Origin of the sequence: Inquilinus sp. YAF38, assembly GCF_052113205.1 — a bacterium.
Lineage (GTDB): Bacteria > Pseudomonadota > Alphaproteobacteria > DSM-16000 > Inquilinaceae > Inquilinus.
Genome location: NZ_JBFRCU010000044.1, coordinates 1 through 55,287, shown reverse-complemented (window position 1 = coordinate 55,287; position 55,287 = coordinate 1). Strand labels below are relative to the sequence as shown.

Here is a 55,287-nt window from a genome sequence, read left to right as displayed (position 1 = left end):
AGGCCATCATGAAGCTCAGTGCACGCAATCAGCTGAAGGGAACCATCGTCGACGTGGTCAAAGGCGCGACGACGTCCCACATCCGGATCGATATCGGCGGCGCCATCGTCACCGCCTCGATCACCAATGAGGCTGTCGACGAACTGCAGCTGTCGGCCGGGAAGCCCGCGGTTGCGGTGATCAAGGCGTCCGACGTGATGGTTGCGATCGACGCCTAGCGAATCCGGGAATTGCGGGCGCGGCAGTCGGACCACCGCAGGAGAGCCCACGCGATGACCGGCCTCACCGCCCCTGCTCCGGATCGAATTGCGGTGTACGCCGCCGGCAGCCTGCGCGTCGCGCTGCCGGCGCTGGCCGCTGCCTTCACCACGGCGACGGGCATCGCGGTGGAGACGCGGCACGGCCCCGCCGGGCTGCTGCGGGAACGGATCGAGGCCGGCGACCGGCCCGACCTGTTCCTGTCCGCCGACCTGGGCCATCCGGCGCGGCTGGCCGCGGCGGGCCTGGCCGGGCCGCCGGTGCTGTTCGCCCGCAACGCCATGGTCGCCCTGGTCCATCGCCGGGCCGCGGTGGCCGGCAGCGCCGACCTGCTGGACCGGATGCTGGACCCCGCCATCCGCCTCGGCACGTCGACGCCGCTGAAGGACCCGTCCGGCGACTACGCCTGGGCGATCTTCCGCCGGGCCGGCCGGCTGCGGCCGGGCGCCTTCGCCCGGCTCGACGCCAAGGCCTTGACGCTGGTCGGCGGGGCTGAGCCGCCGCCCGCCGCCGCGACGGCCGCGCCCTACAGCCCGGTCGCCCGGGCCGTGGCCGAGGGCGACGCCGACATCTTCCTCGGCTACACGACCGGCCTGCGGCCGCTGGCCGCCGAGCATGCGGATCTGACGGTCGTCGACTTGCCGCCCGAACTGATGGTCGACCCCGAATACGGCCTGGCGTTGCTGGCTGGCGCCACGCCGGAAGCGGCCCGCTTTGCCCTGTTCCTGCTGTCGCTGGACGGCCAGGCGCTGCTGCGAGAGGCGGGCTTCGCTCCCACCGCGCTGCCGGCTTAAGGCTGGCCGGCAGCATTGCCGGCTCGGTCCGATCGATATATACGCTCCCATACAGCGGCGACCTGCAACGCGCCGGTAATCCACACATAAGGGTCCAGGGGGCATGATGACATCGTGGCATCGCAGTCTGCGCGGCGCGCTGGCGCTGCTGTGCGCCGCCTGGCTTCTGACGCAGCCTCCGGCCCCCGCCCTGGCGGCGGACACGGTCACGGTGACCGACCAGCTGAACCGCAGCGTCACCGTGCCGGCCGATGTCCAGCGCATCGTCGTGCTGCAGCACCAGACGCTCGACATCCTGGTCGAGCTCGGCGCCGCCGACCGGATCGTCGGCGTGCTGCGCAGCTGGCCCAGCCTGATCCCCGGCCTGGACCGGTATGCGCCGGAGCTGAAAGGCCTGCCCACGCCCGGCGACCTGTCGATGGTCAATGTCGAGGAGTTGCTGCGGCTGAAGCCGGACGTCGTCTTCGTCACCAACTACGCCCCGGTGGCGATGATCGACCAGATCAGCCGGGCCGGCCTGCCGGTGGTCGCCATCTCGCTGTCCCAGGGCGAGGGCGTCGAGGCGCCGAAGCTGAACCCGACCTTCGCCGATGACGATGTGGCCTATGCCGAAGGGCTGAAGGCCGGGGTGAAGCTGATCGGCCGGATCGTCGGCAAGGCCGACCGCGCCGACCAGCTGCTGGATTACGCCTTCACCCGGCGGCAGCTGGTCGAGGACCGGGTGGACAGGCTGGCGTCGGACGACCGCATCCGCCTGTACATGGCCAACCCGGATCTGAACACCTATGGCTCGGGCAAGTATACCGGCGTGATCATGGCCCGGTCGGGCGGCGTCAACGTCGCCGCCGGCGTGCGCGGCGCCACCAAGGTGTCGATGGAGGACATCCTGGCCTGGGACCCGCAGGTGATCTTCGTGCAGGACCGCTACGCCGCGGTCGCCGACCAGATCCGCCAGGGCAGCGCCTGGCAGCAGGTCGACGCGGTGCGGAACGGCCGCCTCTACATCACCCCGGAATATGTGAAGCCCTGGGGCTATCCGCTGCCCGAGGCACTGGCGCTGGGCGAGCTGTGGATGGCCAAGAAGCTGTACCCCGACCGCTTCGCCGACATCGACATGCAGGCGGAGGCGAACGCCTACTATCAGCGCTTCTACGGCCAGCCCTACACCGGTCCCAACTAGGTGCCGCGATCGCGGGCTTCGACGAGGCTGACGGCGCTGTTGCTGGTGGTGCTGCCTGTCACCGTCTTCCTGCTGTCCTTCCTGGTCGGGCGCTATCCGGTGCCGCCCTTGACCGTGATCCGGGTGATCGCGGCCCAGATCCTGCCGGTGACGCCGGACTGGCCGGCGGTGGTCGGGTCGGTGGTGCTGGATGTCCGCCTGCCGCGCGTGATCGCCGCCATGCTGGTCGGCGGCGGGCTGGCGATGTCCGGCGCCTGCTACCAGGGCGTGTTCCGCAACCCCCTGGTCTCGCCCTTCACCCTCGGCGTCTCGGCCGGGGCGGGGTTCGGCGCCGCCATCGCCATCCTGCTGTTCCAGCAGCGCTACGCCATCCAGCTCTCGGCCTTCGTCTTCGGCCTCGCCGCCGTGGGCTTGTGCTTCTTCATGAGCCGGATGTACCGGGCGGGCTCCACCCTGGTCCTGGTCCTCGCCGGGGTGATCGTCGGGTCGCTGTTCACGGCGCTGCTGTCGCTGCTGAAATACGTCGCCGACCCGAACTCCAAGCTGCCGGTGATCGAGTTCTGGCTGCTCGGCTCGCTGTCCTCGGTGTCGATGGCCGACATCGCCGCGGTCGCCGCCGTGACCGTGCCCTCCGCCTCGATCCTGCTGCTGCTGCGCTGGCGCATCAACCTGCTGGCGATGGGCGACGAGCAGGCGCGGATCCTGGGCGTCGAGGCCGGGCGGCTGCGAGCGATCGTGGTGCTGCTCGCGACGCTGATCGCCGCCTCCACCGTGGCGATCAGCGGCATCATCGGCTGGGTCGGCCTGGTCATCCCGCACTTCGCCCGGATCATCGTCGGGCCGGACTTCCGCAAGCTGCTGCCGGCCACCCTGTCGCTCGGCGCCTGCTACCTGCTGGTGATCGACGACCTGGCGCGATCGGTGACGGCGGCGGAGATTCCGCTCGGCATCCTCACCGCCCTGGTCGGGGCGCCCGCCTTCATGCTGCTGCTGCGCCGCGGGTCGCTGGGATGGGCGTGATCCTGGCGGCCGAGCGGCTGGGCTTCACCTATCCCGGCCGGACGCGGCCGGTATTCGACGGCGTCGCCCTCGACGTCTCGGCCGGCGAGATCCTGTGCGTGCTGGGCCCGAACGGCATCGGCAAGTCGACGCTGCTGCGCTGCCTGGCCGGGCTGGTGCCGCCGACCGCCGGCACCGTCCGCGTCGCCGGCCGGCCGATCGCCACGCTGGGCCGGGCCGAGATCGCCCGCCATTTGGCGCTGGTGCCGCAGAGCCACCAGTCGGTCTTCGCCTTTCCGGTCCGCACCGTGGTCGAGATGGGACGGGCGCCGCATCTCGGCTGGTTCGGGGTGCCGGGGCGGGAGGATGCGGCCCGTGCCGCGGAGGCACTGGCGACGCTGGGCATCGCCCACCTTGCCGACGCGCCCTGCACCGAGATCAGCGGCGGCGAGCAGCAGTTGGTGCAGATCGCCCGGGTGCTGGCGCAGGGGCCGGCGCTGATGATCCTGGACGAGCCGACGGCCCATCTAGACTTCGCCAACCAGGCCCGGTTCCTGGCGCTGGTTCGCCGGCTGGCGCGGCAGGGGCTGGGCGTCATCTTCACCACCCACGCCCCGGACCACGCCCATGCGCTGGCGGACCGGACGCTGATCCTGTCGCCGTCGCATCCGCCGCAGCTGGGCCCGACTGCCGCCCTGCTGACCGAGGCCACGTTGTCCGACGCTTATGGCGTACCGATCCGGCTGGTCCGCGCCGACGGCCACGTCGCCTGCGTCGCCGTGGTGGAGTAACGGCGGCGGGTGGCGATCAACGGCCGGTTCGGGCCGGCGGGGATTCTCCGGGCGGTGTTGGCTCCGGTCGGACCCCGAGCCGGGCCACCGGCGCCGGGGCGTAGCGGACCTGCTCGCCCAGCGCGCCGCAGGTGGCGGCGAAGCTGCCCGCGGCGCCGATCATGGCGCCGGCGGCGAAGCGGCGGAGGAACGACAAGTTCATGCTAGGTCTCCGCTAGAGCTTGGCGGCGTCGAGCACCGCCTGGGCGAAGGCCTGCGGGGCCTCCTGCGGCAGGTTGTGGCCGATGCCGCCGGTGATGGTGCGGTGCTCATACTTGCCCGAGAACTTGCCGCGATAGGCGGCGGGCTCGGGGTGCGGCGCGCCGTTGGTGTCGCCTTCCATGGTGATGGTCGGCACGGTGATCACCGGGCCTTGGGCCAGCTTCTGCTCCAGCGCGTCATAGCGCGCCTCGCCCTCGGCCAGGCCGATCCGCCAGCGGTAGTTGTGGATCACGATGTCGACATGGTCCGGGTTGTCGAAGGCCGCGGCGCTGCGGTCGAAGGTGGCGTCGTCGAACCGCCATTGCGGCGAGGCCAGCTGCCAGATCAGCTTGTTGAAGTCGTGCCGGTTCTGGCTGTAGCCCTCGCGGCCGCGCTCGGTGGCGAAGTAGAACTGGTACCACCACTGGAATTCGGCCTTCGGCGGCAGCGGCTTCTTGCCGGCAGCGACGCTGCCGATCAGGTAGCCGCTGACCGAGACGAGCGCCCGGCAGCGTTCCGGCCACAAGGCCGCGACGATGTCGGCGGTGCGGGCGCCCCAGTCGAAGCCGGCGATGACCGCCTTCGGGATCTTCAGCGCGTCCATCAGGGCGATGGTGTCGACCGCCAGGGCCGCCGGCTCGCCGTTGCGGACTGTGGCCTCCGACCGGATCCGGGTGGTGCCGTAGCCGCGCAGATAGGGGATGATCACTCGGTAGCCGGCTGCAGCCAACAGAGGCGCGACGTCGACGAAGGCGTAGATGTCGTAAGGCCAGCCGTGCAGCAGCAGCACCACGGGGCCGTCTGCGGGGCCGGCCTCGGCGTAGCCGACGGTCAGGTCGCCGGCGTCGATCTGCTTCAGCGGGCCGAAGCTGGTGTTGGACTTGGCCGGGGCGGCTGCGGCCATGGTCTGGGCGGCGGCCGGGACGACCGAGACGAAGGGGGCGGCGGCCAAGGTCAGCAGCGCGGTGCCGAACAGGCGGCGGCGCGGGAGATCGATGTCTTCGGGCATGGGGGCTTCCTTCGGAACGAGATGGCTCAGGCCACGGTGAGGGTGACGTCGATATTGCCGCGGGTGGCCCTGGAATAGGGGCAGAGCTGGTGCGCGGCCTCGACCACCGCCTGGGCGACCTCGCGGTCCAGGCCGGGCAGGCTGATGCTCAGCCGGGCCTGCAGGAAGAAGGCGCCGTCGGTGGTGCCCAGGTCGATCTCGGCGTCGACGGCGCGGTCGGCCGGCAGGGTGACCTTCATCTCGGTCGCGGCGCGGCCCATGGCGCCGATGAAGCAGGCCGACCAGCCGGCGGCGAACAGCTGCTCCGGGTTGGTGCCGGTGCCCGGGCCGCCGGGAGGCGACAGCTTGATGTCCAGCCGGCCGTCCGAGCTGCGGGCCAGGCCGTCGCGGCCGCCGGTGGTGTGGGTCTTGCCGGTGTACAGCACCTTGTCGATCCGGGTCATGATGGGTTCCTTGGGGATGAAACGGTTGCGGGTGTGACCGACTGCGCCGTCAGGTTGCGTCGGCGCCACGCGCTCGGGGTCTCGCCGAACCAGCGGCGGAACAGCTTCGACAGATGGGCCTGGTTGGCCAGGCCGCAGGCCAGGGCGATCTGGCTCAGCGGCTCGCCTGTGGTCAGCATCAGCCGCTGCGCGCGTTGCAGCCGCAGGCCGGTGATGTAGCTGTGCGGCGTGGCGCCGAAGCTGTCCTTGAAGGCGCGGGCGAAGTGGCTGACGCTCAGCGCCGCCTGCTCGGCCAGCTCCTCCAGGCGCAGCGGCCGATGCAGCGACCGCCGCAGATGGCGGTCGACCCGGCGCTTCTGCCACGGGGCCAGCCCGCCGCGGGTGCCCTCCGTCGCGCCCGACAGGGTCAGCAGCGTCACCAGCCGCACCGCGGCGGCGCGCGCGGCCGCCGGATCCCGCACCAGCCCGCGGCGGACATCCTCGATCAGCGTCGCGGCGGTCTCGGCCGGGCCGCAGGACGCGTCGGTGGGAAAAGCCGCGAGGCTTGTCTCGTCCTTCTCCATCCTTGCGTCCTCCAGGCCGTCGTCGATGCCCGATATCTAGGCGGCGGCGCGGGAGGACGCTCGTTAGGGCTTGTGAGTCGGCGTTAGCGGCTGTCGTGAGGTGCGGTCAGCGAAGCGAGCGGAAGGCGGCACGGACCTCAATGGCGAACAGCTCGGGCTCCTCCCAGGCGGCGAAATGGCCGCCCTTGTCGACCTGGTTGAAGTAGATCAGCGTGTGGTAGGCGCGCTCGACCCAGCTGCGCGGCGCGCGATAGATCTCGCCCGGGAAGATCGTCACCGCGGCGGGAAGGGAGATGTCCACCGCGTTGAAGTTGTTGGAGTGGTCCTCCCAATAGATCTGCGCCGCGGACGTGGCGCTGTCGGTCAGCCAGTACAGCGAGATGTCGTCCAGGATCTCGTCGCGGGTCAGGGATTTCTCCGGATCGCCGCCGCTATAGGTCCATTGCGCGATCTTGTCGTACATCCAGGCGGCCTGGCCGACCGGCGAATCCGCCAGGGCGTAGCCTACGGTCTGCGGCCGGGTCACCATCATGGCCGCGTAGCCGGTGTTGTTCTGGTAGAAGTCGTTCAACTGGTCATAGGCCGCCTTCTCCGGGGCCGACAGCCCGGCCGGGGCGGGCAGGCCCTGCGCTAGCAGCGGCTGCAGCTCGGCCGGCACGGTGGCGGGCATGTTGACATGGATGCCGATCAGCCCCGGCACGGTCTGCATCGCCATCCGGTGCGAAATCACCGATCCGCAATCGCCGCCCTGGGATACGAAGCGCTTATAGCCCAGCCGCGCCATCAGCTCACCCCAGGCGCGGGCGATGTGGTCCGATCCCCAGCCGGTCCCGGTCGGCTTGCCGGAGAAGCCGAAGCCGGGCAGCGACGGCACCACCAGATGGAAGGCGTCCTCGGCGCTGCCGCCATGCGCCGTGGGGTCGGTCAGCGGGCCGATGGCCTTGACCAGCTCCAGGATCGACCCCGGCCAGCCATGGGTCATGATCAGCGGCAGGGCGTTCTCGTGCCTCGAGCGGACATGGATGAACTGGATGTCCAGCCCGTCGATCTCGGTCACGAACAGCGGCAGGGCGTTCAGTTTCGCCTCGACCTTGCGCCAGTCGTAATCCGTGCCCCAATAGCGCACCAGGGCCTGCAGCCGCGCCAGTTGCACGCCCTGGGATGCGTCGGCGACAGTCTCCCTGCCGGGCCAGCGCGTCGCCGCGATGCGCCGGCGCAGATCGGTCAGTGCATCCTCCGGCACCTCGACGCGGAACGGGCGGATGGCGTCGCCCTGGGCGGCCGCGGCCAGCCGGGCGGGCAGGAAGCTCAGCGCGCCGGCGGCCGCAATCGCGGTCGCGGACGTCGTCAGGAAGCCGCGCCGGGTGGCGGACGGCACTGCGTCGGACATCATCGTTCCTCTGCTGCAAGACGGACGGGCCGTGGCCGGTCCGGGCGCGACCCTAACGCCGCGGCCGCGCCCGTGCTTTCACCGGACCACCGGGTTTGCCGCCGATTGCTGCGTTCTGCGCCCGGCGGGGCCTTGGTGGTGCCGCGCCGGTCCTTCCCCTAGGATGCGGCCGAGTCGAACCCTGGCGGAGAATGGTGCGTGATGATGGGGCCGGACATCTTTTCCTTCGGTCCCTTCCGCCTGGCTGCGGGCGAGCGGCTGCTGACCCGGGACGGCGTCCCGGTCGATCTGGGCGCGCGGGCGCTCGACATCCTGGTCGCCCTGGTCTCGCGCCCGAACGAGCCGGTCGGCAAGCGCGAGCTGATGGCCGAGGTGTGGCCCGACGTGACGGTCGAGGAGGGCAGCCTGCGCTTCCATATCGTCGCGCTGCGCAAGGCGCTGGGCGACGGCCAGGACGGCGCGCGCTACATCACCACCCTGCCAGGCCGGGGCTACTGCTTCGTCGCGCCGGTGCTGCGGTCGGCCCCGCCGGGCCAGGCGGTGGACGGGACGGCCCCCTTCACCGGTGCGACCTCCCTGCCGGCGCGGCTGGCACGGATGGTGGGGCGGGAGGAGGAGGTCCGGGCGCTGTCGGCCCAGCTTGCCGCGGCACGCTTCGTCACGGTCGTCGGCCCCGGCGGGGTCGGCAAGACCACGGTCGCCGTGGCGGTCACGCACGACCTGCTCGAGGCATTCGCCGGCGCCGCCATGTTCGTCGATTTCGGGCTGCTGGCCGATCCGCGCCTGGTGCCGGTCGCGTTGGCATCGATGCTGGGCCTGCCGATTCGGTCGGAGGACCCGGTTCCCGGCCTGATCGCCCATCTGCGCGGCCGGCGCTTCCTGCTGGTGCTCGACAGCTGCGAGCATGTCATCGACGGCGCGGCCGCCCTGGCGGCGGAGATCTTCCGGGCCGCGCCCGAGGTCCACATCCTGGCCACCAGCCGCGAGGCGCTGCGGGTCGAGGGCGAGCAGGTCCACTTCCTGGCGCCGCTGGACAGCCCGCCGGACGATGTCGGTCTCACCGCCGCGGCGGCCGCGGCATTCCCCGCCGCCCAATTGTTCCTGGAGCGCGCCGCGGCGGCCGGCGCCCCGCTCGATCTCAGCGACGCGGACGCCGTCCTGGTGGCGGAGATCTGCCGCAGGCTCGACGGCGTGGCGCTGGCGATCGAGCTGGCGGCGGGGCGGGTCCAGGCCTATGGCCTGCGGCAGACCGCGGCCCTGCTGGACCAGCGCCTGCCGCTGTCCTGGACCGGCCAGCGCAACGCGCCGCCGCGGCAGCGCACCTTGCAGGCGACGCTGGACTGGAGCTACGGCTTGCTGTCGGAGGCGGAGCGGCTGGTGCTGCGCCGGCTGGCCGTCTTCGTCGGGCCGTTCACGATCGAGGCGGCGCTGGGCGTGGCGACCGGCGGGGCGGTGGACGACGCCGCGTTGTTCGCCGCGATCGACAGCCTGGTCGCCAAGTCGATGGTCGCCACCCGCCCGGTCGGCGCGATGATGCGCTATCGGCTGCTGGACACCACCCGCGCCTATGCCCTGCAGATCGCGGACGACACCGAGCGTGCCGCCCTGGCCGCGCGCCACGCCGGCTATTACCGGCGCTGGCTGGAGCAGCTCGGCGGCGAATGGCCGGCCCTGTCGAACGCGGCGGTGCGGGGGCCGTATTTGTCCGCCATGAACAATGTGCGCGCGGCGCTGGACTGGTGCTTCGGCCCCGGCGGCGATGGCGGCCTCGGCGTCGCCCTGGCCGCGGCCGCGGCGCCGGTCTTCCTGGCGATGTCGCTGCTGACCGAATGCCGGCGCTGGTCGGAGCGGGCGGTCCTCGCCCTCGGCCACGCCCGCGGCGGCAGCGAGGAGATGCACCTGCAGGCGGCGCTGGGGATGGCGCTGATGTTCCTGCAGGGCGGCAGCGACGCCGCGCGCCTGGCGCTGGAGCGGGCCCTGGCGATCGCCGATTCCCGCGGCGACGCGCTCGGCCAGCTGGTGGTGCTGGGCCCGCTGCACATGTTCCATCTGCGGACCGGGGCGTTCGACATCGCCCTGGATCTGGGAAAGCGGGGCGCCGCCCTGGCCGGCGCGGTCGAGGACCCGGCGGCCGCGGCGCTGGCGCATTTCCTGCTCGGCATGTCGCTGCATCTGGCCGGCGACCTCGGCGGGGCGCGGGCAGCGCTGGAGGCGGCGCTGCGGCACCAGCCGGGCGGGCCGCGGGCCAGCACGATCTATCTCGGCTTCGAGGGCCAGAACCTGTCGGGCGCCATCCTGGCCCGAACCCTGTGGCTGCAGGGCCACCCGGCCCAGGCCGTGGAGCAGGCGCGCCGGGCCGTGCGCGAGGCCGAGCGGATGGACCATCCGGTCACGCTGTCCGTGGCCATGATCTGGGCGATCACCGTGTTCCTCTGGACCGGCGATCTCCGCAGCGCGGAACAGCATGTGGCGTGGTTCACCGTCCGCGCCGGCACCCATTCCCTCGGGCCCTATCTCGCCGTGGGCCAGGCTCTTGCCGGGGCGCTGGCCGTCCGCCGCGGCGACGCCGAGGCAGGTGTCGAAGGGCTGCAGGCCGGCCTGGCGACGCTGCACGGCGCGCGCTACGAGGTGCTGACCACGGCGCTGGAGATCGCGCTGGCCGAAGGTCTCGCGGCGACCGGCCGGACGGCCGAGGGCCTGGCCCTGGTCGAGGCGACGATCCGCCGGGTCGAGGCCCGCGGCGACCTCGTCTACATGCCGGAGCTGCTGCGGGTGAAGGGCCTGCTGCTGCTGGCGGCATCGCAGACCGCCGAGGCCTGCTTCCGGCAGTCGCTGCACTGGAGCCGCCGCCAGGGCGCGCTGGCCTGGGAGTTGCGGGCCGCCACCGGCCTGGCGGCGCTGCTGGCCGGCGAGGGTCGGCGCGACGAAGCCGCGGCGCTGCTGCGGCCGCTGTTCGAGCGCTTCACCGAGGGCACGGAGACGGCGGATCTGCAGGCGGCCGGGCGCCTGCTGTCGACGCTGGTGGAGTGATCGGGTTCGGGGAATCCGGTGTTGCCTAGCCTCTCCCCTGGTCGTCATTCCCGCGAAAGCGGGAATCTCTATCCGGACGGCGTGACGAGATCCCCGCTTTCGCGGGGATGACGAGGATTTTTGAGGGGAAGGCAAGCGGCAGCAGGCACGCGGACGCTACGAGCAGCCCTTCCGGCAGCGGCCTAAGCTCCGTCGATCTCCGCCGCGATCCATCGGGCGAACGCCTGCATCGACGCGGTCTCGGATCGCGACTTCAGCCGCGTCAGCCAATAGCTGCCGGTGGATGCCGTCACGTCGAAGGGCTGGGCGATCCGCCCCGCCTCGATCTCCCGGGCGAACATGGCGATGGGAACCAGGGCCACCCCGACGCCCTGCGCCGCCGCCTCGACCAGGGTCAGCGAGGAGTCGAACATCCAGCCCCGCAGCTTCGGCGGCTCGATGCCGGCGGCGCGGAACCACAGGCGCCATTCGTCGACGCGGTACGAGCGCAGCAGTTGCTCGCCCGCCAGGTCCGCCGGGCTGCGCAGGCGCGGGCGCAGCGACGGGGCGCAGACCGGCGACAGGGGAGCGTCCATCAGGCGCGCCGCATCGGTGCCGTGCCAGGCGCCGTCGCCGAACCGGATGAACCAGTCCAGCCCGTCGAGCAGCATGTCGGCGGTGTTGTTGTTGGTCTTGATCCGCAGATCCACGGAGGGGTTCTGCTGCTTGAAGCCGTGCAGCCGCCGCAGCAGCCAGCCGGTCGCGAAGCTGGCGACGACGCCGACCGTCAGGATCTCCTGGAAATTGCCGTCCTCGAACTGGCTCAGCGTCGCGCTCATGCGCCGGAACGCGTCGGTCAGCACCGGCAGCAGCGCCAGCCCTTCATCGGTCAGGGCCAGGCCGCGCGGCAGGCGCTCGAACAGGGTCACGCCCAGCGTCTGTTCCAGCGCCTTCACCTGATGGCTGATGGCGGTCTGCGTCACCCGCAGCTCCAGCCCCGCGCGGGTGAAGCTGCCCAGCCGCGCGGACGCCTCGAAGGCCCGTAGGGCGTTGAGCGGCATCTTCGAGACGTCCATGGTCGGAACTCCATTCATGCCAGGACCCTGACGGTTGATTCCCGTCATTGCGAGGAGGCGAAGCCGACGAAGCAATCCAGGGGCCAGCACGAGCGGCCCCTGGATTGCTTCGCTACGCTCGCAATGACGGACCAGGATCCCGAGCCAGTTCCTATGGCCAACATCAGCTCATGTCTATGCGAAGTATTCCTCGTTTGGCCAGGGGCATGCCGCCCGCCTATTCAGGGGTCGAACGGCGCGGGCGAGCCCGGCGCCATCCCGGACAAGGGCCCGTCCGGCAGCCATCCGACTCATGGAGACTGAATTGACGATCCTGGTATCGCGCCGGCTGGCGCTGGCCGGCTCTCTGTTTGCGGTTCCCGCGCTGGCCGCTCTCCCGGCGCAGGCGCAGTCCGACGCCGCGGCCCGGCTGGCCGAGCTCGAACGCGCGCAGGGCGGCCGCCTCGGCGTCGCCGCGCTCAATCTCGCCACCGGTGCCCGCATCGGCTATCGGGTCGATGAGCTTTTCCTGCTGTGCAGCACCTTCAAGGCGCTGGCGGCGGCCTTCGTCCTCGCCCGTGTCGACCGGAAGCAGGAGCGGCTCGACCGGCGAATCGTGTTCTCCCGGAAGGATCTGGTGGGCAAGTCGGTGCTCGAGCCCCGCATCGGCGGCGCCGGGATGACGATGGCCGAGATCTGCGACGCAGCCGTCACCTACAGCGACAACACGGCGGGCAACCTGCTGCTGGCCAGCTTCGGCGGCCCGGCCGGCCTGACCGCCTTCCTCCGCTCGCTCGGCGACGAGGTCAGCCGCCTGGACCGCACCGAGCCGACGCTGAACGCCTATGCCGGGCCGGGCGACCCGCGCGACACCACGACGCCGGCGGCGATGCTGGAGACCCTGCGCAAGCTGCTGTTCGGCGACGCGCTGTCGCCTGCCTCGCGCGACCAGCTGGCGGCTTGGCTGATCACCAACAAGACCGGCGACACCCGGCTGCGGGCCGGGTTCCCGGCGGGCTGGCTGGTCGGCGACAAGACCGGGACCGGCGGCAACCCCGAAGGCAGCACCAACGACGTCGCCATCGCCTGGCCGCCGGATCGCGGCGCGGTCATCGTCACCGCCTATTGCGAGCTGCCGTCGCAGAATTTCGAGCAGCGCAACCCGGTGGTGGCTGAGATCGGGCGGATCGTGTCGCAGGTTTGAGCGGGCGTCGCGGCACGGCCGGGACATCCCGGCCGTGCCGCCGGTGCGTCAGGCGATGTGCAGCCGGACGTCGACATTGTTGCGGGTGGCGTTGGAGTACGGGCAGACGTGGTGCGCCTTCTCCACCAGCGCCTGCGCCTGGGCCTTGTCCATGCCGGGCAGCGAGACCGTCAGGTCGACATCGATGCCGAAGCCGCCGGGGATCTCGCCGATGCCGACCTCTGCCTTCACCGAGGCGTCGGCCGGGACCGCCACCTTCTCCTTGCCCGCCACGAACTTCAGCGCGCCCAGGAAGCAGGCGGAATAGCCGGAGGCGAACAGCTGCTCCGGATTGGTGGCGCCGCCCTTGCCGCCCATCTCCGTCGGCACCGCCAGCGCCAGGTCGATGATGCCGTCGGACGACTTCGAGCGACCGTCGCGCCCGCCGGTGGAGGTGGCGGTGGCCTTGTAGATGATCTTCTCAGGCTTGCTCATTGCATGCTCCTGGGATTGAGCCGCACCGGCGATGCGGCCAGGGGAAGACGGTACAGAGATGGGGTGGCGGCCTGAGGCTGCCACCCGGCACTATCGATCGAACCGCCGGGGATCGACCTCCTCGAAGCTGTGGCCCAGGCCGAAATTGTCGAGATGGGCCACCACCGGGGTGTCGCCGGGGTCGCGATAGGGCCCGATCTTGAAGTATTGCCGGCCGCTGTCGCGGTAGCCAAGCCGGCCGCGGACCGTGACGACCTTCTGCCCATTGGCCCACACCTCGATCAGGTCGTCCGGCTGCGCGTCGACCTTGATGTGCACCACCATGTCGACCCAGGCGCCGTAGGGCGAGGGCAGCGACGCCTCGCGGTCGATGCTGAGGTCGCTGCCGCAATCGGCGGTGTAGTCGGGCGCCAGCTTGTTGCCGGCGGCGTCGAAGCCGTCATGCAGGAAGCTGCGATGCGGCGGGAAGTCGGAGAAATCGTAGCCGTCCTCCCAGGCCACCAGCACCCGGCACTGCTGCAGCCTGGCCGGCCCGTCCTGCTCGACCGTCAGGTAGAATTTCCGGTTGCGGAAGCGCTGGCCGAGGAACGGGCTGTACTGGCCGGCCTGCTTCCACTGCCCGACCAGCAGGCGCCGGCTGTCGGCCGCTGGCGCCGGCGCCGCGTCGATCCGGAAGCTGAAGCCGTACCACAGGTCGGTGCCCTTCTCCTCGGTCTCGCGCAGCCACAGCTCGGCCCGCTGGTCGCTGCCGGCCATGAAGTCCATGTCGCGGTCGGAATCGATGCAGCCGCTGCGCCGGTGCTCGGTGTTGACCGCCTCGACCTCGGGCGGCAGGTCCGGCGTCGGCAGCAGCGCCATGCCGGCCGAATACCGGCCGGAGCGGGACAGCATGTCGTCGAGGAAGAAGCGCCCCTCCGGCCGCCGGCAAGGCGACCAGACCTGCGGCGGGATGCGCCCGCCTTCGAACCCGTCGGTGACCGAATCGGTCGTCGGGTCGGCGGCGGCCGGGGTCGCGGCCAGCAGAAGGAGGAACGCTGGCAGGTGCCACCGTAGGAAGGCTGGAAGCATCGATCTGTCGGTCTGCCGAATCGGAAAGCGAAGCGGCAGGATAGGTCAGCGCGGCGGCCGGGTGGCGCCGAGAAGCCGCGGCAGGTCGCCGCGCCAGGCCACCAGCGAGAACACCACCGCCGCCACCACCACGAACAGCACCGTCACCGACGCCATCACCGGGGTATAGCCGTAGCGCAGGGCGTTGAAGATCTTGATCGGCAGCGTCTCCACCGTCGACCCGGCCACCATGTAGGCGACGATGTACTCGTTCAGGCTCAGCACGAACGCGAAGGCGTAGCCGGAGATGATGTAGGGCCGCGCCAGGGGCAGCACGATGGTGCGGAACACCGTGCGCTCGTCGGCGCCCAGCGTGCGCGCCGCCTCCACCGCCGCCTTGTCGATCGAGCCCAGGCCGAGGGCGATGTTCACCAGCGGCAGGGTGACGAAGAAGATGCCGTGCGAGATGATGGTGGCGGCGATGTGCCCGTATAGCCCGACGATCTGCCAGAAGATCAGGAAGCCCAGGGCCGAGACAACCGGCGGCAGGATGAAGGGGGCGATGCCGAGGGTGTAGAGGGCGCGGCCCCAGCGCGGGTTCCAGCGCCACAGATACCAGGCCATCGGCAGCGCGATCGACACCGACAGGGCGGCGGCCAGCACGGCGATGACCACGCTGTTGCTCAGTGCGCCCACCCATTCCGGGTCCTGCAGCATCTCGCCGTACCAGGCGAAAGACAGGCCCTGCGGCGGGAACAGCAGGCGCTTCTTCTCGTTCAGCGACACGCCGATGATGACGATGATCGGCGCCAGCAGCACGGCCCCGATCAGGCCCATATAGAGGCGGCTGAGCATGCGTCCCATGGTCAGCGCCTCCGGTTCTGGCCGAGCAGCAAGGTCAGCCCGATCAGGGCCAGGCTGACCAGCACCAGGAACACCGCCAGGGCTGCGGCGAAGGGGATGTTCGACTGGTAGATCGCCTGGTCGGTGATCAGCACCGACAGGGTCCAGTGCTCCGGCTTGCCCAGCACCTGCGGCAGCACATAGCAGCCGAGGGTGAAGACGAAGACCAGGATGGCCGTCGCCAGGATCGCCTGGCGCAGCGACGGGATCACCACGGTGAAGAAGCCGCGCAGCGGCGAGGCGCCGAGGGTCCGGGCGGCCTCGGTGATCTCGGGGTCCAGGCGGTTCACCGCCGGGTACAGCATCAGCACCGAATAGGGGAAGCCGATGAAGCAGAGGCCCATCAGCAGGGCGCCGAAGCCCGGCGTCCAGGCCTCGGGCGAAGACAGGATACCGAGCGTGACCAGCAGGTTGGACAGGCCGGCCGACCGCGACAGCAGGATCGACCAGGCGAAGCCCATGATCACCTCGGACAGCGACAGGATCGACAGGATGCAGACCAGCCAAGCCACCTGCGCCGGCCGGCGGGTGCGGCTGAGGCACCAGGTGAAGGGCACCGCGGCGACGACGCAGACCACCGCGGCCAGGCCGCAGATCATCAGCGAGAAGCCCAGCACCCGGGTGAACAGCGGGGTCCAGAACCGGGCGTAGTTGTCCAGCTCGAAGGCCGGCTCGTACAGCCCGCCCTCGACCCGGTGGTAGAAGCTGAACGCCACCATGATCACGAACGGGATCAGGAAGAACACGCTCAGCATCGCCGCCGGCCACAGCGCCGGCAGCCGGGCGATGAAGCCGCGGGGGGCGTTCCGGGCTGGCGCTGGGGCGGCGGATGCCGCGGTGATGGCGGGCGCGGTCATGCCGCCCTCCCGAGAAGCTCGAGTATGCGGCCTTCCCAACTATCCTCCCCCTCCCCTCGCGGGWGGGGGTAGGGGGAGGGGGCTGTCTCAGCCAGATCCCACGCCGCCGTATCGGCTCCGGGCCCCCTGCGGCCGGATCCTGCGCATTCGCGCGCGGACGCGCGCAGACCCCTCCCCCAACCCCCTCCCGCAAGGGGAGGGGGAGAGTAAAGGAGGCTCGCTGCGGAGGTCAGGAGCGCGGTCATGCCGCCAGCACCACGCAGGAGTCGGGCGGCAGCTCGACCATAACAGTCTGGCCGGCGGCGATCGGCGGCAGGTCCTTGCGCGCGGCGGCGGCGACCAGCCGGGTGCCGGCGCAGTCGACATAGACCTCGACCGAATTGCCGACGTCGCGCACGAAATCGACCGTGCCCGCCACCCGGTTCGGCCCGGCCTCGCCGGCCGGGCGCAGCTGCACCTCCTCCGGCCGCACCAGCAGGGTGGCGCCGGCRCCGGGCTTGAGGCCGGCCAACCCCTCGCTCGTGGTCAGCACGGTGTCGCCGAGGCGCAAGGTCCCGCCATCGACCCGGACCGGCAGCAGGTTGCCGGTGCCGATGAAGTCGGCGACGAAGGCGTTGGCCGGGCGGCGGTAGATCTCCAAGGGCGCGCCGGCCTGCTGGATCCGGCCCTGGCCCATGACCACGATCACATCGGCCATGGTCATGGCCTCTCGCTGATCGTGGGTGACCAGGATGGTGGTGACGCCCAGGCGCTGCTGCAGCTGCCGCAGCTCGATCTGCATCGCCTCGCGCAGCTTGGCGTCCAGCGCCGACAAGGGCTCGTCCAGCAGGAACAGGCTGGGGTCGATCGCCAGCGCCCGGGCAATGGCGACGCGCTGGCGCTGGCCGCCGGACAGCTGCGAGACATGGCGGTCGGCCACGCCCGGCAGCTGCACCAGGGCCAGCAGCTCCTCCGCCCGCTTGCGCTGCGCCGCCTTGTCGGCGCCGCGGATGCGCAGGGCATAGGCGATGTTCTCGCCGACCGTCAGGTGGTCGAACAGCGCCAGCGACTGGAACACCATGCCGAAGTTGCGCTGGTGCGTCGGCACCGGGGTGACGTCGCGGCCGTCCAGCAGCAGCTGGCCCTTGGTCGGGGATTCGAGGCCGGCGATGATGCGCAGCAGCGTGGTCTTGCCGCAGCCCGACGGGCCGAGAAAGCAGACCAGCTTGCCGGCCGGGACGGCCAGGTCGACATCGGTGACGGCGGTGACCCGGCCGTAATCCTTGGCAATGCCCTGGAGGCGGAGCTCGTGCATGCGGCGCGGGTCCTGTCTCGAAAGGAAGGCCCCGGCCAGAGGTCCGGCCGGGGCGCGCTCTCTGATCAGCCGGTGATCATCGCCGTCCACTTTTCGGCGACCCAGTCGCCGCGCTCGGTGTACAGCTTGTAGTCCGGGATGATCGGCTTGACGTCGCTGGAGACGGCGGCGAACTCCTCCGCCGACAGGCTCAGGATCTCGCGCGGCACGATCGGCGCAGTGCCGACCTTGCGCGACAGCGTCTCCTGCTGGGCCGGCTGGCACATGTAGTCGATGAAGACATGCGCCTCCTCCAGCTTCTTCGACGCCTTGCTGACGGCCCAGGAGCCGCGGTCGGACACGCCGCCCTCCTTCGGGAAGGTCGAGCGCACCGGGAAGCCGTCTTTGATCGCGAGGCCGGTGACGTCGTGATAATACTCGCCCATCGGGATCTCGCCCGACTGCAGGGCGCTCTGGAACTGGCCCTCGTCGCGGTACCACAGCGACACGTTCGGCTTCAGCTCGGCCAGCTTGGCCAGCACCTTCTCGACGCCCTCATTGGTCGCCAGGATGTCGCTGTTGCCGCCGAAATGGGTGTGGGCGGCGATCTCCAGCAGGAAGGAATTGCTGGCCAGCGCCATCAGGCCCAGCTTGCCCTCGTTCGCCTTGTCCCACAGGGCTGCCCAGCTGGTCGGAGCGTCCTTGTAGGTCTCGGTGTTGGTGACCAGGGTGATGAACCAGGCCACCGCCGCGACGCCGGCGATGCGGCCGTCATCGTATTTGTTGAGGAACTCCGGGAACACCTTCGCGGCGCCAGGCATCTTCGCCGGGTCCAGCGCCTGCCACAGGCCGGACTTGATGCCGCGCAGCATGGCCACCTGGGCCATCATCGACACGTCGGCCGGGGCCTCGCCGGCATTGGCCGCGGTCTGCAGCTGCACCAGCCAGGCCTCGCCGGTCGGCTCGCCGACGCCCTCGACCTTGATGCCGCTGGCCTTGGTGAACTCCGGGAAGACGTGCTTGCCGAAGCTCTCCTCGAAATAGCCGCCATAGGTGCCGATCTTGATGCTGCGCTCCTGCGCATGCACGAAGGGCGCCCGGCCGATGGTGGCCAAAGCGGCGCCGGCGGCGGACAGCTTCAGCAGTGTCCGCCGGCTCGGGGAATAGCGATAGATCTCGCGGCTCATGAAACCTCCTTGTGTTTTCTTATGATAGCGCCAGCGCGGCCGTCAGCCGGTCGGCGACGATCGGGGCCGCGTCGCTGCCGACATTGGCGAAGGCGACGCGCAGGAAGCGGTCCTGCCCCGGCCCGAACATGCTGCCCGGCAGAGTCAGGAGATTGTGCTCCAACGCCAGCCCGCGGGCCATCTCGACCGCATCGCGGCCGGGGAAGGGATGCTCGAGATAGGCGAAGAAGGCGCCCAGGCTGACCAGGCGCCAGCCCTCCAGCTGCGACAGGGCGCTGCGGAACACCGTCGCCCGCTCGCGCATCGAGGCGGTGTTGCCCTGGACCCAGCCGCCGAGCTGCTCAAGCCCGAACAGCGCCGCCTCCTGCCCGATCCGTGGGGCGCAGATGGCGACGCAATCCATCGCCTTCTCGATCTGCGCCATCAGCGCCGGCCCGGCGGTCAGGGCGCCGACGCGGTGGCCGGTGATCGCGAAGACCTTGGAGAAGCTGTACAGATGCACCACCGTCGACGCCCAGTCCGGGTCCTCGAACAGGTCGTGCGGCCGGTCGTCGGTCGACAGGAAGTCGATATAGGTCTCGTCCAGCACCAGGGCGATGCCGCGGCGCTTCGCCAGGTCGTAGAAGGCGCGCAGCGTCTCGGCGGGATAGATCGCGCCGGTCGGGTTGTTCGGCGTCACCAGCACGATGGCGCGGGTGCGGTCGGTGATCAGGCGCGCCACTTCCTCGACATCCGGCACGCCGCCGGCATCGGGCCGGAAGGCCGGGTGCAGCGCCTCGATGCCCGTCGCGTCCAGCCACATGCGGTGGTTGAAATAGTAGGGCAGGGGCAGCACGACCTGGTCGCCGGGCCGGGCCAGCGCCGCCATGGCCAGGCAGAAGGCCTGGTTGCAGCCGGCGGTGATTGCCACATTGGCCGGGCCGATGGCGCCGCCATAGTAGCGGGCGAAGCGCGCCGCCAGCGCCGCGCGCAGATCGGGCAGGCCGAGGATCGCGGTGTAGCGGTGCACGGCCGGGTCGCGCAGCCGCTCCGCCAGATGCGCCGTCAGCGCCTCGGGCGGGGCATAGCCCGGCACCGCCTGGGCCAGGTCGATCAGCGGCCGGTCGGCCGGGAAGACGCGGCCCTCGACCCAGCGCTGGGCCTCGGCGATCGGCGGGGCCGCGACCGCGGCGAGAAGGGGGTTGAGCGTGATCATGGGCGTACTATACCGGATCGCGCCGCAGCGGCATGGTCATGCAGTGGATGCTGCCGCCGCCGGCCGCCAGCAGGTCCAGCTCCGGCTCCAGCACCGTCAGCCCCTCGGCCCGCAGCACGGCGTTCACCCGGGCGCTGTGCTTCGGCGACAGCACCCGGTCGCCGCCCAGCGCCAGCAGGTTGCAGCCCATATGCATCACCTCCTTGTAGCTGACGTCGATCAGCCTGATGCGATGGCCGCGCAGCCAGTCCAGCAGGCCGTCGTCCAGCACCTCGGTGCAGGCCACGGCCAAGCCATCCGCGGCCATGCAGAAGATCACGTCGAGATGCAGGAAATGCTCGGGGAAAGGCTCGACCCGCGCCTCCCAGCCCTCGGCCTCGAACCAGCGGGCGAATTGGCGGGCACCGGCCTCGTTGGTGCGCTCGCCGGAGCTGCCGATCAGCACCAGCCCGGGGCGGATGATGTGGATGTCGCCGCCCTCCAGCGTGCCGTCGGTGGCGTAGCGCCAGACCCCGCCATGCTGCTGGTAGAATTCGATCACCGAGGCGTATTCGCCACGGCGCTGCGGCCGGAACAGCTGGGTCACCACCGGGCCCCAGGGCGTCACCTGGCTCGAATCCCGGGTGTAGACCTGATAGGGCAGGTGCGGCTCGATCTTCAGATAGTGGCAGGTGACGCCGGCGGTCTCCAGCGCATCGACCATCTGCCGGTACTGGCCCTGCACCCGTTGGTGGTCATAGGCCGACCCGGCCTCCAGCGTGGCCCGGGCGATGCTGTTGGTCGGCTGCCAGGCATAGTGCTCCGGCGTCGCCAGCAGCACGTCGCGCAGCACTCCGGTCTCGGAATCCAGGGTCCAGGTCACGCGCCGCCTCGCTGTTCATCGCCGTTTCGTTGCCGGAAGGATGACAAATGTCACGGCGCTGAAAAATAGCGGCGTCGCGACGTTCACTTCGCGGATTCTCGATGTAATCTCGTCGGAATGAAGAACGTTTCCTCATGAAGAACGTCTCGGACGTCGAGCTGCGGCTGCTGCGGATCTTCGTCACCGTGGCGGATGCCGGGGGCTTTGCCGCGGCGCAGGCGGCGCTCAACCTCGGCGCCTCCACCGTCTCGACCCAGATGGCGCATCTGGAGCAGCGGCTCGGCGCCCGGCTGTGCGAGCGCGGCCGGTCCGGCTTCCGCCTGACCGAGAAGGGACGGGCGGTCTATGACGCGGCGCGCCGCCTGCTCGACGCGGTGGAAGGGTTCCGGACCGAGACCCTGGCCCTGGACGCCCGGCTGGCGGGCGATCTGCGCGTCGGGCTGGTCGACGCCACGGCGGGCGACCCGGGATCGCCGGTGATCGACGGGCTGCGCCGGTTCGGCGACCGCGACCACCGGGTGCACCTGCATCTGGCGATCGACACACCGCCGCTGCTGGAGCAGCGTCTGCTGGACGGGCGGCTCGACCTGGTTGTCAGCGCCTTCCCGCGGCACATCGCGGGGCTGGTCTACACGCCGCTCTACCGCGAAAAGCAGGTGTGCTACTGCGGCGCCGGGCACCGGCTGTTCGGCGCGCCGGACAGCCCGGAGACCCTGGACGAGATCCGGCGCGAGCGGCTGATCACGCGTGGCTACTGGAATCTCAGCGACTTGGGGCGGCTGGGCCTGTCCGAGGCCTCGGCCGCGGCCACGGTGGACTGTATGGAGGCGCAGGCGATCCTGATCCTGTCCGGCGGCTATATCGGCTTCCTGCCGACCCATTATGCGGCGCCATGGCTGGCGGCGGGTCGGCTGTACCAGCTGTTGCCGGCGCTGCTGTCGTATGACGCGCCGTTCGAGATCGTGACCCGCAAGGGCGCCACCGTCTCCCGCGCGGCGAAGCTGCTGATCCAGGATCTGCAGGCGTCGCGACCGACTGTCGCGGAGCTCGCATCGCACGCCTGAAGCGGCCTGCCCAGCCCGAGAAATCAAGCCGGAAAGGGCACATTTGTTTAAAGTTTCGAACACTTGTCAATTTGTCTGATAAATCCGATAGTGCGGCCGCCGGACGCGATTCCGGACAGAAAATTTCGGGAGGATCAGGGTCCATGCGTGATGTGAGAAACTGGGCGCTGGCAGCGCTCCTGTGCGGCGTCGCCGCAATGCCGGCTCATGCGGCGGACGGCGTCGCCACCGGCGACACCTCGGGCAAGAAGATCGCGCTCAGCAACAACTACGCCGGCAATTCCTGGCGCCAGGCGATGCTGAAGAGCTGGGACGAGGTCGGCAAGGCGGCGGTCGCCCAGAAGCTGGTGGCCGAGGCCCCGGCCTTCACCACCGCCGACAACTCGCCGACCGACCAGGCGGCGCAAATCCAGAACATGATCCTGCAGGGCTATGACGCGATCGTGATCGACGCGGCCTCGCCGACCGCGGTCAACGGCGCGGTGAAAGAGGCCTGCGACGCCGGCATCGTCGTCGTCTCGTTCGACGGCATCGTCACCGAGCCCTGCGCCTGGCGCATCGCCATCGATTTCGAGGGCATGGGCAAGGCCCAGATGGACTATCTCGCCACCCGGATGCAGGGCGGCAAGCTGCTGGAGATCCGCGGCCTGGCCGGCGTCTTCGTCGACGATGAGATCCACAAGGGCATCGAGGGCGGGGTCAAGGCCCATTCCGGCTTCTCGATCGCCGGCTCGGTGCATGGCGACTGGACCCAGACCGTGGCCCAGCGCGAGGTCGCCGGCATCCTGCCGACCCTGCCGCAGATCGACGCGGTGGTGACCCAGGGCGGTGACGGCTACGGCGCGGCCCAGGCCTTCCAGGCGGCCGGGCGCAAGGTGCCCCTGATCATCATGGGCAACCGCTACGAGGAGCTGAAGTGGTGGAAGGAGCAGACCGCCAGCGGCTATGAGACGATGAGCCTGTCGATCGCCCCCGGCTCGGCCCAGGTCGCCTTCTGGGTGGCGCAGCAGATCCTGGCCGGCAAGGACGTGCCGAAGGACCTGCGGCTGCCGACCGTGGTGGTGGAGCAGGCGAAGCTCGACTACTGGCTGGCCCACACGCCCGAGGGCGGCGTCACCAACGCCACCTACCCGCAGGATTGGACGGTCAAGCTGATCGACGCCATCGTCGGCGGCAAGGACCTGCCGGCGACCCCGACCGAAGGGTAAGTGCGAGCCAGAGCATATGGTCTCTCTTCTTGAGAACCTCGTAGGTTGGGTTCGCTGCAAGCGAACCCAACAAGGCCCCCGGCGATGGCTCGGACGGAATGTTGGGTTCGCTTTCGCGAACCCAACCWACGACCCGAAGTCGTTCGATCCGGGAATCCTGGGCCCGATCCGGAGTATCCGGACATGAATTCTGTACCGATCGTCGACTTCGCCGGGGTGGCCAAGAGCTTCGGGGCGGTCAGGGCGCTGGGTGGGGTCGACCTCGCGGTCGCGCCCGGCGAATGCCTCGGCCTGGCCGGGCACAACGGCGCCGGCAAGTCGACGCTGATGAACGTCCTGGCCGGCACCCTGGCGCCGGATCAGGGGCGGCTGACCGTGCTGGGCGAGGACCGCACCGGCCGCTACGCCATCGGCCCGGCCCAGGCGCTCGGCATCCGCTGCGTGTTCCAGGAGCTGTCGCTCTGCCCCAACCTGACGGTGGCGGAGAACGCCCGGATCACCCATCCCGGCCTGACCGGCCTGGGCTGGCGCCGCCGGGCCGGCGATCTCATCATCGGCACGCTCGACCGCATCTTCCCCGGCCACGGCATCGCGCCGGAGGCCGAGGTGGCGGACCTCTCGATCGGCCGGCGCCAGATGGTCGAGATCGCCCGCGCTTTCAGCGTCACGGAGGCGCCGCTGCACCTCGTCATCCTGGACGAGCCGACCTCCTCGCTCGACGCCGTCGCCGCCGGGCAACTGCTGGACTATGTCCGCCGGCGGGTGGCCGAGGGCCTGGCGGTGATCCTGATCACCCATATCCTGGGCGAGATCCTGTCCACCGCCGGCCGCATCGTGGTGATGCGCGACGGCCGGGTGGTCGGCGCCTGGGCCGCCGGCGAGATCGACAAGCCCGGCCTGGTCGCCGCCATGGGCCATGCCGCCTCCGCCGCCGCGGAGGCCCGGGCAGAAGTCGACCGCTCGGCGCCGGTCCGGGTGCGCGTGCCGGCCGCCCCGGGGGCCGGTCTGGAGCTGGTGGCGCGCGAGGGCGAGATCATCGGCCTCGCCGGCCTGGCCGGGCACGGCCAGAGCCGCCTGCTGCAGCGGGTCTACGACGCCGCCACGGGATCGCGCTTCGGCCTGCGCCGCGGCATGGAGGTGCGCGGCCGCGTCGCCTTCGTCGCCGGCGACCGCCAGACCGAGGGCGTGTTCCCGCTGTGGTCGATCGAGCGCAACATCACCATCCGCTCGATGGCGGCGCTGCGCCGCTTCGGCCTGATCTCGCCCGCCGCCGAGGCGGCGCTGGGGCGGGAGTGGCAGGAGCGGATCGGCATCCGCGCCCCCGACCTGTCGAGCGGCATCCTCACCCTCTCCGGCGGCAACCAGCAGAAGGCGCTGTTCGCCCGCGCCCTGGGCTGCGACGCCGACACCGTGCTGATGGACGACCCGATGCGCGGCGTCGATGTCGGCACCAAGCACGAGGTCTACGGGCTCGTGCGGGCCCAGGCGCAGCACGGCCGCAGCTTCCTCTGGTACACCACCGAGATGGAGGAGCTGGAGCACTGCGACCATGTCTATGTGTTCCGCAACAACCGCATCGTCGCCGATCTCAGCCGGTCGCAGCTGACCGAATCCGCCGTCCTCCACGCCTCCTTCGCGGAAGAAGAGCGCCGCGCCTCATGACCGATCTCGCCTTGCCCCGCCCGCGGCCATCCTGGACCGCGCCCTTGACCCGCGCCTCGACCTGGCGGGCGCTGCTGCCCTTCCTGTCGCTGGTCGCGATCCTGGTGCCGATCTTCCTGATCAACCCGAGGACGATGAGCTATTTCGGGCTGAACCTGATGCTCGGCCTGGCGATCCCGATCATGTTCGCGACCCTGGCGCAGATGTGCATGCTGACGGTCAACGACCTCGACCTCGGCATCGGCGCCTATGTCGGCTTCGTCACCTGCGTCGCCGCGACCTGGCTGGTCAATGAGCCTTTGCTCGGCATCGCCGTGCTCGCGGGCGGCGTCCTGGCCTATGGCGCGGCCGGCGCGCTGATCCATTGGCGCAACGTGCCGTCGCTGGTGGTGACGCTGGGCATGAGCTTCGTCTGGCTCGGCCTCGCCATCCTGGTGCTGCCCTCGCCGGGCGGGGCCAGCCCGACCTGGCTGCGCGCGGCGATGAGCTGGAAGCCGCCCTTCGTGCCGCTGCCGATCCTGGTGGCGGTCGGGCTGGCCGCGCTGGTCCATCTGTTCCTGATGCGCTCCGCCCTCGGCGCGGTGCTGCGCGGCGCCGGCGGCAACCCGAAGGCGATCACCCGGGCCGGCTGGTCGCTGCTCAAGATCCGGGTCGGGCTCTACGCCCTGGCCGGGGTGTTCGGCCTGCTGGCCGGGCTGTCGCTGCTCGGCCTCTCCACCTCGGGCGACAGCAACATCGCCCAGCGCTACACGCTGCTGTCGATTGCCGGCGCCATCCTCGGCGGCTGCGACTTCGTCGGCGGCCGGGTGTCGCCGGTCGGGGCGACTGTCGGCGCGCTGGTGCTGACCCTGGCCGGGTCGCTGCTCACCTTCATGCGGATCTCGCCCGACTGGCAGATCGGCGCCCAGGGCGCGATCCTGATCATCGTCCTGGCCCTCAGGGCCCTGACCAGCCGGAGGCGGCGATGACCCGAGTTTCGGTGTGGACCGCCGACCGGCCCTGGCTGTGGTCCTGGGCCGGGGCGGTGCTGCTGTGGCTGGCGGTGGTCGCCATCGCCGCCGGCGAGGGGGCGGGGCAGGTGCTGACCGCGGCGCTCAGCTTCGGCGTGTTCTTCGTCGTCGTCGCCATCGGCCAGATGTTCGTGATCGCGATGGGGCCCGGCAATATCGACCTGTCGATCCCGTCCAACATCGCCCTGTCCGGCTCGGTCGCCATGATCGTGATGGCCGGGCAGGACGGCATGATCCTGCCGGGGCTGGCCGCGGCCCTGGCCGCAGGTCTGGCGGTCGGCATCGCCAACTGGGCGCTGATCCGCGGCTTCGCCATGCCGCCGATCATCGCCACCCTGTCCTCGAGCCTGGTGTTCCAGTCGGTCGCCATCGCCTATGGCCGCGGCCTGCGCATCTCCCCGCCCGACGGCTTCGCCGCCTTCACCACGGCGAATCCGCTGGGGGTACCGGTGATGGCGGTGGCCGGCTTCGTCCTGGCCGCGGTCATGGCGGTGGTGCTGCAGCGCACGATCTACGGCCGCTCGGTGCTGGCGGTCGGACAGAACCCGCGCGCCGCCCATCTGGCCGGGGTGAAGGTCGAGCGCACGCGATTCCTCACCTACGCCCTGTCCGGCGGCTTCGCCGGCCTGGCCGGGGCGTTGATGGCGGGGTATTTCGGCGGCGCCTCGCTCGACATGGGCAAGGACTACCTGTTGAACTCGATCGCCGTGGTGGTGATCGGCGGCACCAGCGTCGCCGGCGGCCGGGCCAACCTGCCCGGGCTGTGGGGGGCTTCGCTGTTCCTGTTCCTGCTGGTGACGATGCTGAACACGCTCGGCACCGGAACCGGGTTGCGGCTGGTGCTGACCGGCCTGATCATCATCGCCGTGATCGTCGCGGCGGGCGGCGAGAAGACGCGCTGACATCGGCGTTCGAAGGAGAGACCCAGTGCACAAGATCGCCGTCATCGGCCTCGGCAAGATCACCCAGGACCAGCATCTGCCGGTGATCGACAAGAGCGATTCGTTCGAGCTGGCGGCCGTGGTCAGCACCCGCGGCCTCAGCCATGGCGGCGTGCCGAGCTACCGCACCCCGGCCGAGCTTTACGCCGCCCGGCCGGACATCGGCATCGTCGCGGTCAACACCCCGCCGGAGGTGCGCCACGGCCTCGCCCGCGAGGCGCTGCTGGCCGGCAAGGATGTGCTGCTGGAGAAGCCGCCGGCGGCGACGCTGACCGAGCTGGCCGATCTCGAGGCGACGGCCGCCGCGCAGGGCCGGGTGCTGTTCGCGACCTGGCATTCGCGCTTCAACCCGGCGGTCGAGGCGGCGCGGGACCTGCTGGCCGCAGGCGTGCGCTCGGTGAAGATCGAATGGCGCGAGGATGTCCGCAAATGGCATCCGGGCCAGGACTGGGTGTGGGCGCCGGGCGGCTTCGGCGTGTTCGACCCCGGCATCAACGCCCTGTCGATCTTCACCCGCATCCTCCCCTTCGTGCCCTTCGTCCGCAGCGCGGAGCTGACCTATCCCGCCGACCGGCAGACGCCGATCGCGGCCCAGCTCGTGTTCGGCAGCACCGACCCGGCGGCGCCCACCCTCACTGCGGATTTCGACTGGCGCGAGCAGGGCGACGAGAAGTGGCACATGACGATCGAGACGGCGGACGGCCGCCCGGCCCGGCTGTTCAAGGGCGGCGGCGCCCTGTCGGTCGGCGGCACGGTGGTGGCCGAGGCACCGAGCGAGGAATACGAGCGGATCTACGCCCATTTCGCCGACCTGCTCGCCGCCCGCCGCAGCGATGTCGACGGCGCGCCCCTGCGCCTGGTCGCGGATGCGATGCTGGTGGGCAAGCGCCTGACCACCGACGCGTTCGAGTGGTAGGGGCGCCTGAACCCCACACTGTCATGCCCGGGCTTGACCCGGGCATCCAGAGGCTGTCGACATTCTCTGGATTGCCGTCCTCGGGCTTGACCCGAGGACCCGCCCGGCAATGACAGGTGAGGGGAGGTGTCCTGAGCCTCTCTAGACTAGGCCCGTCTCGCCCATGGCCGGGTCGGACACGCTCGGGGTGCCGTCCTCCATGCGCCCGGCGAAGCGGCGGGTGAACAGGGAGTCGCCCTCGATCCGCGCGGTGAAGTCGTACCATTTGCCCGACAGCAGCAGCGGCAGGTAGGCGGTCGACTGGCCATGCGGCGGCACCAGCTGACGCCAGGGGAAGTTGAACAGGCTGTAGGCATTGGCCTTCAGCGTGAACACGCAGGGGGTGCTGCCGCGGTTGGTCAGCCGCACCAGCAGGCCGCAGGCGCGCTTGTCGTAGCCGACCGCGATCTCCGGCACGGGCTTGCGGCCGCCGGCGACGACGGTGCCGGTGAAGTGCCGGTGGAAGCCGTTCGGTCCCAGCACCCACAGGTCGTACTTGCCGAAGTCGGGGGACGTGGTCCACTCGCCGTCCAGCGACTTGCCGGCCTCCACCGAGTAGCGCCGCGGCACCCGGTCGAGATGCAGCCGGTCATAGACGTGGAAGGTGGCGCCCGCATTGCCGGTGTTGAGGAAGCTCAGCCGCACCCGGTTGTCGTCGGCCTCGGAATTGACCGTCAGCTCATAGGGCAGGGCGCGCGACGGGCGGATGCCGCGGTCCTGGCGCGGCGCGGCCTGGCTGGCCTCGGCCGGCACCGGCACCTGGGGCAGCGTCTCCTGCTGCGCCCGGATGGCGTCGGCCTGGGCCTTGGTCTGGCTCGGCAGCCGCGGCGGCCGCTCGCTGTTCGGGTTGACGAAGTTGAAGGCCGAGGTCAGGTCGCCGCAGATCGCGCGGCGATAGGGCGGGATGTTCGGCTCCTGCACCTCGAAGCGCCGCTCCAGGAAGCCCAGCACCGAGGTGTGGTCGAACACTTCGGAATTGACCCAGCCGCCGCGGCTCCAGGGCGAGACGATATAGCAGGGCACACGCGGGCCGGGGCCGAAGACACGGCCGTCCGGCTTCGGCTGGTCCTTGGTGCCGGGCGGCACCGGATAATTGAAGCGCTCGAAGGCGATCGCCTGGTCCGACAGGGTCGAGGCGCCGGCCGGGCTGCCGTCGGGGTTCAGCGAATGCACCGCCGGCGACGGCACATGGTCGAAGAAGCCGTCATTCTCGTCGAAATTGACGATCAGGACGGTGCGGCTCCACAGGTCCGGGTCGGCGATCAGGGCCGACAGCACCTCCTGGATGTACCAGGCGCCCTGCACCGGGCTGGACGGGCCGGGATGCTCGGAATAGGTCGCCGGCGCGATCACCCAGGAGATCTGCGGCAGCTTGCGGGCCTGGATGTCGGCCCGGAACTCCTCCAGCCGGTTGCTGGAAGGGGTGGTCAGGGCGCTCTTCGGCATGGTGTTGCCGATGCCCTTGTACAGCGGCTGGGCCTTGTCGATCGCCGGCGTCCACGGCACGTAGGGGCTGCCGTCCGGGCCGTTGCCGGCCGCCTCGCTGGCGCGGCGGTACTGCTTGAAGCCGACCAGCGGGTTGTCGCCGAAATTCTCCGGGATATTCTGGTAGACCTTCCAGCTGACGCCGGCCTTCTGCAGCCGCTCCGGATAGGTCGCCCAGGTGTAGCCCTCGCTGGACGGGCCGAAATCGTCCCACTCATTGACCACCGCGGCGACGCCGGCGCCGGTCGCGCCGTTGGTGCCGGTCCAATGGAACAGCCGGTTCGGGTTGGTGCCGCCGTTCAGCGAGCAGTGATAGGCGTCGCAGAGGGTGAAGGCGTTCGCCAGGGCGAACTGGAAGGGAACCTCCGCTTCCTTGTAGTAGCCCATCGACTGGTTCTGCTTGAACAGCGGCCACTGGTTCATCTGGCCGTTTGCCCAGGCCGCCTGCATGTCGTTCCAGCTGTGCGGCGTGCCGTTCACGCGCTGGGCGTTGCCCTTCTTCGCGTCCAGGTGATACGGCATCACCACCCGGTTGCCGTTCCACTGCTGGAACACGGTGCGGCCATTGGCCAGCGGGATGGTGAAGCGGTCGCCGAAGCCGCGGACGCCCGGGAAGGTCCCGAAGTAATTGTCGAAGGACCGGTTCTCCTGCATCAGGATCACCACATGCTCGACGTCCTTGATCGAGCGGGTGGCGTTGTGCGCCGGGATGGCCAGCGCGTCCCGGATCACCGGCGGGAACATCGACAGCGCCGCGGCGCCGCCGGCCGCGGCACCGGCCATCTTCAGGAAGTCGCGCCTGCTTTCGGATGTCATCTCGGATCCTCGAAGAGAAGCTCGACGCTCCGGTCGCGTCGGGGCAGTGGTCGCCGGACATGCACGAGGCACAGCACCACCCTCCGCCGCGAATCCCCAGGATTGCGGCGTTGGTAATGGTGCTGTTTCAAATGTGGCCGGACCCTAGTCGAGGTTTGTTGCAGACAGATGTCGCTTCGCTAGGTTTTCTTAAGAATGTTGTGCATGATTTCTTCTTGAGCCATCCAACGCGCCAGAGAGGAGGAGCGCTCGATCCTCAGAGCCGTGTAAGCCTCGACGAGATCGGCAAGGCTGAAGCCGCGATTGAGTCCGCTCGGGTTCGGCAGGATCCACACGGCGGCACCGGACAGCCGGGAGGGTTGCGGCCCCCAATCGACCCGGTCGCCTGCGATCGCTTCATAGGCAGCCTTGCCCAGGAAGGCGACAGTCTCGGGCCGGAAGTGCTCGAGCTTCGCGCGGAGCCCGTCGCCGGAATCCCGCAGCTCGCGGCCGCGGAGCTCGCCGGCGCTGCGCGTGGCGCGTGGGACGGCGGCGGTGATGCCGCAGCCGAAGGCGAGCAGGCGGCGATCGTCCCGGGCCGCAATCCTCTCGGGCGTGAAGCCGGACAGGTGCAGGACGGGCCAGAAGCGGTTGGACGCCGATCCGAAATTGTGGCCTGAGGCAGCCGCCTGTGCGCTGGGATTGATGCCGCAGAAGACCACCGGCAGGCCCGGCGCAAGTATGTCGAAATAGGACAGTTCCATCGGCGGGTTATCCGCGCGTCGAGATGTCGATGCGCGGCGGCGTCATCGGATTGGGCGGCGGGCGGCGCAGCAGCAGCACCAGCAGCAAGGCCAGCGCCAGCACCCAGGCGATGATCCAGAAGCCGTCGATATAGGCCAGCACATAGGCTTCGCGCTGGACGAACCGGCCGGCCTGGGCGATCCCCTGGCTGGTCTCCAGCCCGATATTGTTGGCGCGCTGAGCGAAGACATTCGAGAGCGCGGTCACGACGCGGTCCACCACGTCGGAGCCCGAGCTGAGATGCTGCCCGGTCAGGTTCGAATACACCTGCTCGCGCACCCGTATGAAGGTCTGCATGAAGGCCGTCCCCAGCTCGATGCCGAACAGCCGGAAGATCTGGATCGTCGCGGCGATGGCGGCGGCCTGGGGCGGTGTGATGTTCGAGACGGCAAAGGTGACCAGCGACGTCAGGCCGATGGCCAGGCCGACGGCCTCGACGATCTGGGAGGGCAGGAAGTCGCCGCCGGCCCAGTCATGGGTCAGGCCCGTGTCCATCCAGCTGCCGATCGCGATCAGGGCGAAACCGATGGCGAGGAGGAGGCGTGCATCGATCCGTCGCAGCGCCAGCACCACCAGCGGGATGATCAGGACCTGCGGCAGGGCGATCCAGTTGAGAACGTCGCCGACCTGCAGCGCCCGCAGGCCCTGGATGCGCGTCAGATAATCCGGCAGGACATAGGCCGTCGCCTGGGCTCCGAAGCCGTAGATGCAGATCAGCAGCGCCGGGACCGCGACATTCGCCTGGCCCAGCACCCGCAGGTGAATCAGCGGCTGCTTGACGATCGCCTCATTGACGACGAAGGCGGCGACCAGCAGCAGCCCTCCCGCCAGGCAGCCGACGACGATGCCGGAATTCAGCCAGTCGAGGCGGTTGCCCTGGTCCAGCGCGACATAGAGCAGCCCGAAGCCCAGCCCGGCGAAGATGATGGCGCCCCAATCGGTGCGGCGCAAAAGCTCGCGATTGATGCCCTCGCGCGGCACCGCCCAGAGGATGATCAGGGCCATGGCGGAGGTCAGGACGACATTCTGCCAGAAGATCCACTGCCACTGGCCGGTCTCCGAATACCAGGCCTCGAGAGAGGCGGCGACGTTCTGGGAGAAGGTGAAACGGAAGGCGTATGCGGCGATGCCCCAGATCCACCAGCGTGGTGCCAGGCTGCGCAGGATGAAACCGAGGGAAGCGGGAATGAAGGTGCCGACCGCAAGGCCCCGGACGGTCTGCAGGGCGATGACCGCCTCGTAGCCGGCCATGAACGGCAGCAGCAGCGAGGACAGGATGAAGATCACGCTGGCCCAGAGCAGGAAACGCCGGGTGCCGATGACGATGCTGAGCCAGGCTGCGCAGGGCGCCACCACCATCTGGCTGGCCGAGAAGGCGGTGGTCAGCCAGGACCCTTCATCGAAGCCGAGGCCGAGCCCGCCGCGGATGTCGGCGAGGCCGAAGCTGGTGACCCGCGTGTTCAGCGTCGAGATGACGGCCCCCAGCAGCACCGCCGCGACGCCGGCCACGGGACGCAGGCAGGGCGCCGCCGCGGGGCTCGGACGGGCGCCCGCAGCCTCGAGGGCGACGGTCACGGCCGCGCCGGCGCGCCGTCGGTCAGGATCGTCGCGACCGCCGACATGCCGGGACGCAGCCGGCCGGCCAGCGGGCTGCCGGGATCGAGCAGGATCTTGACCGGGATGCGCTGCACCACCTTGGTGAAATTGCCGGTGGCGTTGTCCGGCGGCAGCAGGCTGAACTGCGATCCGCTGGCCGGTGCGATGCTGTCGACCCGGCCGGTCACGGTAACGCCGGGAAAGGTGTCGAAGGTGACCTCGGCCTTCTGGCCGATCGCCACCCGGGTCAGCTGGGTCTCCTTGTAGTTCGCGATGACCCAGACATTGTCCAGCGGGACCACGGAGATGACCTGCGTGCCGGGCCGAAGATACTGTCCGGCGCGGACCCCGCGCTCGCCGACCATGCCGTCCACCGGCGCGATGATCCGGGTGTAGCCGAGATTGGTCTTGGCCAGCGCGAGCGCCGCGTTCTTGGCCTTGGTATCGGCGCGGAGCTGCAGCTCCTGGGTATCGAGCACGCCCATCTGCCGGCGCGCGGCTTCGAACTCGGCCTGGTTGCGCGTCAGGGTGGCCTCGAAGCGCTTTTCGTCGGCGACGGCCTGCTCGACCTTCTGGGCCGTGCCGAAGGTGGTCCCCAGCAGGGTCTGCTGGCGGTTCAGCTCCAGCTTGGTGCGGTCGACATCGGCCTGGGTCGCGGCGATGACGCTCTGCGCCTGGTCGATCTCGGCATGCTGCAGGTCCTTGCGCGCCTTCAGGTTCTGGATCGCGGCCTCCGCGCCCAGCACATCCGCCGCGGCCTGGTCCACCCGCGCCCGATAGTCCTGGTCGTCGATCTCGACCAGCAGGTCCCCGGCCTTGACCAGCTGGAAATCGGTCACGGCCACGCGCTCGACATAGCCGTCGACCTGGGCGCTGAGTGGGGTGATGTCGCCGCGGACATAGGCGTTGTCCGTGGTCTGGCGGCTCGCCTGGCCGGCCCAGACATCCCAGCGGATGACGAACAGGGCGACGATGCCGGCCGCGATGACCAGGATCACCAGCCGGATCAGCCAGGCGCCAAGCCGATGCGACTTTGCGGCCGGCCTGGTGCCGGTGCTCTGGTCCGGGGCAGGCGGCTGCCCGGCAGCGGGCAGCGGTACGGAAGGGCTGAGGGCCGAGGGCGCGGGCGGCTGGTCCATCACGATGTCCCTCGGAGTCGACCACGGGCACGCTCATCGTCCCGAGCCCAGGCTGCATGCGGTCGCCGGGCAATCATTCCGCCGGCCGGACACAGCCTCGATCCGGCCAATGTAGTCGACGCCTCGTTACGTCGTCGACTAAACCTACGGTTAGGTCCGGCCACCGGATTCCTCGGCAACCTCAGGAGCGGGAGCAGCAGGATGGACGAAAGCGGGATTCGTGACGCTCTCGAACGCCATTGGGCCGCCTCGGACGCCAACGACTTCGCTGCCGAGCATGCCATCTACCGCGAGGATGCGTTGCTCGAATATCCGCAATCGGGCGAGCGCATCAGGGGCCGGCACAACATCCAGGCCTCCCGCGCCGCGCAGCCGAACGCGAAGCGCTTCACGGTGCGCCGTATCACCGGGGCGGGCGACCTCTGGGTCACGGAGTTCGTCCTCACCTATGACGGCCGGCCATCCTTCACGGTGAGCGTGATGGAGTTCCTGGACGGCAAGGTGGCCCGAGAGACCCAGTACTTCGCCGACCCGTTCGAGCCCGGGCCGTCGCGGGCGGCCTGGGTCGAGCGCATGGGGTGAGAGGCAGCCCGCCTCAACCTTCCGAGACGAGCCTGAGCCCGATGACGCCGGCCAGGATCAGTCCGATGCACAGGATCCTGACCGGCGCGGCGGAATCCCCCAGTACGGCGATTCCCAGGATCGCCGTGCCGGCGGCACCGATGCCGGTCCAGACCGCATAGCCCGTGCCGATCGGCAGCGTGCGGAGCGCGAGCGACAGCAGCACGACGCTCGACAGGCCGGTGCCGACCGTCAGCAGCCCCGGTATCAATCGCGTGAACCCTTCGGACGCCTTCATGCTGAGCGCGAACGCGATCTCGAGAATCCCGGCGATGCTGAGCATGACCCAGGCCATGGCGGCAGATCCGTTGCTGGTGGGAAAGTTCAGGCCTTGGCGGCGGCCGCGGGGGTCGAGCGGAAGGCGATGCCGAAGCGGTTGAAGGCGTTCATCAGGCCGATCGCATAGGTCAGGTCGGCGAGTTCCTTCTCGTCGAACTCGGCCGCGGCGGCGTCGTAGTCGGCATCGGGCACGCCGGTCTCGGAGACCTTCGTGACGGTCTCGGCCCAGGCGAGAGCGGCACGCTCGCGGGGCGTGAAGACATTGCCGGCGTCGCGCCACACCGGCACCAGCACCAGCTTGTCCACCGCGAGGCCGGACTTCAGCAGGTCGCGCGAATGCATGTCGATGCAGAAGGCGCAGCCATTGATCTCCGACACCCGCAGATACACGAGGTTGATGAGATCTTTCGGCAGGCTGCCGTGCTGAACGGTGACGTACACGCCGCCGAAAGCCTTGTAGCCGTCCGGAGAGACCTTGGCGTAGTCGATGCGATTGCTCACGATGAAATCCTTCTGCTTGAGGGTCGAAGGACTCCAACGTGATGCGTCTTGGCCTATCCCAGAAGGTCCATGAACCGGCTTAGGCACTGGTCCATGATCGGGAGGGTCAGAGCAGGCTCAGGAGGCGCCGGCCCAGGCTCTCGGCCGTGCTTCGCGAGTCGATGTTCGTGAAGCTGAGAAGCAGGGCCGCGGGCCCTTCTCCGCTGGCGGTCCAATCCGTCAGCGCTTCACCGTACAGGCCCGCCATGCGCATGCGCTCGACGAGCCGGCGGTCCGACTGCCGTCCGCGCAGCCGCAGGATCAGATGCATTCCGCCCGGCTGTGAATCGATCTGCATGTGCTTGCCCAGCACGCTGCCCAGGCCGGCCGCCGTCGCCTCCCGGCGCTCGGCATAGAGCTTCCGCATCCGCTGGATGTGGCGCGCGAAGTGCCCTTCCTGGATGAAGCCGGTGACGATGGCCTGGGTCAGCTCCGGGCTGCCGCCGGCGAAGGCCTGGGTGATCTGCTCGAACCGCTCGACCTGCGTCTCCGGCACCACCAGATAGGCCAGCCGGATGCTGGGAAGCAGCACCTTGCTGAACGTGCCCGCATAGAGGACGCGCCCGTCGCGATCCAGGCTCTTCAGCGCCGGCAGGGGGCGGCTGACATAGCGGTACTCGCCGTCATAGTCGTCCTCGACGATCCAGGCGTCGTTGCGCGCGGCCCAGTCCAGCAGCGCCAGGCGGCGGGGCAGGGACAGGGATACGCAGAGCGGGCTCTGATGGGCCGGCGTGACCACGGCGGCGCGCGCCCGCGGCGCCAGCCTGGTGCCGTCGGCAACGACCATGCCCTCGCCATCGACCGGCACGGGAGTGGGCTCGATCTGCAGATGTCCCAGCAGCTCGCGCGTCGGCGGGTATCCCGGATCCTCGAGCCAGACGCGATCCCCCGCCCTCAGCAGCGAATGGGCGATCAGCCCGATGGTGTGGCGGTATCCCGATGTCACGAAGACCTGGGATGGCGAGCAGCCGATGCCGCGCGACAGCTGGAGATAGGCGGCGATCTCGGCACGCAGCGACGGCAGGCCGGCGACGGGGGGATGGACCATGTCGGCAGGGTGCATGGCGCGGACACAGCGCGCGCCCAGCCGGGCCCAGATCTTCCGGGGAAACCGATCCAGGGCGGGCAGGCCCATCTGGAACGGCAGGATCGAATCCGGGCGAAAGCTGGGCGCGGCAGGGCCGCTGTCGGGCAGCGGCGCCGGGCTGGCGACGGGCGTTGGCAGATCGAGGTCCGGCGTCACGATCGTCCCGGCCTGGCCGCGGGCCTGGATGTAGCCTTCGGCGGTCAGCAGGGAATACGCGGCCTCGATCGTGCCCCTGGCCAGGCCCAGCTCCTTGGCCAGCGCCCTGGCCGAGGGGATCCGGTCGCCCGGCTTCAGCATCCCGCCGGCCATGGCGCCGCGAAACCGGTCGTAGATCTGCCGGTAGAAGGGAAGGGCCGCCGCCGGGTCCAGCGGCGGGATCTTCCCGGGACGGTGGCTGGTCATGGGCCGGTCCGCTGCGCAGCCTGGACAGGGTCGCTTGCACCATAGCGGCGCGACGGAACATGGACCAGATCCAATGTCCGTTCATGGATCTAGGGTATGGGCCATGAGGCTTGCACGATGCCGGTCCCTCGGGCGCAGGCGACAGCGCGCGGGACAAAACCGGAGTCGGCAATGAAGAGAATCCTGTTCGTCAGTTGCAGTCCTCGCGGCCGGGCCGCCGAGAGCCATCGGCTCGCTCAAAGACTCATCGGCCATCTGCTGGAAACGCAGCCGGATGCGGTCGTGATGGAGCGGATGATCGGCTGGGGCACGATCGATCACGTCGATGAGAATTACGCGATCGCCCAGGCGTCGTCCTCGGACCCGTCCCAAAGCGGCTCCATCGCCGTGTCCGAAGAGCTGATCCAGGAGTTGGAGAGCGCGGATGTCCTGGTCATCGGCACGCCCATGCACAATTTCACCGTGCCGTCGGTGCTGAAGGCCTGGATCGATCACGTCGTCCGGGTCCGCCGCACCTTCGACGTGACCCCGAACGGGAAGGTGGGCCTGCTGCGCGACCGCCCGGTCTTCGTCGCCATATCCTCGGGGGGCAAGTTCTCCGGCGAGCGCGCGCGCCAGCCGGATTTCCTGACGCCGTATCTGAAGGCCGTCCTCGGCATCATCGGGCTGCACGACCTGGCGTTCTTCTCGGTCCAGGGCACCGGCTCCGGCCCGGAGGCCATCGCCGCAGCGAGGGCCAGGGCGGAGCAGGCGCTGCGGGAGCATTTCTCTTCGGTTCGCCCCGCACCTGCGCAGGGTGCTATCGCCTGACCCGCTCCAGCAGGACGACCGGGTGGTCCTTGTAGGTGAGGCGGCCGGTCTCCTGATAGCCGCAGGCACCGGCCAGGCGCAGCGACGGTGCGTTGTCCGGATCGATGATGCAGACGCTGCGGTCCCAGCCGCGGGCATCGCCCCAGGCCAGGGCGGCGCGGACCGCCTCGCCGGCCAGGCCGCGGCCCTGGGCCCAGGGCATCAGGATCCACCCGCCCTCCGGCACACCGTCGAAGCCCAGGCCGCGCCGGAAATCGGCGAAGCCGACCTCGCCGACGAAGCGGCCGGTGGCGCGCTCATGCACCGCCCAGTAACCGAAGCCGAGCAGTCCCCACAGCCCGCCATAGCGCAGCAGCCGGGCCCAGCTCTCCTCGGGCGTGGAGGGACGGCCACCGATGAAGCGGGTCACCTCCGGATCCGCCCACATCGCGGCGAGGTCGGCGAAATCCTCCGCCCGATGGGGGCGGAGGACCAGGCGTTCGGTCTCGATAGTGTCGGTCATGTCGTGGTTCGTCATGCAGTCGATCCTTGGCAGTGACGTCACCTGCCCCTCACCGTCATCGCGAGGACCCCGGCCTTGAGCCGGGGGACGTGGCGATCCAGCGGCTGGATTTCTGGATGGCCACGCCCCTTCGGGGCTCGCCATGACGGTTCTGGGCTTTGTGAACTGCGCTCGACGAAAGAGAGCCTCACTTCTTGGTCACCAGTCGATAATAGATCTGGTCGGTCGTGGCGCCGTTGGCGTAGCCGTGCACGGCGCTGCGCATCGCCACCTGGGCGACCGCCTGGAACATGATCACGATCGGCGACGAAGCCTGCACCTTGCGCTGCAGGTCGACATACATCGCGTCGCGCTTGGCGGCGTCGCGCTCCTTCAGCGCGGCGTCGGTCTCGGCGCTCAGCTCCGGCACCAGCCAGGAATTGCGCCAGGTGGTGGTGCTCTGCGGCGATCCGTCGGAATTGTCGACATTGTAGGCGAAGGCGCCGGCGTTGGAATGCGGGTCCATGAAGTCCGGGCCCCAGTACAGCAGCACCGCCTCGTGGTTGCGGGCGCGGTACTTGGTGATCACCTGGCTGCCGGTGCCGGGCACCAGCTCCAGCGTGATGCCGGCCTGGGCGAAGGTGGCCTGCAACGACTGGGCGATCTCGGTGAAAGGCGGGCTGGAGATCACGTCCATCTTGATCGTCAGCCCGTCCTTGACGCCGGCCTCGGCCAGCAGGGCCTTCGCCTTGTCGACGTCGAGCGTGTACGGCGTGTCGTTCAGCGCGCCGGGGAAACCTTCCGGCCAGAAGGCTTGGTGGATCTTCATCTGGCCGCGCAGGAAGCTCTTGGTCATGCCGTCATAGTCGACCAGATAGCGCACCGCCTCCCAGACTTTCGGGTTCTGCAGCGCCGCCACCTTCTGGTTCAGGCTGAAGAAGTGGACGGCGGCCTGCGGATAGGTGCCGATGGCGATGCCGTCCTCGCCCTCCAGCGCCGCCACCTGGTCCGGGGTCAGGTCGCGCGCCAGGTCGGCGTCGCCGGCCTCCAGCAGCAGGCGCTGAGTCGCCGGCTCGGCGACATGGCGGTAGATCACTGACTTCATCGCCGGGGCGCCGCGGAAATAGGCCGGGTTGGCGCGCAGCGCGATCGACTCGGTCGGCTTGTAGGCGCGCAGCGCGAACGGGCCGGTGCCGGCCGAGTTCTGGCCCAGCCAGGCATTGCCCAGATCGCCGTCCTTGGCGTGCTCCGTCACCGTCTTCTCGTCGACCACCGAGGCGGGGCGCGAGGCCAGGACGTTGAGCACGAAGCTCGGGGCGAAGCCGCCGCTGACGGTGATCGTCACCTCGGCATCGCCGGTCTTGCGCACCATCTGCTCGACATTGTCGGGCGTCCAGCCCAGCTGGGTCAGCAGGAAGGCCGGCGCCTTGTTCAGCTTGACCGTGCGGGCCAGCGAGAACACCACGTCCTCCGGCCGCACGGGATTGCCGCTCTGGAAGGTCACGCCCGGCCGCAGCTTGAAGATCAGGGTGTTGCCGTCGTCGGACACCGCCCAGCTCTCGGCCAGCCCGCCGACCAGCTTCTGCATGTCCTCGGCCTCGTACTGCACCAGCCGGTCATAGGTGTTGGTGACGATTTCGCCGGAGGTGAACTCGTAGGCCTGGGCGGGGTCCAGGCTGACGATGTCGTCGATGTTCTTGGCCACCACCAGCGCATCGGCCGGCGTCGCCGCGACCGCGGGAAGCGGCGCCGCGAGGGCGGCGGCGAGGAGAAAGGCAGGTAGGGTCCGCATGGTTTCTGTCTCCCTGTTTGTTCTGAGAATTGGTTTCGTCGATGGCGGGCCGCCGTCTCTATACAAACCTATTGTCATGCCCGGGCTTGACCCGGGCATCCAGAGTCTGTCGACATTCTCTGGATTGCCGGGTCAAGCCCGGCAATGACAGATTAGAGAGAGGTTCCTGGGGCCGGGCCATCGTCTCACACGGGCGCCAGCAGGGCCGGCACCAGCAGCGGGGTCAGCCAGCGGCCGCGCTCGGCGGCGGCCTCGTCGTAGCGTCCCTCGGCGTCCAGCACGTTGACCGTGCCCAGCACCCGCCCGTCATAGACCACCGGGAAGTTCAGCACCGCACCGCAGCCCAGCGAGCCGATCAGCTCGTGGTCCGGGAACACCTCGGCGATCTCGGCCAAAGTGCGGCCCAGGAACACCTCGCGCCGGCCGATCACCTGGGCCGACCAGCGGTCTTCATGCATCGGCTTGCGGCCGGTGACCGGATAGGACGCGGCGTCGCTGGTATAGACCCGCTCGGCCTCCGCCGTGTCGGCCCGCAGTGCCATGATGGTGAACAGCTTGTGGCCGAGCAGCGCCCCATAGGCGGCGTCGGCGGCGCGGTACAGCGCCTGGGGCTGGCCGGGATCGGCCTGGGCCGCGGCCAGCGTTGCGATGGCCGCAGCCACCTTCGGGTCGGTCAGTGTCGTCATGACTCGTCTCGCAGTCGGTCGAAGATCGGGGCCGTCCCGGTCCACAGAACGCGGGTCCAGCCCTCATGGGCGTTGCTCCAGCGATGCGCTTGGCCCGCCGGATAGTGCAGGCTGTCGCCGGCATCGAGGCGGATGCTCTCGCCGCCGATGCCGACCAGCAGCGATCCCTCCAGCACGAAGGCGATCTCCTCGCCCTCATGCTGCACCGCCTCCGAGGCGTAGCCGGGCGGCACATGCACCAGCACGGCGTTCAGCGCCTGGCCGGGGAAGGCGGCGCTCAGCCGTTCGTAGCGGATCCGGTCGGGCGGCGCGTCGCCGATGGCGAAGACCGGCCGCTCGCCACGGCGGCTCAGGCCGCTGGCCGGGCGCGGCGCGGCCAGGAAGGCGTCAAGCGGCACGCCGAGCGCGCCGGCGATGCCGGACAGGGCGCTCAGCGACGGCGTCGCCAGGTCGCGCTCCAGCTGCGACAGGAAGCCGACCGACAGGCCGCTGCGTTCGCCGAGGTCCTTGAGGGTGAGGTCGAGCGCGCGGCGGCGGGCGCGGATCGCCCGGCCGAGATGCGGCACGGCCGCCCGTGCCTCTGTCTGCGCTGCCGCGTCCCCCGCCATGAGCCCCCGCTGTTGCCGGAGAGCCTAAGTCGGAATTTAGCTGCCATCAAAATTTTTTTGATGGCAGGATGACGATACAGGGAACGTTACCCGGGCGCGCTCCGGGGCTGCGGCTTGACTCCGGTTCGGCGCGGCCCGGAAGATGGTCTGCCCGGTACCGTTCCGTGGTCATGGACATAACAAACAGGGAGGGGAAAACGTGATCAAGCGTTTCACCCGCAACATACTCGCAGCGACGATCCTGGCCTGCGCCAGCCTGCCGGCCCCAGGTCTTTCGGCCCTCGCCGAGACGCCGAAGGACACTCTGGTCGAGGCTTGGCAGATCGACGACATCATCTCGCTCGACCCGGCCGAGATCTTCGAATTCTCGGCGGCCGAGTACCAGGCCCAGGTCTATGAGCGGCTGATCGGCTACGACGTCAAGGACGTCAGCAAGATCCTGCCCGGCGTGGCCGAAAGCTGGACCGTCTCCGATGACGGCCTGACCTACACCTTCAAGATCCGCAGCGGGGTGAAGTTCCACTCCGGCAACGCGCTGACCGCCCAGGATGCGGCCTGGTCGCTGCAGCGCGCGGTCAAGCTGAACCTGTCGCCGGCCTTCATCCTCGGCCAGTTCGGCCTGACCGCGGAGAATGTCGACCAGGTGGTCACGGCGCCGGACGAGCGGACCCTGGTGTTCAAGACCGACAAGGCCTACGCCCCGACCTTCGTGCTGAACTGCCTGACCTCGGGCGTCGCCTCGGTGGTCGACAGCAAGGAGGTGAAGGGGCATGAGGCGAGCGGCGATTTCGGCCATGAATGGCTGAAGACGCATTCCGCCGGCTCCGGCCCGTTCAAGCTGTCGGCCTGGAAGCCGAACGAATCCCTGGTGCTCGACCGCAACGACGACTACTGGCAGGGCAAGGCGGCCTTCCGCCGCGTCTTCATCCGCCATGTGGCGGAGGCGGCGACCCAGATGCTGCTGCTGCAGAAGGGCGATATCGACGTCGCCCGCAACCTCAGCGCCGAGCAGCTCAAGTCGCTCGACGGCAACCCCGACATCAAGCTCGAGAACGCGCCGAAGGGCTCGGTCTGGTATGTCAGCTTCAACACCACGCACCCGCCCTTCGACAAGCCGGAGGTGCGGCAGGCGCTGAAATACCTGATCGACTATGACGGCATGGCCAACAGCTTCATGCGCGGCATCGCCGTCAAGCATCAGGGCTTCATCCCGCAGGGCATGCTGGGCGAGATCGCCGACGAGCCGTTCAAGCTCGACGTCGCCAAGGCCAAGGAGTTGCTGGCCAAGGCCGGGTTGCCGGACGGCTTCAAGACCACCTTCGACGTCTGGAATGCCTCGCCGTCGATGGATATGGCGCAGTCGATCCAGTCGACCTTCGCCCAGGCCGGCGTGCAGATCGAGATCATCCCCGGCGACAACAAGCAGACCCTGACCAAGTACCGGGCCCGCAAGCACGACATGTATATCGGCCGCTGGGGCACAGACTATCAGGACCCGAACTCGAACGCCGAGACCTTCGCCATCAATGTCGACAACGGCGCCGACGCCAAGTCGAAGACCCTGGCCTGGCGCAACGGCTGGCAGGACGCGGACTTGACCAAGGCGGCGCAGGGCGCGGTGACCGAGCGCGACGGCGCCAAGCGGGCGAAGATCTATGAGGACCTGCAGCGCAAGCACATGGAGGTCTCGCCCTTCGCGGTGATGTTCCAGCAGACCGAGGTGCCGGCGATGCGGAAGAATGTCGAGGGCATCACCTGGGGGCCGGCCTTCGACAGCAACTTCTACTATACCGGCAAGAAGTCCTGAGCCGCAGCGAGGATCCGGAACCGTGCTGAAGCTGCTCGCCTGCGGCATCCTCGCGGCGACGATCGCCTGCTCTGGCCTCGCGGCCAGGGCAGGCACGCCGCCCGACACGCTGGTCGAGGCCTGGGTGATCGACGACCTGGTCTCGCTCGACCCGGCCGAGATCTTCGAGGCGTCGTCGACCGAATACTTGGCCCAGGTCTATGACCGGCTGATCGGCTACGACCAGAAGGACGCCAGCAAGCTCGTGCCGCTGCTGGCCGAAAGCTGGACGGTGTCGGACGACGCCCGGACCTACACCTTCAAGATCCGCGACGGGGTGACATTCCACTCCGGCAACCCGCTGACGGCCCGGGACGCGGCCTGGTCGCTGCAGCGCGCGATCAAGCTGAACCTGGCGCCGGCCTATATCGTCAGCCAGTTCGGGCTGACCGCGGACAATGTCGACCGGTTGGTCACGGCGCCGGACGACCGGACGCTGGTGTTCAAGACCGACAAGGCCTACGCGCCGACCTTCGTGCTGAACTGCCTGACCGCCACCGTCACCGCCGTGGTCGACAGCAAGCTGGTGCAGGAGCATGAGGCGAACGGCGATTTCGGCCATGACTGGCTGAAGACGCATTCCGCCGGCTCCGGCCCGTTCAAGCTGGCGTCGTGGAAGCCCAACGAGCTGCTGGCCCTCGACCGCAACGACGGCTACTGGCAGGGCCAGCCGGGATTCCGCCGGGTCTTCATCCGCCATGTGCCGGAGTCCTCGAGCCGGCTGCTGCTGCTGCAGAAGGGCGATGTCGACGTCGCCCGCAACCTGACCCCGGACCAGCTGAAATCGCTGCAGGGCAATGCCGACATCACGCTCGAGCCGGTGCAGAAGATGTCGATCTTCTATGTCAGCTTCAACGTCCTGCATCCGCCCTTCGACAAGCCGGAGGTGCGGCAGGCCCTGAAATACCTGATCGACTATGACGGCATCGTCGRCACCATCATGCATGGCCTCGCCACCGTGCATCAGACCCTGGTTCCGGCCGGCATGCTGGGGGCGATCGACGACGCACCCTTCAAGCTCGACGTCGACAAGGCCAAGGCGCTGCTGGCCCAGGCCGGCCTGCCGGACGGGTTCAAGGCGACGATGGATGTGATCAACCAGTCGCCCTATATCGACATCGCCCAGGCGATCCAGGCCAGCTTCGCCCGCGCCGGGGTGGCGGTGGAACTGATCCCGGGCGACGCTCGGCAGGTCCTGTCCAAGCAGCGCGCCCGCAAGCACGAGATCTATATCGGCCGCTGGGGCCCCGACTATGAGGACCCGGACTCCAATGCCGGGACCTTCGCCGTCAACGCCGACAACAGCGACGCCACCGCTTCGAAGACCCAGGCCTGGGCCAATGGCTGGCAGGATGCGGCCCTGACCGCGGACGCCCAGCAGGCGGTGCTCGAGACCGACGGCGCCAAGCGGGCGCAGATCTATGCCGACATCCAGCGCCGCCACCAGCAGGTGTCGCCCTTCGCCTTCATGTTCCAGCTGTCCGAGGTGATCGCCAGCCGCAAACCAGTTACCGGCCTCACCTGGTCGGCGACCTATGACAGGAACCAGTATTGGACCGGCAGGAAGTCGTGACCTCGTGACCGCCACCAACCTCCAACCGGTGCCGGCCCCCGCCCGGCCCGGCGGCGCCCGCCGCCGGCGCCGGCGCGGGCTCGCCCTCCGCATCGCCGGCGTGGTTGCCTCGCTGGCGACCACCTTCTTCGGCCTGCTCCTCGTCACCTTCTTCATCGGCCGGGTGGTGCCGATCGACCCGGTGCTGGCCGTGGTCGGCGACCGGGCGCCGCGCGACGTCTATGAGAAGGCGCGGCTGGAGCTCGGCCTCGACAAGCCGCTCTGGGACCAGTTCGCCCGCTATGCCGGGGACGTGCTGTCGGGCGACCTCGGCACCTCGGTGCTGACCTCGCGCCCGGTGCTCGAGGACATCGCCCGGGTGTTCCCGGCGACGCTGGAGCTGGCGACGCTGGGCGTGCTGTTCGGCATCGTCTTCGGCATCCCGGCGGGGGTGATGGCGGCGGTGCATCGCGACCGATGGCCCGACCACCTCGTCAGGGTGGTCGGGCTGATCGGCTATTCCGTGCCGATCTTCTGGCTCGGCCTGGTCGGCCTGCTGCTGTTCTACGCCAAGCTCAGCTGGGTGGCCGGGCCTGGGCGGCTCGACGTGTTCTATGACGGTCTGGTCGACCCGGTGACGGGGGTGATCACGCTCGACGCCGCGCTGGCCGGCGAATGGGAGGTGTTCTGGAACGCGATCGACCACCTGCTGCTGCCGGCGGCGCTGCTCGGCTATTACAGTCTCGCCTATATCAGCCGGATGACGCGGTCCTTCATGCTCGACCAGTTGCGCCAGGAATACGTCACCACGGCGCGGGTCAAGGGCGTGTCGGAGAGGGCGGTGATCTGGCGCCACGCCTTCCGCAACATCCGCGTGCCGCTGCTGACCGTGGTGGCGCTGTCCTATGCCGGGCTGCTGGAAGGGGCGGTGCTGACCGAGACGGTGTTCGCCTGGCCGGGCCTCGGCCAGTACATCACCAACTCCCTGCTCAACGCCGACATGAACGCGGTGCTCGGCGGCACCATCGTCGTCGGCGCCGTCTATATCGGGCTGAACATGCTGTCCGACCTTTTGTACCGCGTGCTGGACCCGAGGGCGCGATGAGATCCGCTGAACGAATGTCGCCCGTCCTCCTCTGTCGTCATTCCCGCGAAAGCGGGAATCTCTTTCCGTTCCAAACGCGGCGAGATCCCCGCTTTCGCGGGGATGACGAGGAAAGGGATGTTGCGAAGGCAGTGAGCCTTCCTCTCATGGAACGGATGCCGCCTTCCGTGAAGGAGGCCCGGCGATGACTCACTCCTCCGACACCCTGCCGAAGCCCGAAACCTGGCGCGGCTGGCTGCTGTCCGACACGCCGCAGTCGCGCGGCCAGGCCCGGCTTGGGCGGCTGTACCTGCTGTGGCTCGGCCTGGCCCGAAACCCGCTGGCGATGGTCGGCCTCGTGATCGTGCTGGCGCTGCTGGTCGCCGCCGCGCTCGCGCCGCTGCTGGCCCATCAGTCGCCGATCGAGCAGGACCTGGCGGACCGGCTGCAGCCCTTCAGCGCCGCGCATTGGCTCGGCACCGACGAGCTCGGCCGGGACATCTGGTCCCGCATCATCTACGGCACCCGGCTGACCCTGCTGATCGTCGTGCTGGTGGCGATCACCGCGGCCCCGGTCGGCCTCCTGATCGGCACCGTCTCCGGCTATCTCGGCGGCTGGGTCGATGCCGTGCTGATGCGCATCACCGACATCTTCCTGGCCTTCCCGAAGCTGATCCTGGCGCTGGCCTTCGTCGCGGCGCTCGGGCCGGGCATCGAGAACGCGATCATCGCCATCGCCATCACCTCCTGGCCGCCCTATGCCCGCATCGCCCGGGCCGAGACGCTGACCATCCGCAACGCCGACTTCATCAGCGCGGTGCGGCTGCAGGGCGCCTCCAGCGCCCGCATCGTCGCCCGGCACGTGGTGCCGCTGTGCCTGTCCTCGGTGATCGTCCGGGTCACGCTCGACATGGCCGGCATCATCCTGACCGCGGCGGGCCTCGGCTTCCTCGGCCTCGGCGCCCAGCCGCCGCTGCCGGAATGGGGGGCGATGATCTCCAAGGGCCGCAGCTTCATCCTCGACCAATGGTGGGTCGCGACCATGCCCGGCATCGCCATCTTCGTGGTCAGCCTGGGCTTCAACCTGCTCGGCGACGGGCTGCGCGACATCCTCGACCCGAAGCAGGGAGGCCAGTCTTGAACCGGCCGCTGCTGGAGGTCGAGAACCTCTCGGTCACCTTCGACACCGCCAAGGGCCAGGTCAGGGCCGTGCGCGGCATGGGCTTCACCCTGGGGCGCGAGAAGCTGGGCATCGTCGGCGAAAGCGGCTCGGGCAAGTCGATGACCGGCCGGGCGATCCTGCGGCTGGTCGGTTCGCCCGGCCGGGCCCAGGCCGACCGGCTGGTGTTCGACGGCATCGACCTGCAGCGCCAGAGCGAGCGGCAGATGCGCGCCATCCGCGGCCGCCGCATCTCGATGGTGATGCAGGACCCGAAATTCTCGCTCAACCCCGTGGTCACGGTGGGCGAGCAGGTGGCCGAGGCCTACCGCATCCACAAACGCGCCTCCGGCCGCGAGGCCAAGAGGCGGGTGCTGGAGATGTTCGAGGCGGTGCGCATCCGCGACCCGGAGCGGGTGTGGGGCCTGTACCCGCACGAGGTCTCGGGCGGCATGGGCCAGCGCATCATGATCGCGATGATGCTGATCCCCGACCCCGACCTGCTGATCGCCGACGAGCCGACCTCGGCGCTGGACGTCACCGTGCAGATGCAGGTGCTGGCGATCATCGACGACCTGGTGACCCAGCGCGGCATGGGGCTGATCTTCATCAGCCACGACCTGAACCTGGTGGCCAGCTTCTGCGACCGGATCCTGATCATGTATGCGGGGCGGGTGGTCGAGAGCTGCCGGGCGGCCGAGTTGCACCAGGCGAAGCATCCCTACACCCGCGGCCTGCTCGAATCGCTGCCGCAGATCGGCGACACCCGGCCGTTCCTGCCGGTGCTGCAGCGCGACCCGGCATGGCTGGAGGGGTGACGATGGCGGATTCGATGATCACGATCACCGGGCTGGACGTCATGTTCGGCGACACCCATGCGGTGCGCGACGCCTCGCTGTCGGTGCAGCGGGGCGAGAGCTACGGCCTGGTCGGCGAAAGCGGCTCCGGCAAGTCGACCATCCTGCGCGCCTTGTCCGGCCTGAACTGGGACTGGACCGGCCGGATCGCGGTCGACGGGCGGGAGCAGGGGCGGCGCCGCGACAAGGGCTTCTTCAAGCTGTGCCAGATGGTGTTCCAGGACCCCTATGGCTCGCTGCATCCACGCCAGACCGTGGATGCGACACTGATGGAGCCGCTGGCGATCCACGGCTTCGACAACCGCGACGCCCGGGTCGACCGGGTGCTGCAGGAGGTCGGGCTCGGCCCCAGCTTCCGCTTCCGCTATCCGCACCAGCTGTCGGGCGGGCAGCGCCAGCGCGTCGCCATCGCCCGGGCGCTGGTGCTGGAGCCGCGGGTGCTGCTGCTGGACGAGCCGACCTCGGCGCTCGACGTCTCGGTGCAGGCGGAGATCCTGAACCTGCTGAAGCGCCTGCGGACCGAGCGCGGGCTGACCTATCTGCTGGTCACCCACAACCTCGCCGTGGTGTCGGTGATGTGCGAGCGGCTGGCGGTGATGAATCGCGGCCGCATCGTCGAGACGCTGACCGCCGCGCAGCTGCATGACGGCAGCGTGACCCAGCCCTATACCCGTCAGCTGCTCGAGGCCAGCCGCGGCTACGACCGCGCCGCCGCCGACCGGATCGAGGATTTCGCTGCCTGACGGCGGCCGGAGCCCGAAGTGTCATCCGACTGTCATCGGACGGGTCTAGGGTCCGCCGCATTCATTCCAGCGGAGCACACCCATGCGGCGATCCATCCTGGCCTTCGGCCTTCTGGTGCTGGCGGCGATCGGCCCCCTCCCGTCCCAGGCGGAGGAGGCGAAGCCCTTCGTCACCGACAAGGAGGTCAATCTCCTGCAGCTTCTGCCGCCGCCCCCGGCGAATGATTCGGCGCAGACCAAGGCCGAGCTGGGCGAGGTGCTGACCCTGCAGGTGACCCGGACGCCGGAGATGGAGCAGGCGGCGATCGCCGATGTCACCGAAGATGTCTGGCGCTTCGGCAATGTGATGGGACCGAAATTTATCCCGGCCGGCCTGCCGGTGTTCAGCGCCTTCTTCGACCGCGTCGTCGCGACCGAGGGCGCGGTGGTCGACCCGGCCAAGGACGTCTGGAAGCGGCCGCGGCCGCATCTGCTCAGCGACCTGGTCAAGCCCGCCGTCAAGCTGTCGAATTCAGGCTCCTACCCGTCCGGCCACGCGACGGTCGGAACGCTGATGGGCATCATCCTGTCCGACATGGTGCCGGAAAAGCGGGCCGAGATCATGGGCCGGGCCTGGCAGTTCGCGAACAACCGGCTGATCGGCGGCATCCATTACCGCTCGGACATCGAGATGGGCCGGATCGTCGGCACGGTGATCGCCTTCGAGCTGTTGCAGCGTCCGGACTTCCTGGCCGAATACGAGCCGGCCAAGGCCGAGCTGCGCCACGCTTTGGGCTATAGCGGGTCCTGACGGAATCGGACCGGAGGCGCGGACCCCGCGCCTCCGGTCCGACGTTCAGTGGCCCAGCTTGGCCACCTGCGCATCCGACAGCTGCACCATCTTGCCGTCCTGCCAGCTGTAGAGGACGTAGTTGCTGCCGGCGGGATCGCCCTTGGCGTCGAAGGTGAGGGGGCCGATCACCGTGTCGTAGGCGCTGCCGTCATGCAGCGCCGCGGCGACCTTGGCGCCGTCGGCCGACCCCGCCTTCTGCGCCGCCGCGGCCCAGGCCTGGACGGCGGCGTAGGTGTACAGGGTATAGCCCTCGGGTTCGTAGCCCGCGGCGCGGAACCGGGCGACGGCGTCCTTGGCCTGCGGCTGGTCGCGTGGCTCCGGCCCGAAGGTGACCAGCGCGCCCTCGCCGGCCGGGCCGGTGATGCCCCAGAACTCCTGCGACACGGTGCCGTCGTCGGACAGGAACTGCGCCTTCAGCCCCTGGTCGCGCATCTGGCGCAGGATCAGCCCGGCCTCGTTGTGCAGCCCGCCGAAGAACACGGCGTCGACATTGGCCGCCTTCATCTTCGACACCACCGCCGAGAAGTCGCGCTCGCCGACGGTGATGCCTTCATACAGCACCTCGGTCAGACCGAGGCCGTTCATCCGCGCCTTGGTGGCATCCGCCAGGCCTTTGCCGTAGGTGGTCTGGTCGTGCAGGATCGCAACCTTGCGGCCCTTGTAGGCGGTGGCCAGGAACGTGCCGGCGACGTCACCCTGCTGGTCGTCGCGGCCGCAGGTGCGGAACACGGTCTTGATGCCCTGCTCGGTCAGCTGCGGGTTGGTCGACCCCGGGGTGATCTGCAGCACCCCCTCCTCGGCATAGACGGTCGAGGCTGGGATCGAGACCGAGGAGTTGTAGTGGCCGATCACCGCGGCCACGCCTTCGCCCACCAGCTCATTCGCCGCCGCGACGCCCTGGCGGGGGTCGGAGGCGTCGTCGCCATAGACCAGCGCGACCTGCTCGCCATTGACGCCGCCGGCGGCGTTCAGGGCCTTGACCGCGGCCTCGGCGCCGCGGCGGTATTGCTCGCCCACCGCCGCGTTCGGGCCGGTCAGCGGTCCGGCGACGCCGAGCTTGACCTCGGCCATCGCCGGAGCGTGGACGGCGAGCGAGCCGAGGGCCACGGCCGCCAGCAGGGTGATCGCAAAACGTGCTTTCAAAGCGTCTCTCCTTGGGTCGGCAGAGGCCGACAGTTCTATCGGGACTGACGGGTGTTCGAACTTGGATTGCGGTTACAGCCGTAAGCCGGCGACCGGCTCAGAGCACGAAGTCGGCGGCGGCGAGGGCCAAGGCGCCGGTGAGCTGGATGTGGAAGTCGGAGGTGCCGTCGCCGTTGACGTCGCCGGCGATGGTGGTGACACCGCCGGCGACGGCAGTGCGCAGCTCCCCGGCGTGATGGGAGTAGGCTCCGGTGCCGATGAAGCGGAACGCCTGGTCGCCGGGGGCGCCGGTGTCGGCGTCGATCGCCGTCAGGTCGATATGGTCGCCCTGGACGTGGCTGAAATCGGTGATCCGGTCGGCGCCGGCCCCGACCGGGCTCTGGGTGATGCCGCCATAGACGAAACGGTCGGCTCCGGCACCGCCGGTGAGCGTGTCCTTGCCGCCCGCCCCGGTCAGCACGTCGTTGCCGTTCCAACCCTGAAGGACATTGGCGTCGTTGTTGCCGACGAGGCTGTCATTGCCCTGGCTGCCCGAGAGGTTATCGATGCCGGTCAGAATGTCGCCCTGGGCCTCGCCACCGCTGCCGGTGCCCGAGGTCAGGTTGACCGCGACTCCGGCGGTGCCGGTGTAGTAGCTGGCGGTATCGGTGCCGGCCTCGCCGTCGAGCTGGTCGGCCCCGGCGCCACCGCGCAGTATGTCGTTGCCGTCATCGCCGCCCAGGGTGTCGGCCCCGGCGGCGCCCTCCAGGATGTCGGAGCCGCCGAGGCCCCGAAGCACGTTGTCCCCGGCGGACCCGATCAGGGCATCATCGCCGTTGAGGCTGCCCTCGACATTCTCGAAGCCGGAAATCGTGTCTTGCGACGCGTCGCCGCCGGAGGTCTGGTTGGTGCCGAGATTGACCGAAACCCCGAGACCGCTGGGGAGGTAGCTGAGCGTGTCGGCGCCGTCGCCGCCCATCAGGGTGTCCGCGCCAAGTCCGCTTCTGACGTAGTCGTCACCCGTGCCGCCATCGATAAGGTCGCCGACATCGCCTCCGCCCCCCTCGATCCAGTCGTTCCCGGCATGGCCGAGAATGGTGTCGCCGTCGTCGAAAGTGCCGAAAAGAGTGTCGTCGCCGTCAGTGCCTTCAATGAGAGCCATCGCAGTATCCTCGTGATTGGGTGGGAACCAGACGGTCGATCCCGCGGCCGCGACCGGGTGGTGCGGCACTCGGACGATGCGGATTCATCCGGCCGACCGCCTCCGCGGCCGGCTCGTCGCGGGACCAGACATCGGATGTCAGCACCAGGCAAAGCCAGTCGACCGTCCCGATCGGCCGGTTGTCGTTGGCGGCATTGCCGCCGGAAAGGACAGGCATCGAGTGCTCCTGACTCGCGGCCGGGCMCGGCCGCTCCGCCGGTTGCCGCATGCGGCCGGCGCGATATCGGATGGAAGATCCCCGTTCGGATCCGCGCCGCGGCGCGGCCCTGGCCACGCATCGCCGTTGCCGGCTTGCCGCCGGGGCACGGGATCGACTGCGGACATTGTTCCGGGATGGGAAAAATCTCTCAACCCCCAAGGATTGGGGGATTGCCCGGGGCCGAGGCTACGGGTCGAGCAGGCCGAGGTTGAGGGCGCTGGCCACCGCTTCGCTGCGGCTGGTCGCCCGCAGCTTGCGCATCGCCGAGGCGACGTATTCGTTGACGGTATAGACCGACAGCGCCAGGCGCTGGGCCGCCTGCTTGCTGGAGGCGCCGCGGGCGACCCAGGCCAGGCAATCTCGTTCGCGCGGCGCCAGCAGCGGCGGCGCGTCGCCGCCACGCGTGCCGGTCGCGACGAGCCGGCCCTGGATCTTCAGCGCCCGGCCGATATGCGGGCCGATATGCTGCAGCAGCCGGACCTCCTCATCGTTCCAGTCGGGGCGGCGCGGCGACCGCCAGAGCGACAGATGCGCCCCCAGGCCCAGCCGGTCGAAATCGACCCAGTACAGGCCGCTATGGCCATCCTGCGGCCGGACATAGTCGTTGTAGAACTCGGTCCGGAGGAAATCGTCCTGCGGCACCAGCATGCGGTCGACGAAGACCGGCTGGGCCTGCAGCTGCTGCATCATCGGCAGAATCGGCCAAGTCTGGTGGTAATGGGCATTGTAGAGCGGGATATAGGCCGGGTCGCAGCCGACGCGGATGGCGACGTCGGTCGGCATCGGGGCGCCGGTCGGGTGCAGCGCCACCGCCTCGCCGCCGAGCAGCACCAGCATCCGGCGCAGCACGGCTGCCCAGTCCTCGTCGCCAAGCGCGGCGTCGTAGGTCTGGCCGACCAGCTGGGCGATAGCGCGGTCATCCGGCATGGCGAAGCAGGGCAAGGGCACAGCAAACCGCCGGCGTGGCACCGGCGGTCGACCGAGACTATACCAGATTTGTGATTCTTTAACGGCTCTTGCCGAAGCCGCTCGCTGCGCCTTCAGTGCAGCGTCAGAAGAAGCGCCGCCGCCGACAGGGCCGCGCCGCCCGTCACCGCCGCGAAGCCCGGCCCGGCGCGCCATAGCAGCACCGCGATCAGACCGAAGGCCGCCATCAGAATCGGATTCATCTGCACCTCCCCACCCAATGGCGATCCCGCATCGCGCCCGGCGGCCGCACCACAATCAGAACAGAATTTACGTCGAATTGTTTCCATCTCGGCGCAAAAAAACCGGAAACACGGCGGGCGCACCGCGCGACATTTCACCGCCAGGGTCGCGGATTATGGCGTTTGCCTCAATCCCCGAGGATTAGGGGATCACCCGCCGAGCAGGTCGAGCACCATCGCCTTGGCCACGGCCTCGCTCCGGCTGGTTGCCGCCAGCTTGCGCATCGCGGCGTCGATGGTGTCGTTGACCATGGGGATCGACAGCTCGAGCTGGCGCGCGATCTCCTGGCTGGAGGCGCCACGGGCGATCCCGGCCAGGCAGTCGCGCTCGTGCCAGGTCAGCTCCGCGGCGCCCTGCACCAGGTCCGTTGCCACCCGATGGGCCGCGCTGGCGCCGAGGCGGCGCTCGATTTCCAGCGCCTGTTCGAGATGCGGGGCGATCTGGTGCAGCAGGCGCAACTGCGCCTGCTCCCACTCCGGCTGCCGGCGCGAGCGCCAGATCGAGATCAGGGCCGGGGTGGCCCCGCCACCCTGCCGGTTGCGGGCCAGCCAGGACAGGCTGGCATGCTGGTCCTGCGGCGTCAGGAAATCGGTATAGAACTCGGTCCGGACATAGTCTCGGTCGGCCAGCAGCATGCGGTCGACGAAGACCGACCCGCCGGGCAGCCGCGGCAGCCAGGACCGGATCGGCAGCAGCCCATGGTAATGGGCGCCGTACAGCCCGACATAGGCAAGATCGATGCCGCTGACCAGCGTCCGCACCGCCTGTCCCGGGGCATGCGGCCGCTGCAGCACGGCCGCATGGGCGCCGAGCATCCGCGTCAGGCGGTCCAGCACCCGGGTCCAGTCCTCGTCGCCGGCCGCGGCGTCGTAGATCTGGCCAATCAGGTCGAGGAACTGGTGCTCGTCCGGCATGGCAGGCATCGCGATGGGCGGCCGGAGGCCGGGCGGCGTGTTATAGCACGGCCTCCGGTCCCCGGCTCAAGCCGTCCCGGTGCCGCCGCTATTCTCCGGCGGCGGGGCTGGCGGCGAGCTCGGATCTGAGCCGCGCCGCGCCGAAAGCGACGCCGCGCTTCTCCGGCCCGAAGGCGATCAGAAGGGCGATCACCACCGCCACCACCCCGGTCACCCAGGCCATGGCCAGGGCGTAGTCGTTGCCGTTGGTGACGGCGATGTGGGTCTGCAGGGTCAGGTTGATCGCCGCCAGCAGGTTGCCGGTCTGGTAGACGAAGCCGGGGAAGGTGCCGCGCGCCTCCTCCGGCGACAGCTCGTTGAGATGGGCCGGGACCACGCCCCAGGCGCCCTGCACCGCGACCTGCATCAGGAAGGCGCCGGCGGCCAGCAGCACCGGGCCGGAGGAGAAGGCCCACAGCGGCAGCGCCGGCAGGGCCAGCAGCGCCGCGACCACGATAACCCGGCGCCGGCCGAAGCGCTCCGACAGCACGCCGCAGCCGATGCCGCCGAGGATGGCGCCGATGTTGTAGACGATGGCGATCAGGCTGACCTCGTGCGGGCCCATGCCGTGCTGGACCTTGAGGAAGGTCGGGTAGATGTCCTGGGTGCCGTGGCTGAAGAAGTTGAAGGCCGTCATCAGCAGGATGGCGTAGATCCCGAGCCGCCAGTGCCGCCGCACCGTGTCCAGCAGCGAGATGCCGACGCTCGCCGTCCGCGTCTCGGTCCAGGACGGCGATTCCGGCACGCTGCGGCGGATGTACAGCACCAGAAGCGCCGGCAGCACGCCGATCATGAACATGCCGCGCCAGCCGATCGAATCGTAGAACAGGCCGTAGACGACCGAGGCCAGCAGGTAGCCGGTCGGATAACCGGCCTGCAGCAGGCCGGAGACGAAGCCGCGCGAGCGGACCGGCACCGTCTCCATGGTCAGCGAGGCGCCGACGCCCCATTCGCCGCCCATGGCGATGCCATACAGCATGCGCAGAATCAGCAGCACGGTGAAGGTCGGGGCGAAGCCCGAGGCGAACTCCAGCAGCGAATAGGCCAGCACGTCGACCATCAGCGTGGGCCGGCGGCCGGCGCGGTCGGCGGCGCGGCCGAACAGGAAGGCGCCGAGCGGCCGCATCGCCAGGGTCAGCGTCACCAGCCACGAGGTGGTCTCGGCGCCGGTGCCGAAGTCCTTGGCGATGTCGGTCAGGATGAAGACGAGGAGGAAGAAGTCGAAGGCGTCGAGAGTCCAGCCGAGGAAGCTGGCGACGACGACGCTCCGCTGCTGGGCGGTCCATCCCTGCATGTCGGGCCTCTGAGCCGTGGCTGCGGCGGGCAGCGCCCCTTCCATCCGCCCCGTCGCCTGGCGTCAGCTTCACCCGGCCGCAGCGGCGCCGTCTCGCGCCGATCGGGCATGGCTCATGTGTTGGAACGGGGATTCCGTTGGCCGCAGCCACCCCTCCTCGGGGTTACCGAATTCACACATCTTTGAAGTGAGCTTTTTAAGTCCCCCCTCCCCTTGCGGGAGCTACAGCATTCACACATCGATCAGTGAAACCGACCGCAGATATGCGAACAGATTACCTCTCCCGCTTGCGGGAGAGGTCGGACATCCTGTCCAACCCGGATAGAGAGGTAACAGAATAGACCGGATGGATAGGTGACAGCTCTGATGTCGGCAGGGAGGGCCTGCCGATGCCTTGGGAAGAGAGCTGCGCGATGGATCAGAGAGCGTCGTTGATCGGAGACTGGCTGGGCGGGGAGTGGACGGTGCTGGAGCTGTCGGAGCGCTACGGGATCAGTCGGAAGACGGCGTACAAATG

Annotated in this window: 54 protein-coding genes; 22 read left to right on the top strand and 32 right to left on the bottom strand. The window is 69.5% G+C overall.

Features of this window, described 5'->3' with window-relative positions:
• Positions 1 to 8 precede the first annotated feature (8 nt).
• The 5 genes from AB4Z01_RS20065 to AB4Z01_RS20045 all read left to right on the top strand — a co-directional run bounded on the left by AB4Z01_RS20065 (position 9) and on the right by AB4Z01_RS20045 (position 4,022).
• On the top strand, positions 9 to 218 hold the full coding sequence (locus AB4Z01_RS20065; protein WP_441696594.1) for a TOBE domain-containing protein: 210 nt from the start codon (positions 9 to 11) through the stop codon (positions 216 to 218).
• Between the two features lie 54 nt (positions 219 to 272).
• Entirely contained in the window at positions 273 to 1,052 is a 780-nt protein-coding gene (locus tag AB4Z01_RS20060; RefSeq protein WP_441696593.1) for an extracellular solute-binding protein, read from the top strand.
• 103 nt (positions 1,053 to 1,155) lie between these two features.
• The gene (locus AB4Z01_RS20055) at positions 1,156 to 2,232 is read left to right on the top strand and encodes an ABC transporter substrate-binding protein (RefSeq protein ID WP_441696590.1); all 1,077 of its coding nucleotides are present in this window, start codon (positions 1,156 to 1,158) and stop codon (positions 2,230 to 2,232) included.
• Positions 2,233 to 2,277: 45 nt separating this feature from the next.
• The gene (locus AB4Z01_RS20050) at positions 2,278 to 3,252 is read left to right on the top strand and encodes a FecCD family ABC transporter permease (protein ID WP_441696587.1); all 975 of its coding nucleotides are present in this window, start codon (positions 2,278 to 2,280) and stop codon (positions 3,250 to 3,252) included.
• Entirely contained in the window at positions 3,243 to 4,022 is a 780-nt protein-coding gene (locus AB4Z01_RS20045; RefSeq protein WP_441696584.1) for an ABC transporter ATP-binding protein, read from the top strand. Before AB4Z01_RS20050 ends, AB4Z01_RS20045 begins: the two co-directional genes overlap by 10 nt.
• 16 nt (positions 4,023 to 4,038) lie before the next feature.
• Here AB4Z01_RS20045 and AB4Z01_RS20040 read toward each other — a convergent pair whose 3' ends face one another.
• From AB4Z01_RS20040 to AB4Z01_RS20020, 5 genes are all read right to left on the bottom strand, one after another.
• Positions 4,039 to 4,224 (bottom strand): hypothetical protein, encoded by a 186-nt coding sequence (locus AB4Z01_RS20040; protein WP_441696581.1) that lies wholly within the window; start codon positions 4,222 to 4,224, stop codon positions 4,039 to 4,041.
• A 12-nt stretch (positions 4,225 to 4,236) separates the two neighbouring features.
• Positions 4,237 to 5,271, bottom strand: coding sequence for an alpha/beta fold hydrolase (locus AB4Z01_RS20035; protein WP_441696579.1), 1,035 nt, complete (start codon positions 5,269 to 5,271; stop codon positions 4,237 to 4,239).
• A gap of 26 nt (positions 5,272 to 5,297) precedes the next feature.
• On the bottom strand, positions 5,298 to 5,714 hold the full coding sequence (locus tag AB4Z01_RS20030) for an organic hydroperoxide resistance protein (protein WP_441696577.1): 417 nt from the start codon (positions 5,712 to 5,714) through the stop codon (positions 5,298 to 5,300).
• A complete protein-coding gene (locus tag AB4Z01_RS20025; RefSeq protein WP_441696574.1) occupies positions 5,711 to 6,277 on the bottom strand; it encodes a helix-turn-helix domain-containing protein in 567 nt (188 codons plus the stop codon). Before AB4Z01_RS20025 ends, AB4Z01_RS20030 begins: the two co-directional genes overlap by 4 nt.
• A 106-nt stretch (positions 6,278 to 6,383) precedes the next feature.
• Positions 6,384 to 7,670, bottom strand: a complete 1,287-nt coding sequence (locus AB4Z01_RS20020) for an epoxide hydrolase family protein (protein WP_441696571.1) — start codon at positions 7,668 to 7,670, stop codon at positions 6,384 to 6,386.
• 198 nt (positions 7,671 to 7,868) lie between these two features.
• Between AB4Z01_RS20020 and AB4Z01_RS20015 the strand changes: the two genes are divergently transcribed.
• Positions 7,869 to 10,697 (top strand): ATP-binding protein, encoded by a 2,829-nt coding sequence (locus AB4Z01_RS20015; protein WP_441696602.1) that lies wholly within the window; start codon positions 7,869 to 7,871, stop codon positions 10,695 to 10,697.
• Positions 10,698 to 10,879: 182 nt separating this feature from the next.
• Here the strand turns inward: AB4Z01_RS20015 and AB4Z01_RS20010 are convergent, their stop codons facing one another.
• On the bottom strand, positions 10,880 to 11,752 hold the full coding sequence (locus AB4Z01_RS20010; RefSeq protein WP_441696568.1) for a LysR family transcriptional regulator: 873 nt from the start codon (positions 11,750 to 11,752) through the stop codon (positions 10,880 to 10,882).
• A 304-nt stretch (positions 11,753 to 12,056) separates the two neighbouring features.
• Here AB4Z01_RS20010 and bla point away from each other — a divergent pair, with 304 nt between their 5' ends.
• A complete protein-coding gene (bla, locus tag AB4Z01_RS20005) occupies positions 12,057 to 12,935 on the top strand; it encodes a class A beta-lactamase (protein WP_441696565.1) in 879 nt (292 codons plus the stop codon).
• A 48-nt stretch (positions 12,936 to 12,983) separates the two neighbouring features.
• On the opposite strand, the gene AB4Z01_RS20000 is transcribed toward bla, so the two are convergent.
• From AB4Z01_RS20000 to AB4Z01_RS19965, 8 genes are all read right to left on the bottom strand, one after another.
• Positions 12,984 to 13,409: an organic hydroperoxide resistance protein gene (locus tag AB4Z01_RS20000; protein WP_441696562.1), complete on the bottom strand. Its 426-nt coding sequence runs from the start codon at positions 13,407 to 13,409 to the stop codon at positions 12,984 to 12,986.
• A 90-nt stretch (positions 13,410 to 13,499) separates the two neighbouring features.
• A complete protein-coding gene (locus AB4Z01_RS19995; protein WP_441696559.1) occupies positions 13,500 to 14,477 on the bottom strand; it encodes a heparin lyase I family protein in 978 nt (325 codons plus the stop codon).
• Between the two features lie 45 nt (positions 14,478 to 14,522).
• A complete protein-coding gene (locus AB4Z01_RS19990; protein ID WP_441696556.1) occupies positions 14,523 to 15,320 on the bottom strand; it encodes an ABC transporter permease in 798 nt (265 codons plus the stop codon).
• Between the two features lie 2 nt (positions 15,321 to 15,322).
• Positions 15,323 to 16,216: an ABC transporter permease gene (locus tag AB4Z01_RS19985; RefSeq protein WP_441696554.1), complete on the bottom strand. Its 894-nt coding sequence runs from the start codon at positions 16,214 to 16,216 to the stop codon at positions 15,323 to 15,325.
• A gap of 241 nt (positions 16,217 to 16,457) precedes the next feature.
• Positions 16,458 to 17,510 carry an ABC transporter ATP-binding protein gene (locus AB4Z01_RS19980; protein WP_441696552.1) on the bottom strand — a complete coding sequence of 351 codons (1,053 nt, stop codon included), beginning with the start codon at positions 17,508 to 17,510 and terminating at the stop codon, positions 16,458 to 16,460.
• 65 nt (positions 17,511 to 17,575) lie between these two features.
• Complete coding sequence (locus AB4Z01_RS19975; RefSeq protein WP_441696549.1) at positions 17,576 to 18,676, bottom strand: ABC transporter substrate-binding protein; 1,101 nt, start codon at positions 18,674 to 18,676, stop codon at positions 17,576 to 17,578.
• A gap of 19 nt (positions 18,677 to 18,695) precedes the next feature.
• On the bottom strand, positions 18,696 to 19,871 hold the full coding sequence (locus tag AB4Z01_RS19970) for an aminotransferase (RefSeq protein WP_441696546.1): 1,176 nt from the start codon (positions 19,869 to 19,871) through the stop codon (positions 18,696 to 18,698).
• Between the two features lie 7 nt (positions 19,872 to 19,878).
• The gene (locus AB4Z01_RS19965) at positions 19,879 to 20,733 is read right to left on the bottom strand and encodes a dimethylarginine dimethylaminohydrolase family protein (protein WP_441696543.1); all 855 of its coding nucleotides are present in this window, start codon (positions 20,731 to 20,733) and stop codon (positions 19,879 to 19,881) included.
• Positions 20,734 to 20,867: 134 nt separating this feature from the next.
• Here AB4Z01_RS19965 and AB4Z01_RS19960 point away from each other — a divergent pair, with 134 nt between their 5' ends.
• The 6 genes from AB4Z01_RS19960 to AB4Z01_RS19935 all read left to right on the top strand — a co-directional run bounded on the left by AB4Z01_RS19960 (position 20,868) and on the right by AB4Z01_RS19935 (position 27,534).
• The gene (locus AB4Z01_RS19960; protein ID WP_441696540.1) at positions 20,868 to 21,797 is read left to right on the top strand and encodes a LysR family transcriptional regulator; all 930 of its coding nucleotides are present in this window, start codon (positions 20,868 to 20,870) and stop codon (positions 21,795 to 21,797) included.
• 143 nt (positions 21,798 to 21,940) lie between these two features.
• Entirely contained in the window at positions 21,941 to 23,005 is a 1,065-nt protein-coding gene (locus tag AB4Z01_RS19955) for an ABC transporter substrate-binding protein (RefSeq protein ID WP_441696537.1), read from the top strand.
• A gap of 183 nt (positions 23,006 to 23,188) precedes the next feature.
• Positions 23,189 to 24,667, top strand: a complete 1,479-nt coding sequence (locus tag AB4Z01_RS19950; protein WP_441696535.1) for an ATP-binding cassette domain-containing protein — start codon at positions 23,189 to 23,191, stop codon at positions 24,665 to 24,667.
• On the top strand, positions 24,664 to 25,635 hold the full coding sequence (locus tag AB4Z01_RS19945) for an ABC transporter permease (protein WP_441696532.1): 972 nt from the start codon (positions 24,664 to 24,666) through the stop codon (positions 25,633 to 25,635). The genes AB4Z01_RS19950 and AB4Z01_RS19945 overlap by 4 nt, the downstream gene beginning before the upstream one ends.
• A complete protein-coding gene (locus AB4Z01_RS19940) occupies positions 25,632 to 26,579 on the top strand; it encodes an ABC transporter permease (RefSeq protein ID WP_441696529.1) in 948 nt (315 codons plus the stop codon). Before AB4Z01_RS19945 ends, AB4Z01_RS19940 begins: the two co-directional genes overlap by 4 nt.
• A gap of 25 nt (positions 26,580 to 26,604) precedes the next feature.
• Positions 26,605 to 27,534 carry a Gfo/Idh/MocA family protein gene (locus AB4Z01_RS19935; protein ID WP_441696526.1) on the top strand — a complete coding sequence of 310 codons (930 nt, stop codon included), beginning with the start codon at positions 26,605 to 26,607 and terminating at the stop codon, positions 27,532 to 27,534.
• Between the two features lie 141 nt (positions 27,535 to 27,675).
• Here the strand turns inward: AB4Z01_RS19935 and AB4Z01_RS19930 are convergent, their stop codons facing one another.
• From AB4Z01_RS19930 to AB4Z01_RS19915, 4 genes are all read right to left on the bottom strand, one after another.
• On the bottom strand, positions 27,676 to 29,874 hold the full coding sequence (locus tag AB4Z01_RS19930; protein WP_441696523.1) for a phosphocholine-specific phospholipase C: 2,199 nt from the start codon (positions 29,872 to 29,874) through the stop codon (positions 27,676 to 27,678).
• 179 nt (positions 29,875 to 30,053) lie between these two features.
• Positions 30,054 to 30,617 (bottom strand): G/U mismatch-specific DNA glycosylase, encoded by a 564-nt coding sequence (gene mug / locus AB4Z01_RS19925; protein WP_441696520.1) that lies wholly within the window; start codon positions 30,615 to 30,617, stop codon positions 30,054 to 30,056.
• 7 nt (positions 30,618 to 30,624) lie between these two features.
• The gene (locus AB4Z01_RS19920; RefSeq protein ID WP_441696517.1) at positions 30,625 to 32,232 is read right to left on the bottom strand and encodes an MFS transporter; all 1,608 of its coding nucleotides are present in this window, start codon (positions 32,230 to 32,232) and stop codon (positions 30,625 to 30,627) included.
• Entirely contained in the window at positions 32,229 to 33,392 is a 1,164-nt protein-coding gene (locus AB4Z01_RS19915) for an HlyD family secretion protein (RefSeq protein WP_441696514.1), read from the bottom strand. The genes AB4Z01_RS19920 and AB4Z01_RS19915 overlap by 4 nt, the downstream gene beginning before the upstream one ends.
• Positions 33,393 to 33,593: 201 nt before the next feature.
• Here AB4Z01_RS19915 and AB4Z01_RS19910 point away from each other — a divergent pair, with 201 nt between their 5' ends.
• The gene (locus AB4Z01_RS19910; RefSeq protein ID WP_441696511.1) at positions 33,594 to 33,974 is read left to right on the top strand and encodes a nuclear transport factor 2 family protein; all 381 of its coding nucleotides are present in this window, start codon (positions 33,594 to 33,596) and stop codon (positions 33,972 to 33,974) included.
• A 13-nt stretch (positions 33,975 to 33,987) separates the two neighbouring features.
• On the opposite strand, the gene AB4Z01_RS19905 is transcribed toward AB4Z01_RS19910, so the two are convergent.
• From AB4Z01_RS19905 to pdxR, 3 genes are all read right to left on the bottom strand, one after another.
• A complete protein-coding gene (locus AB4Z01_RS19905) occupies positions 33,988 to 34,308 on the bottom strand; it encodes a DMT family transporter (protein WP_441696508.1) in 321 nt (106 codons plus the stop codon).
• Between the two features lie 29 nt (positions 34,309 to 34,337).
• Entirely contained in the window at positions 34,338 to 34,793 is a 456-nt protein-coding gene (locus tag AB4Z01_RS19900) for a carboxymuconolactone decarboxylase family protein (protein ID WP_441696506.1), read from the bottom strand.
• A gap of 106 nt (positions 34,794 to 34,899) precedes the next feature.
• The gene (pdxR, locus tag AB4Z01_RS19895; protein WP_441696503.1) at positions 34,900 to 36,321 is read right to left on the bottom strand and encodes a MocR-like pyridoxine biosynthesis transcription factor PdxR; all 1,422 of its coding nucleotides are present in this window, start codon (positions 36,319 to 36,321) and stop codon (positions 34,900 to 34,902) included.
• Between the two features lie 171 nt (positions 36,322 to 36,492).
• Between pdxR and AB4Z01_RS19890 the strand changes: the two genes are divergently transcribed.
• A complete protein-coding gene (locus tag AB4Z01_RS19890) occupies positions 36,493 to 37,131 on the top strand; it encodes an FMN-dependent NADH-azoreductase (protein WP_441696500.1) in 639 nt (212 codons plus the stop codon).
• Here AB4Z01_RS19890 and AB4Z01_RS19885 read toward each other — a convergent pair.
• From AB4Z01_RS19885 to AB4Z01_RS19870, 4 genes are all read right to left on the bottom strand, one after another.
• Positions 37,121 to 37,648 (bottom strand): GNAT family N-acetyltransferase, encoded by a 528-nt coding sequence (locus AB4Z01_RS19885; protein ID WP_441696497.1) that lies wholly within the window; start codon positions 37,646 to 37,648, stop codon positions 37,121 to 37,123. The genes AB4Z01_RS19890 and AB4Z01_RS19885 overlap by 11 nt on opposite strands.
• Before the next feature lie 172 nt (positions 37,649 to 37,820).
• Positions 37,821 to 39,404 carry an ABC transporter substrate-binding protein gene (locus AB4Z01_RS19880; RefSeq protein WP_441696494.1) on the bottom strand — a complete coding sequence of 528 codons (1,584 nt, stop codon included), beginning with the start codon at positions 39,402 to 39,404 and terminating at the stop codon, positions 37,821 to 37,823.
• 185 nt (positions 39,405 to 39,589) lie between these two features.
• Complete coding sequence (locus tag AB4Z01_RS19875) at positions 39,590 to 40,090, bottom strand: hypothetical protein (protein WP_441696491.1); 501 nt, start codon at positions 40,088 to 40,090, stop codon at positions 39,590 to 39,592.
• Positions 40,087 to 40,698: a helix-turn-helix domain-containing protein gene (locus tag AB4Z01_RS19870; RefSeq protein WP_441696488.1), complete on the bottom strand. Its 612-nt coding sequence runs from the start codon at positions 40,696 to 40,698 to the stop codon at positions 40,087 to 40,089. The genes AB4Z01_RS19875 and AB4Z01_RS19870 overlap by 4 nt, the downstream gene beginning before the upstream one ends.
• A 199-nt stretch (positions 40,699 to 40,897) precedes the next feature.
• Here AB4Z01_RS19870 and AB4Z01_RS19865 point away from each other — a divergent pair, with 199 nt between their 5' ends.
• The 7 genes from AB4Z01_RS19865 to AB4Z01_RS19835 all read left to right on the top strand — a co-directional run bounded on the left by AB4Z01_RS19865 (position 40,898) and on the right by AB4Z01_RS19835 (position 48,729).
• Positions 40,898 to 42,505 (top strand): ABC transporter substrate-binding protein, encoded by a 1,608-nt coding sequence (locus AB4Z01_RS19865; protein WP_441696485.1) that lies wholly within the window; start codon positions 40,898 to 40,900, stop codon positions 42,503 to 42,505.
• Between the two features lie 22 nt (positions 42,506 to 42,527).
• On the top strand, positions 42,528 to 44,117 hold the full coding sequence (locus AB4Z01_RS19860; RefSeq protein WP_441696482.1) for an ABC transporter substrate-binding protein: 1,590 nt from the start codon (positions 42,528 to 42,530) through the stop codon (positions 44,115 to 44,117).
• Between the two features lie 28 nt (positions 44,118 to 44,145).
• On the top strand, positions 44,146 to 45,201 hold the full coding sequence (locus tag AB4Z01_RS19855; RefSeq protein WP_441696599.1) for an ABC transporter permease: 1,056 nt from the start codon (positions 44,146 to 44,148) through the stop codon (positions 45,199 to 45,201).
• A gap of 184 nt (positions 45,202 to 45,385) precedes the next feature.
• The gene (gene nikC / locus AB4Z01_RS19850) at positions 45,386 to 46,321 is read left to right on the top strand and encodes a nickel transporter permease (protein WP_441696480.1); all 936 of its coding nucleotides are present in this window, start codon (positions 45,386 to 45,388) and stop codon (positions 46,319 to 46,321) included.
• Positions 46,318 to 47,157 (top strand): ABC transporter ATP-binding protein, encoded by an 840-nt coding sequence (locus AB4Z01_RS19845; protein ID WP_441696477.1) that lies wholly within the window; start codon positions 46,318 to 46,320, stop codon positions 47,155 to 47,157. The genes nikC and AB4Z01_RS19845 overlap by 4 nt, the downstream gene beginning before the upstream one ends.
• Positions 47,158 to 47,159: 2 nt before the next feature.
• Positions 47,160 to 47,939 carry an ABC transporter ATP-binding protein gene (locus tag AB4Z01_RS19840; protein ID WP_441696475.1) on the top strand — a complete coding sequence of 260 codons (780 nt, stop codon included), beginning with the start codon at positions 47,160 to 47,162 and terminating at the stop codon, positions 47,937 to 47,939.
• Between the two features lie 82 nt (positions 47,940 to 48,021).
• Positions 48,022 to 48,729: an acid phosphatase gene (locus tag AB4Z01_RS19835; RefSeq protein ID WP_441696472.1), complete on the top strand. Its 708-nt coding sequence runs from the start codon at positions 48,022 to 48,024 to the stop codon at positions 48,727 to 48,729.
• 45 nt (positions 48,730 to 48,774) lie between these two features.
• On the opposite strand, the gene AB4Z01_RS19830 is transcribed toward AB4Z01_RS19835, so the two are convergent.
• From AB4Z01_RS19830 to AB4Z01_RS19800, 7 genes are all read right to left on the bottom strand, one after another.
• Positions 48,775 to 49,914 (bottom strand): branched-chain amino acid ABC transporter substrate-binding protein, encoded by a 1,140-nt coding sequence (locus AB4Z01_RS19830; protein ID WP_441696470.1) that lies wholly within the window; start codon positions 49,912 to 49,914, stop codon positions 48,775 to 48,777.
• Positions 49,915 to 50,011: 97 nt separating this feature from the next.
• A complete protein-coding gene (locus AB4Z01_RS19825) occupies positions 50,012 to 51,055 on the bottom strand; it encodes a calcium-binding protein (protein ID WP_441696468.1) in 1,044 nt (347 codons plus the stop codon).
• Positions 51,042 to 51,272 (bottom strand): hypothetical protein, encoded by a 231-nt coding sequence (locus AB4Z01_RS19820; RefSeq protein ID WP_441696465.1) that lies wholly within the window; start codon positions 51,270 to 51,272, stop codon positions 51,042 to 51,044. The genes AB4Z01_RS19825 and AB4Z01_RS19820 overlap by 14 nt, the downstream gene beginning before the upstream one ends.
• A 228-nt stretch (positions 51,273 to 51,500) precedes the next feature.
• Positions 51,501 to 52,262 (bottom strand): LuxR C-terminal-related transcriptional regulator, encoded by a 762-nt coding sequence (locus AB4Z01_RS19815; protein WP_441696462.1) that lies wholly within the window; start codon positions 52,260 to 52,262, stop codon positions 51,501 to 51,503.
• A gap of 92 nt (positions 52,263 to 52,354) precedes the next feature.
• Positions 52,355 to 52,483, bottom strand: coding sequence for a hypothetical protein (locus AB4Z01_RS19810; protein WP_441696459.1), 129 nt, complete (start codon positions 52,481 to 52,483; stop codon positions 52,355 to 52,357).
• 189 nt (positions 52,484 to 52,672) lie between these two features.
• Positions 52,673 to 53,437, bottom strand: coding sequence for a LuxR C-terminal-related transcriptional regulator (locus AB4Z01_RS19805; RefSeq protein WP_441696456.1), 765 nt, complete (start codon positions 53,435 to 53,437; stop codon positions 52,673 to 52,675).
• 88 nt (positions 53,438 to 53,525) lie between these two features.
• A complete protein-coding gene (locus AB4Z01_RS19800; protein WP_441696453.1) occupies positions 53,526 to 54,770 on the bottom strand; it encodes an MFS transporter in 1,245 nt (414 codons plus the stop codon).
• Positions 54,771 to 55,287: the final 517 nt, after the last annotated feature.

Excerpts from the sequence above, each read along its gene's own strand:
- AB4Z01_RS20065 (WP_441696594.1), top strand. The coding sequence starts at position 9 with ATGAAGCTCAGTGCACGCAATCAGCTGAAGGGAACCATCGTCGACGTG.
- AB4Z01_RS20060 (WP_441696593.1), top strand. The coding sequence starts at position 273 with ATGACCGGCCTCACCGCCCCTGCTCCGGATCGAATTGCGGTGTACGCC.
- AB4Z01_RS20055 (WP_441696590.1), top strand. The coding sequence starts at position 1,156 with ATGATGACATCGTGGCATCGCAGTCTGCGCGGCGCGCTGGCGCTGCTG.
- AB4Z01_RS20045 (WP_441696584.1), top strand. The coding sequence starts at position 3,243 with ATGGGCGTGATCCTGGCGGCCGAGCGGCTGGGCTTCACCTATCCCGGC.
- AB4Z01_RS20040 (WP_441696581.1), bottom strand. The coding sequence starts at position 4,224 with ATGAACTTGTCGTTCCTCCGCCGCTTCGCCGCCGGCGCCATGATCGGC.
- AB4Z01_RS20035 (WP_441696579.1), bottom strand. The coding sequence starts at position 5,271 with ATGCCCGAAGACATCGATCTCCCGCGCCGCCGCCTGTTCGGCACCGCG.
- AB4Z01_RS20030 (WP_441696577.1), bottom strand. The coding sequence starts at position 5,714 with ATGACCCGGATCGACAAGGTGCTGTACACCGGCAAGACCCACACCACC.
- AB4Z01_RS20025 (WP_441696574.1), bottom strand. The coding sequence starts at position 6,277 with ATGGAGAAGGACGAGACAAGCCTCGCGGCTTTTCCCACCGACGCGTCC.
- AB4Z01_RS20020 (WP_441696571.1), bottom strand. The coding sequence starts at position 7,670 with ATGATGTCCGACGCAGTGCCGTCCGCCACCCGGCGCGGCTTCCTGACG.
- AB4Z01_RS20015 (WP_441696602.1), top strand. The coding sequence starts at position 7,869 with ATGATGGGGCCGGACATCTTTTCCTTCGGTCCCTTCCGCCTGGCTGCG.
- AB4Z01_RS20010 (WP_441696568.1), bottom strand. The coding sequence starts at position 11,752 with ATGGACGTCTCGAAGATGCCGCTCAACGCCCTACGGGCCTTCGAGGCG.
- AB4Z01_RS20000 (WP_441696562.1), bottom strand. The coding sequence starts at position 13,409 with ATGAGCAAGCCTGAGAAGATCATCTACAAGGCCACCGCCACCTCCACC.
- AB4Z01_RS19995 (WP_441696559.1), bottom strand. The coding sequence starts at position 14,477 with ATGCTTCCAGCCTTCCTACGGTGGCACCTGCCAGCGTTCCTCCTTCTG.
- AB4Z01_RS19990 (WP_441696556.1), bottom strand. The coding sequence starts at position 15,320 with ATGGGACGCATGCTCAGCCGCCTCTATATGGGCCTGATCGGGGCCGTG.
- AB4Z01_RS19985 (WP_441696554.1), bottom strand. The coding sequence starts at position 16,216 with ATGACCGCGCCCGCCATCACCGCGGCATCCGCCGCCCCAGCGCCAGCC.
- AB4Z01_RS19975 (WP_441696549.1), bottom strand. The coding sequence starts at position 18,676 with ATGAGCCGCGAGATCTATCGCTATTCCCCGAGCCGGCGGACACTGCTG.
- AB4Z01_RS19970 (WP_441696546.1), bottom strand. The coding sequence starts at position 19,871 with ATGATCACGCTCAACCCCCTTCTCGCCGCGGTCGCGGCCCCGCCGATC.
- AB4Z01_RS19960 (WP_441696540.1), top strand. The coding sequence starts at position 20,868 with ATGAAGAACGTCTCGGACGTCGAGCTGCGGCTGCTGCGGATCTTCGTC.
- AB4Z01_RS19955 (WP_441696537.1), top strand. The coding sequence starts at position 21,941 with ATGCGTGATGTGAGAAACTGGGCGCTGGCAGCGCTCCTGTGCGGCGTC.
- AB4Z01_RS19950 (WP_441696535.1), top strand. The coding sequence starts at position 23,189 with ATGAATTCTGTACCGATCGTCGACTTCGCCGGGGTGGCCAAGAGCTTC.
- AB4Z01_RS19945 (WP_441696532.1), top strand. The coding sequence starts at position 24,664 with ATGACCGATCTCGCCTTGCCCCGCCCGCGGCCATCCTGGACCGCGCCC.
- AB4Z01_RS19940 (WP_441696529.1), top strand. The coding sequence starts at position 25,632 with ATGACCCGAGTTTCGGTGTGGACCGCCGACCGGCCCTGGCTGTGGTCC.
- AB4Z01_RS19930 (WP_441696523.1), bottom strand. The coding sequence starts at position 29,874 with ATGACATCCGAAAGCAGGCGCGACTTCCTGAAGATGGCCGGTGCCGCG.
- mug (WP_441696520.1), bottom strand. The coding sequence starts at position 30,617 with ATGGAACTGTCCTATTTCGACATACTTGCGCCGGGCCTGCCGGTGGTC.
- AB4Z01_RS19915 (WP_441696514.1), bottom strand. The coding sequence starts at position 33,392 with ATGGACCAGCCGCCCGCGCCCTCGGCCCTCAGCCCTTCCGTACCGCTG.
- AB4Z01_RS19910 (WP_441696511.1), top strand. The coding sequence starts at position 33,594 with ATGGACGAAAGCGGGATTCGTGACGCTCTCGAACGCCATTGGGCCGCC.
- AB4Z01_RS19905 (WP_441696508.1), bottom strand. The coding sequence starts at position 34,308 with ATGGCCTGGGTCATGCTCAGCATCGCCGGGATTCTCGAGATCGCGTTC.
- pdxR (WP_441696503.1), bottom strand. The coding sequence starts at position 36,321 with ATGACCAGCCACCGTCCCGGGAAGATCCCGCCGCTGGACCCGGCGGCG.
- AB4Z01_RS19890 (WP_441696500.1), top strand. The coding sequence starts at position 36,493 with ATGAAGAGAATCCTGTTCGTCAGTTGCAGTCCTCGCGGCCGGGCCGCC.
- AB4Z01_RS19885 (WP_441696497.1), bottom strand. The coding sequence starts at position 37,648 with ATGACGAACCACGACATGACCGACACTATCGAGACCGAACGCCTGGTC.
- AB4Z01_RS19880 (WP_441696494.1), bottom strand. The coding sequence starts at position 39,404 with ATGCGGACCCTACCTGCCTTTCTCCTCGCCGCCGCCCTCGCGGCGCCG.
- AB4Z01_RS19875 (WP_441696491.1), bottom strand. The coding sequence starts at position 40,090 with ATGACGACACTGACCGACCCGAAGGTGGCTGCGGCCATCGCAACGCTG.
- AB4Z01_RS19870 (WP_441696488.1), bottom strand. The coding sequence starts at position 40,698 with ATGGCGGGGGACGCGGCAGCGCAGACAGAGGCACGGGCGGCCGTGCCG.
- nikC (WP_441696480.1), top strand. The coding sequence starts at position 45,386 with ATGACTCACTCCTCCGACACCCTGCCGAAGCCCGAAACCTGGCGCGGC.
- AB4Z01_RS19840 (WP_441696475.1), top strand. The coding sequence starts at position 47,160 with ATGGCGGATTCGATGATCACGATCACCGGGCTGGACGTCATGTTCGGC.
- AB4Z01_RS19835 (WP_441696472.1), top strand. The coding sequence starts at position 48,022 with ATGCGGCGATCCATCCTGGCCTTCGGCCTTCTGGTGCTGGCGGCGATC.
- AB4Z01_RS19825 (WP_441696468.1), bottom strand. The coding sequence starts at position 51,055 with ATGGCTCTCATTGAAGGCACTGACGGCGACGACACTCTTTTCGGCACT.
- AB4Z01_RS19820 (WP_441696465.1), bottom strand. The coding sequence starts at position 51,272 with ATGCCTGTCCTTTCCGGCGGCAATGCCGCCAACGACAACCGGCCGATC.
- AB4Z01_RS19810 (WP_441696459.1), bottom strand. The coding sequence starts at position 52,483 with ATGAATCCGATTCTGATGGCGGCCTTCGGTCTGATCGCGGTGCTGCTA.
- AB4Z01_RS19805 (WP_441696456.1), bottom strand. The coding sequence starts at position 53,437 with ATGCCGGACGAGCACCAGTTCCTCGACCTGATTGGCCAGATCTACGAC.
- AB4Z01_RS19800 (WP_441696453.1), bottom strand. The coding sequence starts at position 54,770 with ATGCAGGGATGGACCGCCCAGCAGCGGAGCGTCGTCGTCGCCAGCTTC.